This window comes from Oxalicibacterium sp., from assembly GCF_035565035.1.
Lineage (GTDB): Bacteria > Pseudomonadota > Gammaproteobacteria > Burkholderiales > Burkholderiaceae_D > Oxalicibacterium.
Genome location: NZ_DATMTD010000042.1, coordinates 1 through 46,973, shown reverse-complemented (window position 1 = coordinate 46,973; position 46,973 = coordinate 1). Strand labels below are relative to the sequence as shown.

The 46,973-nt window shown below is 56.6% G+C and carries 43 protein-coding genes and 1 pseudogene; 14 read left to right on the top strand and 30 right to left on the bottom strand.

Translation table 11 applies throughout. The features are described from left to right. Positions 1 to 77: 77 nt before the first annotated feature. The 9 genes from VN114_RS04205 to VN114_RS04165 all read right to left on the bottom strand — a co-directional run bounded on the left by VN114_RS04205 (position 78) and on the right by VN114_RS04165 (position 8,535). Complete coding sequence (locus VN114_RS04205; protein WP_325512306.1) at positions 78 to 374, bottom strand: DUF883 family protein; 297 nt, start codon at positions 372 to 374, stop codon at positions 78 to 80. A 73-nt stretch (positions 375 to 447) separates the two neighbouring features. Next, the gene (locus VN114_RS04200) at positions 448 to 903 is read right to left on the bottom strand and encodes a PA2169 family four-helix-bundle protein (RefSeq protein WP_325512304.1); all 456 of its coding nucleotides are present in this window, start codon (positions 901 to 903) and stop codon (positions 448 to 450) included. Positions 904 to 1,085: 182 nt separating this feature from the next. Next, a complete protein-coding gene (locus VN114_RS04195) occupies positions 1,086 to 1,469 on the bottom strand; it encodes a hypothetical protein (protein ID WP_325512302.1) in 384 nt (127 codons plus the stop codon). Positions 1,470 to 1,543: 74 nt separating this feature from the next. Then, positions 1,544 to 3,091 (bottom strand): 2-isopropylmalate synthase, encoded by a 1,548-nt coding sequence (locus tag VN114_RS04190; protein WP_325512300.1) that lies wholly within the window; start codon positions 3,089 to 3,091, stop codon positions 1,544 to 1,546. Between the two features lie 47 nt (positions 3,092 to 3,138). Next, positions 3,139 to 4,020: a CDP-diacylglycerol--serine O-phosphatidyltransferase gene (gene pssA, locus VN114_RS04185; protein WP_325512298.1), complete on the bottom strand. Its 882-nt coding sequence runs from the start codon at positions 4,018 to 4,020 to the stop codon at positions 3,139 to 3,141. A 185-nt stretch (positions 4,021 to 4,205) separates the two neighbouring features. Further along, on the bottom strand, positions 4,206 to 4,949 hold the full coding sequence (locus VN114_RS04180; RefSeq protein WP_414694190.1) for an SIMPL domain-containing protein: 744 nt from the start codon (positions 4,947 to 4,949) through the stop codon (positions 4,206 to 4,208). 273 nt (positions 4,950 to 5,222) lie between these two features. Continuing rightward, positions 5,223 to 6,239: a ketol-acid reductoisomerase gene (ilvC, locus tag VN114_RS04175; protein WP_325512296.1), complete on the bottom strand. Its 1,017-nt coding sequence runs from the start codon at positions 6,237 to 6,239 to the stop codon at positions 5,223 to 5,225. A gap of 50 nt (positions 6,240 to 6,289) precedes the next feature. Beyond that, positions 6,290 to 6,781 carry an acetolactate synthase small subunit gene (gene ilvN / locus VN114_RS04170; protein ID WP_325512294.1) on the bottom strand — a complete coding sequence of 164 codons (492 nt, stop codon included), beginning with the start codon at positions 6,779 to 6,781 and terminating at the stop codon, positions 6,290 to 6,292. After that, complete coding sequence (locus VN114_RS04165; protein WP_325512292.1) at positions 6,781 to 8,535, bottom strand: acetolactate synthase 3 catalytic subunit; 1,755 nt, start codon at positions 8,533 to 8,535, stop codon at positions 6,781 to 6,783. The genes ilvN and VN114_RS04165 overlap by 1 nt, the downstream gene beginning before the upstream one ends. Before the next feature lie 500 nt (positions 8,536 to 9,035). Here VN114_RS04165 and VN114_RS04160 point away from each other — a divergent pair, with 500 nt between their 5' ends. The 5 genes from VN114_RS04160 to VN114_RS04140 all read left to right on the top strand — a co-directional run bounded on the left by VN114_RS04160 (position 9,036) and on the right by VN114_RS04140 (position 11,906). Then, positions 9,036 to 9,605, top strand: a complete 570-nt coding sequence (locus tag VN114_RS04160; RefSeq protein ID WP_325512290.1) for an RNA polymerase sigma factor — start codon at positions 9,036 to 9,038, stop codon at positions 9,603 to 9,605. Then, the gene (locus VN114_RS04155; protein WP_325512288.1) at positions 9,602 to 10,024 is read left to right on the top strand and encodes a DUF3619 family protein; all 423 of its coding nucleotides are present in this window, start codon (positions 9,602 to 9,604) and stop codon (positions 10,022 to 10,024) included. Before VN114_RS04160 ends, VN114_RS04155 begins: the two co-directional genes overlap by 4 nt. Position 10,025: 1 nt before the next feature. Further along, complete coding sequence (locus VN114_RS04150; RefSeq protein ID WP_325512286.1) at positions 10,026 to 10,706, top strand: DUF3106 domain-containing protein; 681 nt, start codon at positions 10,026 to 10,028, stop codon at positions 10,704 to 10,706. Between the two features lie 14 nt (positions 10,707 to 10,720). After that, entirely contained in the window at positions 10,721 to 11,236 is a 516-nt protein-coding gene (locus VN114_RS04145; protein ID WP_325512284.1) for an RDD family protein, read from the top strand. Positions 11,237 to 11,309: 73 nt separating this feature from the next. Then, the gene (locus VN114_RS04140) at positions 11,310 to 11,906 is read left to right on the top strand and encodes a TIGR00730 family Rossman fold protein (protein ID WP_325512282.1); all 597 of its coding nucleotides are present in this window, start codon (positions 11,310 to 11,312) and stop codon (positions 11,904 to 11,906) included. A gap of 14 nt (positions 11,907 to 11,920) precedes the next feature. On the opposite strand, the gene VN114_RS04135 is transcribed toward VN114_RS04140, so the two are convergent. From VN114_RS04135 to aroC, 18 genes are all read right to left on the bottom strand, one after another. Further along, a complete protein-coding gene (locus tag VN114_RS04135) occupies positions 11,921 to 13,162 on the bottom strand; it encodes a cystathionine gamma-synthase family protein (RefSeq protein ID WP_325512280.1) in 1,242 nt (413 codons plus the stop codon). A gap of 69 nt (positions 13,163 to 13,231) precedes the next feature. Then, on the bottom strand, positions 13,232 to 14,743 hold the full coding sequence (gene purF, locus VN114_RS04130; RefSeq protein WP_325512278.1) for an amidophosphoribosyltransferase: 1,512 nt from the start codon (positions 14,741 to 14,743) through the stop codon (positions 13,232 to 13,234). Positions 14,744 to 14,794: 51 nt separating this feature from the next. Then, complete coding sequence (locus tag VN114_RS04125; protein ID WP_325512276.1) at positions 14,795 to 15,283, bottom strand: CvpA family protein; 489 nt, start codon at positions 15,281 to 15,283, stop codon at positions 14,795 to 14,797. Between the two features lie 43 nt (positions 15,284 to 15,326). Then, a complete protein-coding gene (locus VN114_RS04120; RefSeq protein ID WP_325512274.1) occupies positions 15,327 to 16,181 on the bottom strand; it encodes an SPOR domain-containing protein in 855 nt (284 codons plus the stop codon). A gap of 20 nt (positions 16,182 to 16,201) precedes the next feature. After that, positions 16,202 to 17,491 carry a bifunctional tetrahydrofolate synthase/dihydrofolate synthase gene (gene folC / locus VN114_RS04115; RefSeq protein WP_325512272.1) on the bottom strand — a complete coding sequence of 430 codons (1,290 nt, stop codon included), beginning with the start codon at positions 17,489 to 17,491 and terminating at the stop codon, positions 16,202 to 16,204. A gap of 96 nt (positions 17,492 to 17,587) precedes the next feature. Continuing rightward, complete coding sequence (gene accD / locus VN114_RS04110; protein WP_325512270.1) at positions 17,588 to 18,460, bottom strand: acetyl-CoA carboxylase, carboxyltransferase subunit beta; 873 nt, start codon at positions 18,458 to 18,460, stop codon at positions 17,588 to 17,590. Positions 18,461 to 18,576: 116 nt separating this feature from the next. Next, positions 18,577 to 19,374: a tryptophan synthase subunit alpha gene (gene trpA, locus VN114_RS04105; RefSeq protein WP_325512269.1), complete on the bottom strand. Its 798-nt coding sequence runs from the start codon at positions 19,372 to 19,374 to the stop codon at positions 18,577 to 18,579. Positions 19,375 to 19,491: 117 nt separating this feature from the next. After that, positions 19,492 to 20,763 (bottom strand): tryptophan synthase subunit beta, encoded by a 1,272-nt coding sequence (gene trpB / locus VN114_RS04100; RefSeq protein ID WP_325512267.1) that lies wholly within the window; start codon positions 20,761 to 20,763, stop codon positions 19,492 to 19,494. A 16-nt stretch (positions 20,764 to 20,779) separates the two neighbouring features. Next, positions 20,780 to 21,529 carry a phosphoribosylanthranilate isomerase gene (locus VN114_RS04095; RefSeq protein WP_325512265.1) on the bottom strand — a complete coding sequence of 250 codons (750 nt, stop codon included), beginning with the start codon at positions 21,527 to 21,529 and terminating at the stop codon, positions 20,780 to 20,782. Then, positions 21,484 to 22,299, bottom strand: a complete 816-nt coding sequence (truA, locus tag VN114_RS04090; RefSeq protein ID WP_325512263.1) for a tRNA pseudouridine(38-40) synthase TruA — start codon at positions 22,297 to 22,299, stop codon at positions 21,484 to 21,486. The genes VN114_RS04095 and truA overlap by 46 nt, the downstream gene beginning before the upstream one ends. A gap of 82 nt (positions 22,300 to 22,381) precedes the next feature. Beyond that, a complete protein-coding gene (locus tag VN114_RS04085; protein WP_325512261.1) occupies positions 22,382 to 25,171 on the bottom strand; it encodes a FimV/HubP family polar landmark protein in 2,790 nt (929 codons plus the stop codon). A gap of 221 nt (positions 25,172 to 25,392) precedes the next feature. Then, positions 25,393 to 26,505: an aspartate-semialdehyde dehydrogenase gene (gene asd / locus VN114_RS04080; protein ID WP_414694189.1), complete on the bottom strand. Its 1,113-nt coding sequence runs from the start codon at positions 26,503 to 26,505 to the stop codon at positions 25,393 to 25,395. 107 nt (positions 26,506 to 26,612) lie between these two features. Then, the gene (leuB, locus tag VN114_RS04075) at positions 26,613 to 27,683 is read right to left on the bottom strand and encodes a 3-isopropylmalate dehydrogenase (RefSeq protein ID WP_325512257.1); all 1,071 of its coding nucleotides are present in this window, start codon (positions 27,681 to 27,683) and stop codon (positions 26,613 to 26,615) included. A gap of 28 nt (positions 27,684 to 27,711) precedes the next feature. Beyond that, positions 27,712 to 28,359 carry a 3-isopropylmalate dehydratase small subunit gene (gene leuD, locus VN114_RS04070; protein WP_325512255.1) on the bottom strand — a complete coding sequence of 216 codons (648 nt, stop codon included), beginning with the start codon at positions 28,357 to 28,359 and terminating at the stop codon, positions 27,712 to 27,714. 138 nt (positions 28,360 to 28,497) lie between these two features. Then, positions 28,498 to 28,614, bottom strand: a complete 117-nt coding sequence (locus VN114_RS04065; RefSeq protein WP_325512253.1) for an entericidin A/B family lipoprotein — start codon at positions 28,612 to 28,614, stop codon at positions 28,498 to 28,500. Between the two features lie 30 nt (positions 28,615 to 28,644). After that, a complete protein-coding gene (leuC, locus tag VN114_RS04060; protein ID WP_325512251.1) occupies positions 28,645 to 30,045 on the bottom strand; it encodes a 3-isopropylmalate dehydratase large subunit in 1,401 nt (466 codons plus the stop codon). A gap of 238 nt (positions 30,046 to 30,283) precedes the next feature. After that, positions 30,284 to 31,108, bottom strand: a complete 825-nt coding sequence (locus tag VN114_RS04055; RefSeq protein WP_325512249.1) for a M48 family metallopeptidase — start codon at positions 31,106 to 31,108, stop codon at positions 30,284 to 30,286. Between the two features lie 55 nt (positions 31,109 to 31,163). Continuing rightward, a complete protein-coding gene (gene aroC / locus VN114_RS04050; RefSeq protein WP_325512247.1) occupies positions 31,164 to 32,261 on the bottom strand; it encodes a chorismate synthase in 1,098 nt (365 codons plus the stop codon). A 160-nt stretch (positions 32,262 to 32,421) separates the two neighbouring features. Here aroC and VN114_RS04045 point away from each other — a divergent pair, with 160 nt between their 5' ends. Both VN114_RS04045 and VN114_RS04040 read left to right on the top strand, forming a co-directional pair. Continuing rightward, the gene (locus VN114_RS04045; RefSeq protein WP_325512245.1) at positions 32,422 to 34,683 is read left to right on the top strand and encodes a GGDEF/EAL domain-containing response regulator; all 2,262 of its coding nucleotides are present in this window, start codon (positions 32,422 to 32,424) and stop codon (positions 34,681 to 34,683) included. 90 nt (positions 34,684 to 34,773) lie between these two features. Further along, complete coding sequence (locus VN114_RS04040) at positions 34,774 to 37,863, top strand: PAS domain S-box protein (RefSeq protein ID WP_325512243.1); 3,090 nt, start codon at positions 34,774 to 34,776, stop codon at positions 37,861 to 37,863. A gap of 26 nt (positions 37,864 to 37,889) precedes the next feature. On the opposite strand, the pseudogene VN114_RS04035 reads toward VN114_RS04040, so the two are convergent. Both VN114_RS04035 and VN114_RS04030 read right to left on the bottom strand, forming a co-directional pair. Next, positions 37,890 to 39,191, bottom strand: a pseudogene (locus tag VN114_RS04035) (MFS transporter); the annotation flags it as partial. Positions 39,192 to 39,384: 193 nt separating this feature from the next. Next, positions 39,385 to 39,834 carry a CBS domain-containing protein gene (locus VN114_RS04030; RefSeq protein ID WP_325512241.1) on the bottom strand — a complete coding sequence of 150 codons (450 nt, stop codon included), beginning with the start codon at positions 39,832 to 39,834 and terminating at the stop codon, positions 39,385 to 39,387. A gap of 253 nt (positions 39,835 to 40,087) precedes the next feature. Between VN114_RS04030 and VN114_RS04025 the strand changes: the two genes are divergently transcribed. Further along, positions 40,088 to 40,405, top strand: coding sequence for a DUF962 domain-containing protein (locus tag VN114_RS04025; RefSeq protein WP_325512239.1), 318 nt, complete (start codon positions 40,088 to 40,090; stop codon positions 40,403 to 40,405). Here VN114_RS04025 and VN114_RS04020 read toward each other — a convergent pair. Further along, entirely contained in the window at positions 40,402 to 41,622 is a 1,221-nt protein-coding gene (locus VN114_RS04020; protein WP_325512237.1) for a YihY family inner membrane protein, read from the bottom strand. The genes VN114_RS04025 and VN114_RS04020 overlap by 4 nt on opposite strands. Before the next feature lie 169 nt (positions 41,623 to 41,791). Here VN114_RS04020 and wrbA point away from each other — a divergent pair, with 169 nt between their 5' ends. The 6 genes from wrbA to VN114_RS03990 all read left to right on the top strand — a co-directional run bounded on the left by wrbA (position 41,792) and on the right by VN114_RS03990 (position 46,947). Further along, positions 41,792 to 42,406: an NAD(P)H:quinone oxidoreductase gene (wrbA, locus tag VN114_RS04015; protein ID WP_325512235.1), complete on the top strand. Its 615-nt coding sequence runs from the start codon at positions 41,792 to 41,794 to the stop codon at positions 42,404 to 42,406. Continuing rightward, positions 42,403 to 42,798, top strand: coding sequence for a DUF2069 domain-containing protein (locus VN114_RS04010; protein WP_325512233.1), 396 nt, complete (start codon positions 42,403 to 42,405; stop codon positions 42,796 to 42,798). Before wrbA ends, VN114_RS04010 begins: the two co-directional genes overlap by 4 nt. Further along, the gene (locus VN114_RS04005; protein WP_325512231.1) at positions 42,795 to 44,201 is read left to right on the top strand and encodes an FAD-binding oxidoreductase; all 1,407 of its coding nucleotides are present in this window, start codon (positions 42,795 to 42,797) and stop codon (positions 44,199 to 44,201) included. Before VN114_RS04010 ends, VN114_RS04005 begins: the two co-directional genes overlap by 4 nt. Positions 44,202 to 44,234: 33 nt before the next feature. Continuing rightward, positions 44,235 to 44,660 (top strand): DUF4124 domain-containing protein, encoded by a 426-nt coding sequence (locus VN114_RS04000; RefSeq protein WP_325512229.1) that lies wholly within the window; start codon positions 44,235 to 44,237, stop codon positions 44,658 to 44,660. Between the two features lie 386 nt (positions 44,661 to 45,046). Further along, the gene (locus tag VN114_RS03995) at positions 45,047 to 45,265 is read left to right on the top strand and encodes a hypothetical protein (RefSeq protein WP_325512227.1); all 219 of its coding nucleotides are present in this window, start codon (positions 45,047 to 45,049) and stop codon (positions 45,263 to 45,265) included. 245 nt (positions 45,266 to 45,510) lie between these two features. Next, positions 45,511 to 46,947 carry a catalase gene (locus VN114_RS03990; RefSeq protein ID WP_325512225.1) on the top strand — a complete coding sequence of 479 codons (1,437 nt, stop codon included), beginning with the start codon at positions 45,511 to 45,513 and terminating at the stop codon, positions 46,945 to 46,947. Positions 46,948 to 46,973: the final 26 nt, after the last annotated feature.

Here is a 46,973-nt window from a genome sequence, read left to right as displayed (position 1 = left end):
CTTCGGGGGTATAAACAGAAAACCCCTGCGACACCGGCTTGCGCCGATCTCGCAGGGAGTCATTAATCGCGGCGACTCTATTTTCTGGAAAACAGCACGCCCAGCAACAAACCGACGCCGGCGGAAATCGTTACCGCACGCCACGGGTTTTCGCGCACATAATCGTCGGTCGTGATGGCGACCTCCTTGGTGCGGGCTGCGGCAACCGTCGGCACTTCCTTTGCTGCGGCAATCGCTGAATCAAGAAAGGCCATGCATTTCGCGCTCAGCTCGCTGCTTTTGGCGACTGCGTCGTCCTTCGCATTTTTCAACACGTCGCTGGCATCCTTGCCCAATTGTTTTACGTCCTGATTGACGGAATCGGTATCGGCCATGCTCTTTCCTCCAAAGTAAGCAGATCATTGACATCCGCATACCGGCGCGCCGGTATGCGGATTCCACGCGCTTTTAGTGATGCGCGGCGGCGCGGGCGCGATCGCGCAGGTTTTTCACCAGATCGTGATTCTGGATCACGCCCTGATATTGGCGCTCAACCACGGCGCGCACATCGGCGGGCAAGTCCTTCTCCAGCGCACGGCTGTAGCTTTTCTTAGCCACGTCCTCGCCACGCTCGCACTCGTTGAGGATGGCCTCGTCATCCTTGCCCATAATCGCGGACTTGATGTCCACCCAGCGGCGATGCAGCGTACCGCTCAGGCTGCTCTTTCTTTCCGGACTGCCGCCATGCGCGATGACCAGCGCCTGCAATTCCTTCGCGGCTGCCGCACAGCCTGCCGCACGCGTGAGAAAGGATTGCTTGAATTGGCTATCGCTGATGTCCTGAGCGCAGGTTTTGAAACCTTCCTCGCCATCCTTACAGGTTTCGATGAGGTCATTCAGAGTATCAATCAGTTCGTCGTTCATGAGAATTCCTTTCAGGATCGTAATCGGCTGGCTGTTGACTGCCGATTGTTTCTATTCCGCATGGCTCGGATAGAGCGCGCATCGTTCCAGCAAGGAAACGATGCGTTACATGCAGGGCGTGTCATTCACTATGCGGCAGCACCCTGTATGGCTCTGTTCGACAACACACATAAAGGAGGGATTTACCTCTGAATGAAAGTCTCGGTTCCGGCGAGCAGACAGTTCCAGCGCGCATCTTCCAGCACGACGTAACGCCAGGATTCATGCCATGCGGCATATCGCTGCCAGTCCGGCAGTGAAACTTCTTGTTGCCGCGGCGCACTAGCGGCGATGGCGGAAGGAAGCGTTGGGAAAAAGGCTGCAATGCCGAGCACTGCAAGCGCGAGGAGGAAGATGCCGAAAACCGGCAGAGAACAAACGCGATGCCACCGAAAACGGCGCTCATTCATTTTCACCTCCCGCTGTTGGATATCATCGCCGTGACGAAATGAGAACGCTCCGATTCTGTACCCAGCGACAACGCCGATCTGTACGGTTTCCAACTTATCAGCGGGCGGCTGTTGCATCGCATGACGCCTCGCACGACTGCAAAACAAAAGGCCTTGCGCATGGCAAGGCCTTTTGACAGAGCACGAATATCTTATAGCTGCGGATTCAGTTTTTCGGTTTTGGAATGCAGTTTGTTGAGTGCCGAAATATAGGCCTTGGCCGACGCCACCACGATATCGAGATCGGCACCGACGCCGTTGACGATACGCCCTGCCTTCGACAAGCGCATCGTGACTTCTCCCTGCGACTCGGTGCCGGTCGTGATCGCATTGACGGAAAACAGCAGCAACTCTGCGCCGCTGTCGACCTTCGACTCGATCGCGTTGACGATCGCATCGACAGGGCCGTTCCCCTCCGCGCTGCAAGTCTGCTCGCGGCCATCGACGGAGAACACCACTTCCGCCTTCGGCCTGGCATCCGTCGACGATTGCTGCGACAGCGAAATGAATTGGTAGTGCTCATGCTCATGCGCGTGCTGCTCGTCCGATACCAGCGCCATGATGTCTTCATCGAAGATGTCCGCCTTGCGGTCGGCAAGTTCCTTGAAGCGCACGAAGGCGGCATCCATCTCGGCAGCCGATTCGAGCGCGATACCGAGTTCTTCCAGGCGCTGCTTGAACGCGTTGCGGCCCGACAGCTTGCCGAGCACGATCTTGTTGGCAGTCCAGCCGACATCTTCGGCGCGCATGATTTCATAGGTGTCGCGCGCCTTCAGCACGCCGTCCTGATGAATACCGGATGCGTGCGCGAACGCATTGGCGCCGACCACCGACTTGTTCGGCTGCACCGCAAAGCCGGTAATCTGCGACACCAGTTTGGAGGTCGGCACGATTTGCGTCGTATCGACGCCGACTTCGAGATTGAAGTGATCGCGGCGTGTGCGCACCGCCATCACGATTTCTTCCAGCGCGGTATTGCCCGCGCGTTCGCCCAGACCGTTGATCGTGCATTCGACCTGGCGCGCGCCGCCTATCATCACGCCGGCCAGCGAATTGGCGACCGCCATGCCGAGGTCGTTATGGCAATGCACAGACCATACCGCCTTGTCCGCGTTCGGAATACGTTCGCGCAGCGTCTTCAGCATGTTGCCGTACAGACCCGGCACGCCGTAGCCGACAGTGTCGGCGAAGTTGATCGTGGTGGCGCCTTCGTCGATCACGCTTTCGATTACGCGGCACAGGAAATCGATGTCGGAGCGGCTGCCGTCTTCCGGGCTGAATTCGACGTCATCCGTAAACTTGCGCGCGAAGCGCACGGCCAGTTTGGCCTGCTCCAGCACCTGCTCCGGCGTCATGCGCAGCTTCTTCTGCATGTGCAGCGGCGAAGTGGCGATGAAGGTGTGGATGCGCTTGCGTGCAGCAGGCGCCAGCGCATCGGCGGCGCGCTGAATATCCATGTCGTTGGCGCGCGACAGCGAGCAGACGGTGGCATCCTTGACGATGCCGGAAATCGCCTGGATCGCTTCGAAATCGCCCTGCGAAGCGGCCGCAAAACCGGCTTCGATCACGTCGACCTTCAGGCGCTCCAGCTGCCGCGCGATGCGGATCTTTTCATCCTTGGTCATCGAGGCGCCGGGCGACTGCTCGCCATCGCGCAGCGTGGTATCGAAAATGATGAGACGGTTGGAATCGGCTGCCATGTTGCGCTCCTGAGCAATCGCTCGATGTTCTTGATCTGAAGACGACCTCAATGATCGTCGTGGTCCATTTCAGTCTGCACGATGCTGACCGGCTTGCCCTTCGCCAGCCGCCAAAAATAGACGGCGTAGCCCGACAGTCCGTACAGGACGAACAGGCCGAACAGCACTTTCGGCGGATCGCCTGCGATCGCGACGAAAGCCAGCACGATCAGGAAGATCGCAATGAAGGGCACCGACTTGCGGTAATTGATGTCCTTGAAGCTGTAGAACGGCACGTTGGTCACCATCGTCAGTCCCGCGTACAGCGTGATCGCCCAGCCGGCCCAGCTCAGGTTGCGTCCCGGGTAGCCGAGATCCTGCATCAGCCAGATAAAGCCGGCAACCAGCGCGGCTGCCGCCGGGCTCGGCAAACCCTGGAAGTAACGCTTGTCGACCACGCCGATATTGGTATTGAAGCGCGCCAGCCGCAAGGCGCCGCCGGCGCAGTAGAAGAAGGCGGCCAGCCAGCACAGCTTGCCCAGATCCTGCAATGCCCACACGTACATCACCAGCGCCGGTGCGGCGCCGAAGGACACCATGTCGGCCAGGCTGTCGTACTGCGCGCCGAATTCGCTTTGCGTGTGCGTCAGGCGCGCCACGCGTCCGTCGATGGAATCCAGCAGCATCGCCGCGAAAATCGCGACCGCCGCGTAGTCGAACTTCTGCCCCATCGCCATCACGATCGCATAAAAACCGCAGAACAATCCGGCCGTCGTAAAAGCGTTCGGCAGCAGATAGATGCCGCGCCGGCGCAATGCGCGCGACTCAATGTCGTGCTCGTGATCTTCGTGGTCGTCGTACAAGGCTTGCTTGCCGCGCGCAAGCCTTCCCAGCGGACGCGCCTTGGACCATGTGGAATTCTTCGCTTTGCGGCGATTGAAGCTTGGCATTCTGTTCCCGCTTTTATATCGGTTTTAATGGAGAAACGGCAAGCATCTAGTGTATCAGACAGGCAATTCTACCGAAGACCCGCAGACGCGCCGAAACGGCTTTGCGGCCAATAAAAAAACAGCGCAGCCTTGCGGTCTTGCGCTGTTTCGCGTCGCGCCATGGCGGCGCATCGGCCAGCCTGCTGCTAGCGGAAACGGACCTTGCCGACCACGCGCATGTCGAGCGTCGTTTCGCCGGGCTCGAAACTCGGCTCCTCGACCGGCGCGGCGTCAGCCACCGCGGCGCGCATCGTCTTCGCCGCAAACGCCTGCGGCGCATAGTTGCCCGAGCCTTCGAAATCGACCGTGTCGAGCACCGCATCGGCCGGGTTGCGGCCCATTGCCTTGGCGATCGATGCAATACGTTCAGTCAGGTTCTTATACGTGGCATCGATGCGCTGCGCATCCAGTTGTTTTGCCGTTGCCTCGCTCAGGCCGAAACGCAAGCCGTTCAGCGCCAGCACGCGCTGCGCGGCAGCGACTGTCTTCGGCAGGCTTTGCAGATTGCCGGTCTTCATCTCCAGATATTGACCGACACGCCAGCCGCTCGGCTGACGCAGCTTGCCGTTGCTGCGCGGCTGCGGCTGTTCATCCGGATACACCGCGTAGGTGTAATAACCATGTGTGCTCAGAACCGCCTGCGGATCGGCGCGCTTCAGGATTTCCATGCCCTGCTTCATCTTCTGGTTCACGCGCGACGCGGCCGCCGCCTTGTCCTTGTCCTGTTCTTCGATCATGAAGGTCAGGTTCGCTTCGTCATTCGCGTGCTTCACCTCGCCGGTGGCCGGCACGATCACCAGCGTGCCGCTGGTTTGCACCGCCTGCGCGGCGGCGAAACTTGCGGCCAGCATCAAGCCCAGACAGGCGAGCATATGTTTGGTTTTCAGCATGGAGATGCTCCTCGATGGCGCAAGGCCGTAATCATGATGGTGAACGGATGTTCGATGATAACGGCCCTTGCCAATTCTTTCATCGCATCGCGCGCAAAGATTGTTACCAAATGAAAAAGGGCTGCGCTGAAATGCAGGCTTTGCGGCATACAGACAATGATCCCTTTGCTTTGGCGAGGACAATAAAAAAGCCACGCTAATGCGTGGCTTTTCGTCCGAGCGCGGTGTGCGCTTGCAAGCGAATACCGCGTGATGCCTTACCTCGATAACAGCTTAGTTCTTCGATTGATCGACCAATTTGTTTTTCGCGATCCAAGGCATCATTGCGCGCAGTTTTGCGCCGACTTCTTCAATCGGATGTTCGGCGGTCAAACGACGACGGGAAATCAGCGTAGGTGCGCCAGCCTTGTTTTCAAGGATGAAGCTCTTCGCATATTCGCCGGTCTGAATGTCTTTCAGGCACTGACGCATGGCGTTTTTGGTGTCTTCGGTCACGACGCGCGGGCCGGTGACGTATTCGCCGTATTCTGCGTTGTTCGAGATCGAGTAGTTCATGTTGGCGATGCCGCCTTCATAGATCAGATCGACGATCAGTTTCAGTTCGTGCAGACATTCGAAGTACGCCATTTCCGGAGCGTAACCAGCTTCGGTCAACGTTTCGAAACCGGCCTTGATCAGTTCAACTGCGCCACCGCACAGAACGGCTTGTTCGCCGAACAGATCGGTTTCGGTTTCTTCACGGAAGTTGGTTTCGATGATGCCGGCACGGCCGCCGCCGTTTGCCATCGCGTACGACAACGCGATGTCGCGCGCGACACCGGATTTGTCCTGGTACACAGCGACCAGATGAGGAACGCCGCCACCTTGTGCGTACGTACCGCGCACGGTGTGGCCCGGCGCCTTAGGCGCGATCATGATGACGTCCAGATCGGCACGTGGCACGACTTGCCCGTAGTGCACGTTGAAGCCGTGAGCAAATGCCAGAACCGCGCCTTGCTTGGCGTGCGGCGCAACGTTTTCGTTGTAGACCTGAGCGATGTTTTCATCAGGCAGCAAAATCATGATGACGTCAGCTGCTTTGACTGCGTCGTTGACTTCAGCGACGTTCAAACCGGCTTTCGCGACTTTATCCCACGATGCGCCGCCTTTACGCAGACCGACCGTGACTTTGACGCCGGAGTCGTTCAGGTTTTGCGCGTGTGCGTGACCTTGCGAACCGTAACCGATGATGGCAACGTTTTTACCCTTGATCAGCGACAGATCACAATCTTTATCGTAAAAAACTTTCATGATGTTCCTAATGAGGTGGTGTTGAGTTTGAATTACTGAGCTTTGAATACTTAAACTTTGAGGATACGTTCACCACGGCCGATGCCGGAGCCGCCGGTACGAACGGTCTCCAGAATGGCCGTACGATCGATCGAATCGATGAACGCATCCAGCTTGGTTTTGTTACCGGTCAATTCGATGGTGTAGGTCTTGTCGGTGACGTCGATGATGCGACCACGGAAAATATCGGTGGTGCGTTTCATCTCTTCACGTTCCTTGCCCACCGCACGGATCTTGATGAGCATCAATTCGCGTTCGATGAACGGACCTTCGGTCAGATCGACCACCTTCACGACTTCGATCAGACGATTCAGATGTTTGGTGATCTGTTCGATCACGTCATCCGAACCGCTGGTGACAATCGTCATGCGCGACAACGTTGCATCTTCCGTCGGTGCCACGGTCAGCGTTTCGATATTGTACGCGCGTGCCGAGAACAGGCCGACAACCCGCGACAATGCACCTGCTTCGTTTTCGAGCAATACAGAAATAATGTGACGCATTACAGATCCTCCGAACCAAGCAGCATTTCAGTCAGGCCTTTGCCCGTCTTGACCATCGGCCAGACGTTTTCGGTTTGATCGGTAATGATGTTCATGAATACCAGACGATCCTTCATGTCGAATGCTTCTTTCATCGCGCCGTCCAGATCGCCCGGCTTGTCGATCGTCATGCCGACGTGACCGTACGATTCGACCAGCTTGTCGAAGTCAGGCAGCGAATCCATGTACGACTCCGAATAGCGCGAACCGTATTCCAGCTGTTGCCACTGACGAACCATGCCGAGGAAGCGATTGTTCAACAGGATGATCTTCGGCGTCATGTGGTACTGCTTGCAGGTCGCGAGCTCTTGAATACACATCTGGATCGACGCTTCGCCGGTGATACAGGCAACAGTCGCATCCGGGTTCGCCATCTGCACGCCCATCGCGTACGGCAAGCCGACGCCCATGGTGCCCAGACCACCGGAATTGATCCAGCGACGTGGCTTGTCGAACGGATAATATTGCGCCGCCCACATTTGATGCTGACCGACGTCGGACGTGATGAAGGCGTCGCCCTTGGTGATTTCCCAGACTTTTTGCACGACCGATTGCGGCTTGATGACTTCAGTCGATGGCGTGTACTTCAGGCATTCGCGCTTGCGCCATTCATTGATCTGTTTCCACCAGTCGGACAGATGCGCTGCGTTCGGCTTGGTTTCTGCAGCGTCGAGTTGTGCCAGCAATTCCTGCAGCACTTCCTTGACGTTGCCGACGATTGGAATGTCGACCTTGACGCGTTTCGAAATCGACGATGGATCGATGTCGATGTGAATGATCTTGCGCGGCGTGGCGGAGAAATGTTTCGGATTGCCGATCACGCGGTCGTCGAAACGCGCGCCGATGGCGATCATGACGTCCGAATGCTGCATCGCCATGTTGGCTTCGTATGTGCCATGCATGCCCGGCATGCCGACGAACTTGTCGCTGGTTGCCTTGTAGGCGCCGAGGCCCATCAGCGTGTTCGTGCATGGGTAGCCGAGCTTGTCGACCAGACGATTCAATTCTTCCGATGCGTTCGCCAGAATGACGCCGCCGCCGGTGTAGATCATCGGACGTTCCGCTTGCAGCAGCAACTGCACTGCCTTGCGAATCTGGCCCGAATGACCTTTGTCGACCGGTTTGTACGAACGCATTTCGACTTCCTTCGGATACTCGAAGGTCGTCTTGTGCATCGTGATGTCTTTAGGGATGTCGATCAGGACCGGGCCTGGACGGCCGGTGGTCGCGATGAAGAATGCCTTCTTCATGGTCGCGGCGAGATCCTTGACATCCTTGACGAGAAAATTGTGTTTGACGCATGGACGCGTGATACCGACGGTATCGCATTCCTGGAAGGCATCCAGACCGATCGCGTGCGAAGGCACCTGACCGGAAATGATGATCATCGGAATCGAGTCCATGTAGGCAGTTGCCAAGCCGGTGATCGCGTTCGTCACGCCCGGACCGGAAGTCACGAGGCAAACGCCAACCTTGTTGGAACTGCGGGAATAAGCGTCGGCAGCATGGACGGCAGCCTGTTCGTGGCGTACCAGAATGTGCTTGAACTTGCTGTGGCTGAAAATCGCGTCGTAGATGTAGAGCACCGCGCCGCCCGGATAACCGAACACATGTTCGACACCTTCTTCGGCCAGGCAACGTACGACGATTTCTGCGCCGGTGATTTCTTCACCGATTGAATTGCTAACTGCGGTACTCGTTGCGTCTGAGGTCATGCTAAAAGTCCTTTCAAGGTCCATTGGAAATTGATCGGATGCTCTCTCCTATTGAAACCGCATGCTGCCTCAGTTCTGGGACGTCCCTTTTTTGTGCGGTCACGTCGATTCGTCACACATCTGTGAATGTGCTTCAAACCAGCGCTAAACGCGACTCGTTCGGTCGGAGATGCTGGGGCGGATTTGCGGGATTCTCGCGCTTGTGGCACGGGTTAGAGCAAACAGCTTTCAAGTGAAGCGCGTCATTTACGGTGCTGCGGGATGGGCAACGCGCAAAGACAAAGACCCTTTGAATTACAAAGGGAACGATACGTTACTGCGTTGCACCATTCCGGTCAAGTCGAAATTCTTGCAAAACTGTTTGAAATCAAGGATTTTCTGCAAAAAGCGCGCGCAAATGAGGCTTTTTTGCTAGCATGCAGCAGTTTTGAAAATGTGATCGCAGATTCAACGCGATCATTGTGCAACATCCCTGGCAGCGCCTCAAAACGCTGCATCCAATGGCAACAGACAAAGAACTCTCCAATTTCCTCGAAGACGTCGAACGCCGCGCATTCAAGCAGGCGGTCTATGCGGTACGCAAGGAAGAATCGGCGCTGGATATCGTTCAGGATGCCATGATCAAGCTCGCCGAAAAATACGGCGACAAGCCGGCGGCGGAATTGCCGATGCTATTCCAGCGGATATTGCAGAACACGATACGCGACTATTTCAGGCGTGAAAAAGTGCGCAGCTCCTGGATCAGCCTGTTTTCCAGCTTTATCGGGAAGCAGGACGAACAGGAAAATTTCGATGCTATGGATGTCATCGAGGCCGAACCCGGCAGCTATGGCGCCGAGTCGGGCCAAAGCAAACTGGAACGTCAGCAGGTGCTTGGCATTATCGAACAGGAAATACAAAACCTTCCGTCCCGTCAACGCGAAGCGTTCCTGATGCGTTATTGGCAGGACCTGAATGTGTCGGAAACGGCTGCCGTCATGGGATGTTCCGAGGGAAGCGTAAAGACACATTGTTCTCGAGCTACACACGCCTTGGCCACCGCCTTGAGAGCCAAAGGAATTTATCTATGAAAACGAAAGATCTGAATCTCGCTTATAAATTGCGGCATGCGCTGGATGAAAGCGCCACCAATTTACCGAAAAATACCAGTGAACGTCTTTCATCTGCGCGCAATATTGCCCTATCACGCAAGAAGCCGGAATCCGAACAGGTTGTTGTCGCACCGCGTTTTGTCGCCGTGGGTGATCGCAACACAATGCATTCGCCCTTCGCGTCCGACACGGTATTTTCGTGGCTGGGCCGGATGGGCGTTGCCCTTCCGCTGGCTGCGCTTGTTTTTGGCTTGATGGGTCTGTATCAATATGAAAAGCATCAGCAAATTATTGAAGCAGCAACAATCGATGCTGAAGTGTTAACGGATGACCTGCCACTGTCCGCCTATCTTGACCACGGCTTCGATGCTTTCCTTGCCAATTCCGATGAGGAATAGCATGAAGGCGCTTGCCACATCGTTCCGGATTCGCCATTTCGAAGGCGTTACCGCACTTCTGCTGGCCTTTGGGCTGGCCGGAGCTGCGCAGGCTGCGGTTCCTGCGCCCGCAGCTGCATCGGTTCATGGTCCCGAATCTGCCCAAACTCCTGCGCCGGTCGTTCAACATGCGCCCGTGATCAAGTCCGCGGCACCAAGGCCAGCTGTGAAATCGACTGACTGGAACCGCCTCACGCCGTCGCAGCGCGCTGCGCTTGCACCACTGGCCGGCGACTGGAATTCGCTCGACAGCTTCCGCAAGAAAAAGTGGCTGGAACTGGCAGACCGTTATGCGACGATGTCCCCCGCCGATCAGGAGCGGATGCAGAAACGGATGCAGGAATGGGTTCGCCTGTCACCTGAACAACGTCGCATTGCACGCGAAAACTACACGCGCTTCAAGAAGCTCCATCCGAACCATGAATCCCGGCAGTGGGAGCAGTATCAGCAACTGCCCGAAGAAAAGAAAAAAGAACTGGCAGCCAGCGCACAGCCGAAGAAATCAATCGTCAACCCGCCTCGGCGCGTCACCAAACCTGCAGAACACAAACCTGTGACTCAGGCGCCGGCATCTGTTGCCACGCCGACGCCTGTTCCACAACCACCAGCAGCCCCTGTACAATCGTCGCCTTCCACGCCCTGAACCGGTAGCGACGAATGCAAGCAGTCAGTCCAGAGATTTCTTCCAGCAAGCCCACGACGCCCACCATCAAACGCCGCCTGACCACCATGCTGTATGAGGGCGTGTTGTTGTTCGGCGTGGTCGCCATTGCTGCCCTGCTGTTCGGAATGATTTTCCAGCAGCGCAGCGCAATCTATCTGCGTCATGAATTGCAATACTGGTTGTTCTTCGTGATCGGGGCATACTTTGTCTGGTTCTGGACGCACAGCGGGCAAACCCTGCCGATGAAAACATGGCGCATGCGTCTGGTGACGGTCGATGGCTACAGCGTCCCGTTCAAGCGCGCCGTTGCACGCTATTTCCTTGCCTGGCTCTGGTTCGTTCCGGGCTTTGCAATTGCATGGGCGCTTGATGCTCACGCATGGATGTCCGTCGCCATCGTCGCGGCGAATGTCGCCGCCTGGGCCTTGTCGGCACGCCTGCATCCAAGCAGACAGTTTCTGCATGATCGCATGGTTGGCACCAAGGTCATCCAGTTACCGAAAACGTAATCGACCTCTTGGCGATCACGCGGAACTCTTTGTCGATTCTCCTCGTTCCTGTTAATTCATCTCCCCGCTCAACATGAAATCCATTTGCGTTTATTGCGGCTCCTCCTTCGGCAATCAACCTGTCTACGCAGAAGCTGCGCGTGCAATGGCAAGCGAAATGGTCGAAAACAATATCGAACTGGTCTATGGTGGCGGCAAGGTCGGCTTGATGGGCGTTATCGCCGATGAAATCCTGAAGCTGGGTGGAAAAGCGACGGGCGTGATTCCGCAAGCCTTGATGGACAAGGAAGTCGGTCATACCGGACTGACACATTTGCATATCGTGCAGAACATGCACGAACGCAAGGCATTGATGGCGGAACTGGCAGAAGGATTTGTTGCCATGCCCGGCGGCATCGGCACACTGGAAGAACTATTCGAAATACTGACCTGGTCGCAACTTGGCTTTCACCAGAAACCGATCGGTGTATTGAATGTGGATGGTTTCTATGACGGCCTGATCGCCTTCCTGCAAGCGCAGGTCAGACATGGATTCGTCAAGCCGGAACAGGCGGAACTGATGTTGCACGCAACGACTGCGCCGGCCTTGCTGCAACGTCTGCAGAATTTCGTGCCGAAACAAAGCACCAAGCTGCGCGACGCACTCGACGCGCAGCAACTTTTCAAATAAACGATCCGGATCGGTCAGGCGTCCAGCGCCTGCCGGAAATCCTCCACCAGATCGACGGTATCCTCGATACCGACCGACACGCGAATCAGCGATTCCGCAATGCCCATGCTGGCACGACGCTCCGGCCCCATCTCGTAGAAAATCGTGTGCGATACAGGAATCACCAGCGTGCGCGTATCGCCCAGATTGCTGGCTGAAACGCCGAGTTTCAGGCGATTCAGATAATCGAAGCAATCAATGCCGTCCTTCAATTCAAAACTGAACAGGCTGCCGTAAGCACGGAACAGTTCGCTGGAAATCCGGTGCTGCGGATGCGACTTCAATCCCGGGTAATATACTGCGGCAACACGTTCGTCAGCCTCCAGCATCTGCGTGATGGCCAATGCATTCGCACATTCGCGCTCCATCCGCAGCGCCATTGTCTCGGAACCGACAGCAAGGTGATGTGCAGCTTCAGGCCCAAGCGACGCGCCAAAGTCTCGCAGTGCCTTTGCACGAATCTGTGTCATGCCCCATTGCTGCGCTGACGGGTTGCGTTTGTAGGTCTCCAGAATATTGGGAAAGCGCACCCAGTCGTAAAGTCCTGTATCCGTCAATGCCCCGCCCAGCGCGTTCCCATGGCCGCCGATCGATTTGGTCAACGAATTGATCACGAGACCGGCGCCCACCGTCTTCGGGCGGAACAGATACGGCGAGGTCATCGTGTTATCAACGATGTAGAGAATGCCGCGTTCCGCGCACAGCTTGCCGATGCGCGCCAGATCGGCCACCTGGGTGCGCGGATTGGCGATGGTTTCGACGAATACAAGCCGAGTTGCCGGCGTCAGTGCTGCCTCGACATTGGCGACATCGGTCGCATCGACCATCGACACATCGATACCCTGGGTAGCCACCGTCTGCCACAGGCTGTTCGTATTGCCGAACAGGAAGGATGACGACACCACATGATCGCCTTTGCGCAGCAAAGCCTGCGTTACTGCACCGATGGCAGCCATGCCGGTTGCAAAACAGATTGTCGACAGGCCTTCTTCCATGCGGTTGATCTTGTCCTCCAGCGCCGCAACGGTCGGATTCCCCTGACGACCGTAACGATAGCCTGGCTGCCGCCCCTGAAAGACGGTCGCGAGTTCACGTGCATCGTCATAACCGAACGTCACCGACGTATGAATCGGCTTGTGCAGTGAACCGTGCTCGATGGCCTTGCGACGGTCGCTGTGCAGAATGGTGGTAGTGAAACCGTATTTTTTATCGTTCATGATCATCAAGAAAAAATGCCTGATTGCACGCGCGCGCAATCAGGCATGGAATGCGACAGCGTCATGATTTCAATCGGCGTGAGCGAGATTCAGATTCAGTTGCGAACGAATGGCTTCTTCCGCCTTCATATTGTGACGCGCGAATTCGATGCGGTCCAGATAATCGCGCGAGATGTCACCAGTGACATAGATACCGTCGAAGCACGATGCTTCCAGACTCTTCAACGCAGGATTGACATCTGAAATCGAACGTTTCAGTGCTTCGATATCCTGATAGATCAATGCATCTGCCGTGATCTCGCGGCACACTTCTTCATCGGTACGGCCGTAGGCGATCAACTCGGCGCGTGTCGGCATGTCGATACCGTAAACGTTCGGGTATTTGACCGGCGGTGCGGCAGATGCGAACACCACTTTCTTCGCGCCGGCATCGCGCGCCATCTGCACGATCTCACGACTGGTCGTGCCGCGTACGATCGAATCGTCAACCAGCAGCACGTTCTTGCCCTTGAACTCGGACCCGATCGCATTGAGCTTCTGACGCACCGATTTCCTGCGCGTTCCCTGCCCCGGCATGATGAAGGTGCGGCCGATGTAACGGTTCTTGATGAAACCTTCGCGATATTCGATGTTGAGCTTGTGTGCCAATTCCATTGCGGCAGGACGCGACGAATCAGGAATAGGCATGACGACGTCGATATCGCCAAGCGAAACTTCACGCTTGACCTTCTCTGCCAGATACTCGCCCATCTTCAGGCGCGTTGCGTACACCGAAGCGCCGTCGATGATCGAATCAGGGCGTGCAAAGTAGACGTATTCGAACGCACATGGATTCAGCGAAGGATTTTCTGCACATTGCTGGTTGTAAAGCTTGCCGTCGATGTCGATGAAAATCGCTTCGCCCGGCAGCACGTCACGCAGGAAACGGAAACCCAATCCCTCCAGTGCAACCGATTCGCTGGCGATCAGATATTCGGTGCCGGCATCGGTTTCGTTGAAGCCGATGCACAGCGGGCGAATGCCATACGGATCGCGGAACGCCAGCAACCCGTAACCGGCGATCTGCGCCGTCACTGCGTACGAGCCGCGTACACGCTTGTGCAATACCGAAACCGCCTTGAACAGCGCAGCCGGATCGAGCGAATAGCCGGTCGTTGCCTGCTGGATTTCATGCGCCAGCACATTCAGCAATACTTCGGAGTCGGAAGTCGTATTGATGTGACGACGATCGTTCTTGAACATCTCGATCTTCAACTGTTCCCAGTTCGTCAGGTTGCCGTTGTGCGCCATGATGATGCCGAACGGCGCGTTGACGTAGAACGGCTGAGCCTCGTCTTCACTGGACGAACCTGCAGTCGGATAGCGCACCTGGCCGACACCGGAATTACCGGGCAGCGAGCGCATGTTGCGTGTACGGAAAACATCGCGCACCAAGCCGTTGGCCTTGTGCATGCTGAATGCATTGCCATTGTCGGTTGCAATACCGGCAGCATCTTGGCCGCGGTGCTGCAGCAGCAGCAGCGCGTCATAGATCAATTGGTTGACGGGGGAATGAGAGACAACGCCGATAACGCCACACATGGTGGACTCCTCAACTAAACAACAAAATCAAAAATGCAGACAGAACCTGCGCTAAAACCTGATGCGATGCGACAGGTCACCTGGCAACAACGGCAAAGCAGTCAATGCGGCAGACTCCGCGAGCGGACTCAATAATGCGCCTTTCCAGAATGGCTGCTGCGGAATCTCCGTCATCCCGCACAGCAGCACCGCAGCCAGCACAATCACCATGCCGCGCGCAAAACCGAACAGCCCGCCTAATCCCCGATCGGCCAATGTGAGACCAGCCGCCTTGATTACCGCATCCAGTGCCATCGTCAGCAAGCCCATCAGGATGCGAACACCGATGAACAAGGCCAGAAAGGCAACGATCAATCGTGCCGTATTGCCGGGAATGGCGTTCGGCAGCCATTGCGCCAGTGTTTCGCCATAGGCATTGGCAACCACGAAGGCGACAATCCAGCCCAGCAACGACAGAATTTCCTTTACCAGTCCGCGTAACGTGCTGATGACAACCGAGCAGACCAGCACAAACAGAACCAGATAATCGAATATCGTCACAATCGATCTGCTTGTCGGCCTGGGCTATCCACTATCCTGACGCCTAAGCCGGAATCAGCTTGCCTGTCAGGCCCAGCTTGGTCAGCTTGGTGCGTGCCTTCTCGGCTTCCGCCTCGTTGGCAAACGGCCCCACACGCACGCGAATACGATCGCCGGACGCCGTCGCCACTTTCTGCGTGTACGACTTCAGCCCTGCGCCCTGCAATTTCTTCTGCAATTCATTCACTTTATCCTGCGATGCCAAAGCTGCAACCTGGATTGCAACCTTGCCCGAAGTTTTCGGCGCAGCGGTGGTCGGTTTTCCTTCCAGGATTGCGCGTGCACGTGTTGCTTCGGCAGATTTATCCGATTTGTCGACAGCTGGCGGCTGCACTGCAGGCTTGCTATGTGATGTCGACGCGTCAGGTTTTGTCGCGGCATGCGGGTTCTGTTCGGCGACAGGCGTGTGTTCCGGTTTCGGTGTTTCTGCTTTCGGCGCTTCGACTTTCGGGTCGATCGTCGGGGTCTGCGCTTTCGCTGGTTCGATTACTTCCTCCTCGGGAGGAGCAACCGGCAGACTGGCTTCCGTATTGGATGCACTATCCGGTTTCGCAGCGACTGGAGAGGGCGTATCGCGCGAAGGGATTTGAATATTGATGTCGTCTGCAAGCGGCTTGGGCTCGGAATCAAGGATCATCGGCAGGACGATGACGACTGCGAGCACCAGTGCGATTGCGCCAACCAGGCGGCGGCGTGCACGTTTCTTTTCAGGCAACACAGGATCGACCGGTTCATCGCGTTTGTTCTGTCTGCGTTTGCCGCGACCAGTCGGTATGTCTTCGTCGGCCTGCGAATAAAAATCGCTTTTGCCGGCTGATGATTCCTGCTGATTTTTACGAAAAAACGAGAACAAGCCCATACGATCCAGTGTTCAATTCGTTAGTGAAGCACGGTATGACGGAATTCCATCACGCCAGCGACGGTCAGGAACGATCCGAAAACCGCAATTCTATCATTCTCCCCCGCTCGGCTCAGAGCATTTGCAAAAGCGTCTGCAGGCGAAACGAAGGTTTCGATGGTGTGTTCGGTATCCGGTTCGCTATATGCCTGTCGCAGCTTTTCTGCAATATCACCGGCAGACGCCGCGCGCGGCAACGGCAGATCCGTTACGCACCAGTGATCGACGCGGTCTTTCAGATGCGCGATGATGCCGTCGATATCCTTGTCCTGCATCGCACCGAACACGGCATAGGTATAAGAATGAAAACCCATGTTGTCGAGATTCTGTGCAAGCGTCGCCGCCGCATGCGGATTGTGTGCGACATCCAGAATCACCGGCGGACGCCCTGGCAACACCTGAAAACGCCCTGCCAGTTCGACCAGTGCCAGGCCGGTACGCACTTCCTGCGCACCGACCGGCAAACGCATGCGCAACGCCTCCAGCGCAGCCAGTACCGACGATGCATTCAATAACTGATTGGCGCCGCGCAGCCCCGGATAAGCCAGTGCATTGCGACGATGACCGCGTCCGCTGAAGTTCCACTGCTGCCGATCGCCTGAATAATTGAAATCGCGGTTGAACAGCCACAAGTCGGCACCGATCTTTTCCGCATGGTCCACCAGCGATACCGGCGGCACCGGATCGCCGCAAATCGCGGTTTTGCCGTTACGGAAAATTCCGGCCTTTTCATAACCGATCTTTTCGCGCGTATCGCCAAGATACTCGGTGTGATCGATATCGACACTGGTGACGATGGCGACATCGGCATCGAGCACATTGACGGCATCCAGACGTCCACCCAGTCCGACTTCAAAAATCACTGCGTCCAGTCCGGCATCGGCAAACAGTTGCATCGCCGCCAGCGTCGTGAATTCGAAATACGACAGCGAAACTTCTGCGCGCGCCTGTTCGATCTTGTTGAAGGCGTCAATCAGTTCGGCATCCGTCGCCGACTGGCCATTGACGCGCATGCGTTCGTTGAACACCAGCAGATGCGGCGACGTGTACAGGCCGACACGATAGCCGGCACGCAACAGGATCGATTCCAGCATCGCGCAGGTGGAACCCTTGCCATTGGTGCCGCCGACGATGATCACGGGGCAGGCAAACTCCAGCCCCATCGCCTGCTTCACCTGCTGCACCCGCTCCAGCCCCATGTCGATGGCCTTGGGATGCATGGCTTCCAGTCCGGCAAGCCAGTCGTTCAACGTTGTCGGAAGAGTATTCATGCGCAATCAAACATCATGGGCATCATGTGATGCCGTTCGGTCAAATAAAAAGCCCGAACCTTGTGACGGTTCGGGCTTGTCCGGATTGCAACGCGATCAGGCGAGGACTTCTGCCGCCTGATTCTGCAGCAATGCCAGAATGCGCGCGATTTCCTCACGCATCTTGCGACGGTCGACGATCATGTCGATAGCGCCTTTCTGCAACAGGAATTCGGCGCGCTGGAAACCTTCCGGCAGTTTTTCGCGCACGGTGTTCTCGATCACGCGCGGACCGGCAAAACCAATCAGCGCCTTCGGTTCCGCGATCACGACGTCGCCCATGAAAGCGAACGAAGCGGACACGCCACCCATCGTCGGATCCGTTAGTACGGAAATGAACGGCAGTTTCTTTTCTGCCAGCTTGGTCAGCATCGACGTGGTTTTCGCCATCTGCATCAACGACAGCAAGCCTTCCTGCATACGCGCGCCACCGGTCGCGGTAATGCAGATGAACGGCACCTTCTGTTCCAGCGCAACTTGTGCACCGCGGGCAAAGCGCTCGCCGACGACAGAACCCATCGAGCCGCCCATGAACTCGAATTCGAAGCAGGAAACAACGACCGGCAGACTCATGATCGAGCCGCCCATCACGACAAGCGCATCGGTTTCACCGGTTGCTTCCAGTGCCGATTTCAGGCGATCCGGATATTTCTTGCTGTCCTTGAATTTGAGCGTATCGACCGGCAGGACTTCCTGGCCGATATCGTAACGGCCGCCGGCATCCAGCAGCGCATCCAGGCGATCGCGTGCACGGATACGCATGTGATGCGAGCATTTGGGGCAAACGTGGATATTCGACTCCAGATCAGTGCGATACAGCACCGATTCGCAGGACGGGCATTTGACCCACAGGCCTTCCGGCACCGATTTGCGTTGTGCGGTATCGGAACGTTGGATACGCGGGGGAAGCAGTTTTTCTAGCCAGCTCATCGCAGACCTTTCAAAATTTCAGGTTGCCGAATTGTACCGTTTGCACGGTCGTTCGGCACATATTGCATGTTTGTACAGAGACGCGGCATTTTACTCGCGTGCCGCGACAATTTCATCTATTCGTCCAGCGCCGTGCGAATGCCTGCAACGAAGGTCCTGACGGCTTCCACGGCCTTCTCGCGCGGCGTATTTTCCAGTTCCTGGATGATCCGGCTGCCGATCACGACCGCGTCGGAGACGGCCGCAACTGCCTTCGCCGTTGCCGCGTCGCGAATGCCGAAACCGACGCCGATTGGCAATTTGACATGCTTTCGTATCGCGGCGATGCGTTGCGACACTTCTTGCGTATCGATATTGGCAGCACCCGTTACACCTTTGAGCGAAACGTAATAGCTGAAGCCGCTGCCGAATTTTGCCACCTGTTGAATGCGTTCTTCGGTAGAAGTCGGCGCCAGCAGGAAGATCGAATCCATACCGTTGGCTTTCAATGTGGCGGCGAATTCCTCACATTCCTCCGGCGGATAATCGACGACGATGGTGCCGTCGACCCCTGCCTCTTTTGCCGCCAGCACGAATGCCGTTTGTCCCATCCGCTCGATCGGATTGGCATAACCCATCAGCACGATCGGCGTGCTGTTGTCGGTCTTGCGAAATTCGCGCACAAAACCCAGCACATCCTGCATGCCGATATTGAATTTCAACGCCCGTTCGCAAGCACGCTGGATGACCGGACCTTCGGCCATCGGGTCCGAAAACGGCACCCCGAGTTCGAGAATGTCGGCACCGCCTTCGACCAGTGCATGCATCAACGGCACCGTCAATTCAGGCGCAGGGTCACCGGCCGTGATGAAGGGGACAAGACCTTTTCTTTTGCTTGCCGTCAGTGCGGCAAACGTGGATTGAATTCTGGACATGAGTGTTTCTGTAAATTATTTGCGGATGCTGCGAATGGTTCGTCGTGCGTCAACTCGTGCATCAACAGCGATGGGAATAAAAGAAAAGCGTTCCGCTTGTGCGAAACGCTTTCTGTATCAATCGAATTTCAATCCCATTCGCTGAGCGACGGTATGCATATCCTTGTCGCCACGACCGGACAGATTGGCGAGGACAATCTTGTCTTTCGGCAGCGTGGCCGCCAGCTTGGCTGCATAGCTGATTGCATGACTGGATTCCAGCGCAGGAATGATGCCTTCGATATGGCAGCAATCGTGGAACGCCTGCAGCGCTTCTTCATCGGTGACCGACACATATTGCGCACGCGCCGAATCCTTCAGCCATGCATGTTCGGGACCGACGCCAGGATAATCCAGACCTGCGGAAATCGAATGCGTCTCAATGATCTGGCCGTTCGCATCCTGCAACAGATAGGTACGATTGCCGTGCAATACACCCGGTGAGCCCGCCGTCAGCGAAGCGGAATGTTTTCCTGTTTCCAGTCCCTCACCTGCTGCTTCAACACCGACCAGTTGCACACCCTTGTGTTCGATGTACGGATAGAAAATACCCATCGCATTGGAACCGCCACCGATACATGCGACGACGTAATCCGGCTGGCGACTCGTCATTTCCGGCATCTGCTGAATGCATTCCGTTCCAATCACAGACTGGAAGTCGCGCACCATCATCGGATACGGATGCGGCCCCGCCACGGTACCGATGATGTAAAAAGTATTTTCGACGTTGGTCACCCAGTCGCGCATCGCTTCGTTCAACGCATCCTTCAGCGTTTTCGAACCTGATTCCACCGGCACCACCGTCGCGCCCAGCAGCTTCATGCGATACACGTTCTGCGCCTGACGCTTGACGTCTTCGCTACCCATGTAGACCACGCATTCAAGACCGAAACGTGCGCAGATCGTTGCCGTTGCCACGCCATGCTGACCGGCACCGGTTTCCGCGATGATGCGTTTCTTGCCCATGCGACGTGCCAGCAAAGCCTGGCCGATCACGTTGTTGATCTTGTGCGCACCGGTGTGATTCAGGTCTTCACGCTTGAAGTAGATCTGCGCGCCGCCCATTTGTTCGGACCAGCGTTTTGCGTGATAGATCGGGCTTGGACGACCGACGAAATGCTTGAGGTCGTAATGAAATTCCTCAAGGAACGACGGGTCCTTGCTGTAATGCGCATACGCTTCCTTCAGTTCAGCCAGCGCGTGGCTCAATGTCTCGGAAACGAAACTGCCGCCGTATTGACCAAAATGGCCTTTGGCATCCGGCAGATTGTATGGCGCAGCCTGGTGCAACGCTGCCTCGCTCAGTGCCTGCCGCTCGGCAAACGTGCCGAGTGCGTCTAATTCTTTCATGATGTTCTCTTTGTTTTCAGTCCGGCCGCACAGCGTCGGCTGCACGTACCGCGGCGATAAAGGCGCGAATCTTCGCGCTATCCTTGATTCCCTTTGCCTGTTCGACGCCGCTACTGACGTCGACTGCATGGGGACGAATGCGCTGCACGGCGTCAGTCGCGTTTTGTGCGTTCAAGCCACCACTCAAAACGAGCCGAGGCGCGAGATTTTCTGGAATGAGAGACCAATCGAAGACCTTTCCGCTGCCGCCATAACTATCGACAAACGTGTCCAGCAACAAGCCGGAAAACAAGGCGCTGGCGGCGCGATATTCAGACTCGCATTCTAGCAAATCGGTGGCGGCGGTTTCAGGTTTTACGCGAACGGCGCGAACGAAGGGCCGATTCACTGCGGCAGCAATCGAGGCACATTGCGCCGGCGTTTCATCACCATGGAATTGCAGTAACGCAACCGGGGCCAATGCCAGCACCGTCTGCACTTCTTCCAGCGAAGCATTGACGAACAGCCCAACGGTTGTGACAAATGGGGGCACCACGGCCACCAGCTTTGCCGCTGCTGCAGGCTGAACATAACGGGGACTGGCCGGATAAAACACGAAACCGATTGCGTCCGCACCGGCCGCAATGGCGCCCTGCACGTCTTGTTCGCGTGTCAGACCGCAAATCTTGATACGTGTACGGTTTGTCATGACTGATGTTCTTCGTGAAACTTCATAGACTGTTACAACCACAGGAAATTCCGCGGCGCAGCCTGGGGCAATGTCCATTTGGGATCGTAATCGATTTTGGCAAGATACAAACCGTCCGGCATGAAGGTCGGTGCAGCGATCTTGCGATCACGTCCTTCCAGCAATTCTTTCATCCAGCCCGGCGGACGTGCCCCGCTACCGACGAAGACGAATGAACCGATAAGGTTGCGCACCATGTGATACAGAAAGGCGTTCGCATGCAGCGTGAACATGAAAATTTCACCACGTTGTTCAATATGGATTGAATGCATGATCTTCACCGGCGATTTGGCCTGGCATTGCACTGAACGGAACGTCGAAAAATCATGTTCCCCCACCAGATGCACAGCCGCTTCACGCATGCGATCGATATCCAGCGGCCGAAATACCCAGCCAGCTTTTCCCTCCAGCAACGGCGAACGCACCGGATTGTTATACAGGACGTACTGATACGTTCGCGCATGAGCGCTGAAACGCGCGTGAAAATCCTGTTCCTGATGCAACGCGGAACGTACCTCAGTCGCCCAGCGCACGGCAATCGAGGCAGGCAAAAAGGCATTCACACCGCGCACCCACGACGTCATGTCGCGCTCCAGCGGAATGTCAAAATGCACAACCTGCTCCAGCGCGTGCACGCCGGTATCGGTCCGGCCCGCGCATATTGTCGACACCTGCTGTCCCGTAAATTTATGCAACGCGACCTCCAGTTGATCCTGGACGGTCTGACCATGAGGTTGCGTTTGCCAGCCCTGCCACGGCGCACCATCGTATTGCACGCCGAGCACGATGCGTTTTGAATCGTCGTTCATGACGGAAGTGTAGAGAACCGAAGCCAAAAAGAAAACGGGCGCAAGCATCGCATTGCGCCCGTCGATCAACTGCTTAATTATCTCAGGAAAGCTTGTCCAGCAATTCGCTTGCTCTCGCAATCTGTTCGCTGTTGCCGCCCTTGACAACTTCTTCCAGCAACTCGCGCGCACCTTCCTTGTCGCCGATTTCCTGATAGGCAATCGCGAGGTCAAGTTTGGTCGCCATCTCTGCATTGCTGGAAAAACTGTCGTCATCCAGACCCTCCAGCGCCGGCAGTGCATCGGACGGCGTACCGGCAGACGCATTGCCATTGTCCGGCTCCAGTTCCAGCGCGATATCAGACAGGTCGAATTCCTGCGGCTTGATCGTCGGTGCTTCTGCCGCGGACGATGCGTCGCTCGACGGGAATTCGAGATCGAATGCTTCCGGCGCCAGAACTTCCGGTGAAGCAGCAGACGCCGGTGCCTTAAATTCATTTTTTTCCGACGGCGCTGCAGACTTGTCGTCGAGGAAACCGAAATCGATAGCGGCAACATCGGCCGGCAACTCGGCTTTTGATGCCTCCTGTGGTTTTGCCGGTTCGCCGACATCAAAACCTTCCAGATCGAAATCGAGATCTTCCACCAGAGGCTTCTGATCTTTCGGTTGTTCCGGCGCTGCCGAGGCTTCCGGCTTGCGCATCGGTTCCTGACTCAGCGCTTCTTCCGTCAACATCGTCGTGTTGTTGAAATACGGCGATGTTTCGAGCGTCGTGTTCGGATGCGGTTGCGTGGTCGCCAGCAAATCGTCCAGTCCGCCTTCGTCCAGCGGCTGCGTCGATGCCGTCAGCGACGATGCCTTGGCCGCAACATCATCCGGCAAGGTTCCGGAGGCATACAGCGGATTGCTTGGATCGAGAATCAGGCCCATGGCGGCTGCCTGCGCCCATTCCTCTCCTTCGCCCTTCGTCATGCTGTACAGCTCGGTCGCAAGAATTTCGAACGAGCGCACGTCATTGCGGCTGGAATAGATTTCCAGCAGTTTTACGCGCACCGCATGACGATCTGGCTGATTACGCAGCGCTTCCTTCAGGATCTCTTCCGCTTGCGCATCGCGACCGTAAGCAACGTATACATCGGCTTCCGCAATCGGATCGACTTCGTTGGTATCCAGTTGGCTCGCCGACGGCACGAAATTCGAATTGAACACGCTGTTGTTGGTGTCGACGCTCTGACCACCGGTCGATCCGAACAAGGAATTCGATTTCAGGCTCGAGTCGGTGATGATGCTGTCTTCAAACGACTTCGGCTGCTGTTTGCGACGACGCGAACTGTAGATTCCCAGGCCTGCCAGCAATGCCAGCAACACGGCAGCACCTGGCAGGAACATCGGATTTCCGGTCAGGTCTTCAAAAAAGCTCGGTTGATGTACCGGTGCCGGTGGTGGAACCACACGTTTCGGCTTGACCGGTGCCGGAGCAGGTTTGACTTCTTCCGCAGGTGCGGCAGTCGGGGCCGTCGCTTCTGCCGGTTGTTCTGTTGCGGCAGGTGCAGGGGCCGCGTTTTCGGTTACCGGCTTCTCGGCGGATGGTGCTGGAGCAGCAGTTTCCGCAGGCGCCGCTGCTACCGCTGCAGGAGCAGTTTCTACCTGCTTCTGCTGAGCCGCCAGATCCTTGTTCTTGATTTCCAGGATCTTTTGCAGGTCACTGACGTTCTTTTCCAGTTCCTTCACACGCGCATTGGCTTCAGCCAGCGCCTTGTCGCGCGCAATCAATTCTTCTTCGCTGGCACCGGACGCACCTGCGGTATTCGATGCCGTGCCGGATTTGGACAACTTCAGCTTGTCCTGAGCGTTGCTGCCTGATCCCGCTTCTTCCTGAATCCGGGTAGTGATTTTTCCGCCAGCGGTTTGTTTGCTTTCTTCGGAAGGCTTGGCATCCGCTGTGGCTACCTGTGCAGCCAGTTTGTTGCGATAACTGTTGAAATCTGCGGCTTGGGCGACGACTACGCCGCGTGCTTCCGAATTGCTGATCGCATCTGCCGAGGTCGCTTCAGGGATCGATAGAATCTGACCCGCGCGCAGGCGGTTCATGTTCTTGTTGATGAAGGCATCCGGATTGGCGCGGTACAACGCCACCAGCATCTGATCGAGAGAAACGCCGCCGGAGCGATATTGATTCGCGATCTTTGCCAGCGAATCGCCTTTCTTGACTTCGTATTCCTTGTCCGTCGATTCTGCTTCGGCAGATAACGGTGCCTGTGCTGCAGGTTTTACCGCTGCGCGCGGTTGTGGTGCCGGTTCGCTGCGCACGGTTTCACGTGCCGGCTCTGCAGCCGGTGTCGGCATTGGTGCAGGAGCCGCAGGTTCCGAAGATGCTGCGATCGGACGGCTGGTTTGACTGGTTGATGTGGTCGGCGAAGCCTGGCCGATAACGACTGGTGTTACCTGCGAAGCTGCACGCGACGAGCGCATTTCCGGCGGGTCCAGCAGGAACGTGTATTCACGGACCAGTTTGCCCTTGCCGCCCCCCAGTTCCAGCAGCATGTCGACAAACGGTTCGTTGATCGGTTGTGTCGATGTAACGCGCACAACCGGATTGCCATTGCGTTGATCAACAGCAAATCGCAACGAGAAGAGAACAGGACTCAAATCAATATTGGCCTGACGGAATGCGTCGGCTGATGCCAATCTCGGCACCAGCGAACCAATTTCATCTTTTGCAACCGATGTGAGTTCGATTTCTGCCTTCAGCGGCTGTCCGAGCGAAGACAGCACCGTCAGTTTCCCCAGACCAGCGGCATAAGCGTTCGAAAGAACAACAGCCGACAGAACGGCCGCGCTCAGCGCTTTTAATTGAAACGAGGAAACCTTGGAACGAGGAGTTGACCGCATTTTTGATGGCATGGAGAAATTCCGTTGGCGTACGTTGGAAGGCTGCAAGCAACGCTTATTTATCGTTTTTCTAGGGACTTTCACCTTAGCATCATGGACTTACGCGTGCAAGCGCAACCATCTTGGCAACTAATTTAAAACCCGCCAATCGTTCGATATTCGAGCCGATTTGGCGGGTTTATGTTGCGTCTGGACAACGCAGGGGCGGTAAAAGCGGCGCTTTACTTATCCAGGATAATGCGCAACATGCGACGCAGCGGTTCGGCCGCCCCCCACAATAACTGGTCACCAATGACGAAGGCGGAGATGTATTCCGGTCCTTGGTTCAATTTGCGGACACGGCCGACGCCGATTTCCAGACCGCCGGTGATCGCGGCCGGCGTCAACTCCTTGACGGTGATCGCGCGCTCGTTCGGTACCCATTTGACCCATTGATTACCTTCACGGATGATCGATTCGATCTCGTTCAGCGGCACGTCTTTTTTCAGTTTGATCGTCAGCGCCAGGCTGTGGCAGCGCATTGCGCCGATACGCACGCACAAGCCGTCGACCGGAATCGGTTGCTCATTGCCGAGGATCTTGTTGACCTCAGCCTGGCCTTTCCACTCTTCTTTCGACTGACCGTTGTCGAGCTGCGCATCGATCCACGGGATCAAGCCGCCAGCCAGTGGCGCGCCAAAAAATTCGGTCGGCACGTCCTGGCGGATCGCCTGCGCGACCTTGCGATCGATATCCAGAATGGCGGACGAAGGCGTTGCCAACTCGTCGGCAACGGCACCGTGCACCACGCCCATGCCGGACAACAATTCACGCATGTGATTCGCGCCACCGCCGGAAGCCGCCTGATACGTCATCGAACTGACCCATTCCACCAAGCCTTTATGGAACAGACCGCCGACACCCATCAGCAGAATAGAGTTGGTGCAATTGCCGCCAATGTAATTCTTCACGCCGCGCGACATCGCATCCTTGATCACGTTCAGATTGACCGGATCGAGAATGATGACTGCGTCGTCCTTCATGCGCAGCGTCGACGCTGCATCGATCCAGTAACCGTTCCAGCCGGCAGCACGCAGTTTCGGGAACACTTCGGTCGTGTAGTCGCCGCCTTGGCAGGTAATGATGATGTCGCACTTTTTCAGCGCGTCGATATCGTTGGCGTCTTGCAGCGTGGTTTCGTTCTTCGCCATGGCCGGAGCCTTGCCGCCCTTGTTCGATGTGGTGAAAAACACAGGTTCAATGTGGTCGAAGTCCTTCTCTTCCTGCATGCGTTGCATCAGGACCGAGCCCACCATACCGCGCCAACCAACCAAGCCAACTAGTTTCATCATCATTTCCTTCGTACGGGCAAATGCGCGAATGCCCTTTTAATCAAGCCGCACAGTCATTCGTGAATGATCTGCGCGGTGAGTCTCTTGCTGCAAGCGCTTAACTTGTTTAATTAAGCCAATGCTTTCAAGACAGCGTCGCCCATCTGCGTGGTGCTGACTTTGGTCGTGCCCGGTTCGTAAATGTCGACCGTACGCAGACCTTGTTTCAATACCGACTTGACCGCTGCTTCGACGCGATCGGCCTGCTCGACCTTGTTCAGCGAGTAGCGCAGCATCATTGCCAGCGACAGGATCTGCGCCAGTGGATTGGCAATGTCCTGCCCGGCGATGTCCGGCGCGGAACCGTGCGACGGCTCATACAGACCCTTGTTGTTCGCATCCAGCGAAGCCGACGGCAGCATGCCGATCGAGCCGGTCAACATGGCCGCGGCATCCGACAGAATATCGCCGAACATGTTGCCGGTCACGACCACGTCGAATTTCTTCGGTGCGCGCACCAGTTGCATTGCGGCGTTGTCGACGTACATGTGATCCAGTTCGACGTCCTTGTATTCCTTGTGGACGTCGGTCACGATGTCGCGCCAGAACTGGAACGTTTCCAGCACGTTGGCCTTGTCGACGCTGGTCAGACGCTTGCCGCGTTTTTGCGCAGCCTGGAATGCCACATGCGCGATGCGACGGATTTCAGGTTCGGTGTAACGCATGGTGTCGAAACCTTCGCGCTCGCCCTTGAACGGACCGTCCGGTGCAGCACGCACACCACGTGGCTGGCCGAAGTAGATGTCGCCGGTCAATTCGCGCACGATCATGATGTCCAGACCGGACACGATTTCAGGCTTCAGCGACGATGCGCCAGCCAGTTCTGGATACAGGATCGCAGGACGGAAGTTGGCGAACAGGCCGAGGTGCTTGCGCAAGCCGAGAATTGCCTGCTCGGGACGCAACGAGCGCTCCAGCGTGTCGTATTTGAAATCGCCGACTGCACCGAACAGAATCGCGTCCGCTTCCTTCGCAACCTTCAGCGTTGATTCAGGCAACGGATGACCGCTGGCTGCATAAGCTGCGCCGCCAACCGGCACGGTTTCGGTTTCAAACTTTTCGCCAAGGGCATTCATCACCTTGACAGCCTGGTTCATGATTTCGGGACCGATGCCGTCGCCCGGCAGAATTGCGATTTTCATTGGATAGCTTCGTAAAGATGGAAATGGGTTAAATCGTGTTGGTCAGCCACGGTTGCGCGGCGAGATGGCGTTCTTCGTACGCGCGAATCTTGTCGGCCTGCTGCAGCGTCAGACCGATGTCGTCGAAGCCGTTCAACAAACAGTATTTACGGAACGCATCGATTTCGAACGGATAGCTTGCACTGCCGCTGGACGTGCTGACCAGTTGTTTTTCCAGGTCAATGACCAGTTTGTAGCCGGGAAAGGCCTTGACTTCGTCAAACAGGTGATCGACTTGCGACTCGGTCAACACCACTGGCAACAGCCCGTTCTTGTAACAGTTGTTGAAGAAAATGTCGGCAAAGCTCGGCGCGATGATCGCGCGAAAACCGTATTGACTCAGCGCCCACGGAGCGTGTTCACGCGACGAGCCGCAACCGAAGTTCTTGCGCGTCAGCAGAATCGACGCACCTTGATAACGCGGCTCGTTCAGCACGAAATCCGGATTGAGCGGACGACGCGAATTGTCCTTGCCCGGTTCGCCCAGATCGAGATAGCGCCATTCGTCGAACAGGTTCGGGCCGAAGCCGGTACGCTTGATCGACTTCAGAAATTGTTTCGGAATGATTGCGTCGGTATCGACGTTGGCGCGATCCAGCGGCGCCACCAAACCATCAAGAAGAGTAAATTTTTCCATGCTGTTCAACTTCGACCTGCGGTGCGACGCAACTACTTGCATTGCACCTGAATTTGTTACGACTGCGTCGACATGCTGTCGACGCGAGAACGGTTGCCTGCCCTATTAGCTATGACAGGCAACCCATCAGGCAACGGCTTACTTGCCTTGAATCTTGTCACCAACGTGTTCGACATCCTTGCCGAAACCGTGAACCGTGTTGCAACCGGCGAGCAGCCAAACGGAAGCAATCAACAATGCGGCGATCTTTTTCATTTTTATCCTCTCTATTTTGGTTTCAGGTGATTACAGCGAACGAACATCGACAAAGTGACCTTCGATACCGGCAGCCGCAGCCATTGCCGGACTGACCAGATGCGTGCGTCCGCCCGCACCCTGACGGCCTTCGAAATTGCGGTTGGACGTCGATGCGCAACGCTCGCCCGGTTCCAGACGATCGGCATTCATGGCCAGACACATCGAGCAGCCAGGTTCACGCCATTCAAAACCGGCGTCCTTGAAAATCTTGTCGAGGCCTTCGCGCTCAGCCTGTTCTTTCACGAGACCGGAACCCGGTACCACCATCGCCAGCTTGACGTTGGACGCGCGATGCTTGCCGCGCACAACCGACGCAGCCGCACGCAAATCCTCGATACGCGAGTTGGTGCAGGAACCGATGAAGACCTTGTCGATGCGAATATCCTCGATCGGCGTGTTCGGTTTCAGGCCCATGTAGACCAGCGCCTTTTCCATGCCATCACGCTTGACTGGATCTTTTTCCTTGTCCGGATCAGGCACACGACCATCGACCGGCACCACCATTTCCGGCGATGTGCCCCAGGTCACTTGCGGCTTGATCTCGGCGGCATTCAGCGTCACGACCATGTCGAACCTGGCACCGGCATCGGAATGCAGCGTGCGCCAGTATTCGACCGCGCGATCCCAGTGCGGACCGACTGGCGAGAACGGACGTCCCTTGACGTAATTGATCGTGGTGTCATCCACAGCCACCATGCCGGCGCGCGCACCGCCTTCGATCGCCATGTTGCAGATGGTCATGCGTCCTTCCATCGACAGCGAACGGATTGCCGAACCGGCAAATTCGATCGCGTAGCCGGTACCGCCTGCGGTGCCGATCTTGCCGATGATGGCCAGCACGATATCTTTTGCCGTCACGCCGACCGGCAATGCGCCGTCAACCTGCACCAGCATCGATTTGGATTTTTTCTGCAACAGCGTTTGCGTTGCCAGCACGTGCTCGACTTCGGACGTGCCGATACCGTGTGCCAGACAACCGAACGCACCGTGTGTCGACGTGTGCGAATCGCCGCAAACAACCGTCATGCCCGGCAACGTTGCGCCCTGTTCAGGCCCGATCACGTGCACGATGCCTTGACGCTTGTCGCGAATGCCGAAATACGTCAGGCGGAATTCTTTCGCATTACTGTCGAGGGTTTCTACCTGCAGTCGCGAGGTCGGATCGGCGATACCGTTTGCGCGATCGGTGGTCGGCACGTTGTGATCGACAACCATCAGGTTGGCGGCATTGCGCCAAGGCTGGCGATGTGCCAGTTTCAGGCCTTCAAACGCCTGCGGGCTGGTCACCTCATGCAGCAGGTGGCGATCGATGTACAAAATGGTGGTGCCGTCATCGCCCGTGTCGACCACGTGCGATTCCCAGAGTTTGTCGTAAAGCGTTTGAGCCATGTTCGTATGCAGATAAGTCAAGTCGGCAAAGGCCGATGAGAAGCTCTCGATTATGCCATATTTGCGCCTGCCGAATCGGTCGGCATCGTCATAAGCAACGCGAGACGGGGCGTTTGTTGACAAGATGAGGACGATTTTTGCCTGCGCAATGGAACCACGGAAACACGCGGCCCTGCGTCATCGCATGGTTATCGCCTGATCGGTCGTTTAGTTGTCCAATTAGCCAGACAATGAACCGCTATTTTCTGGCTTGCTGATAGAGCGGCATCACGCGCTGCGAATAGTCGGTCAAATCGTTGCTGCGATCTGCGCTGGAAGGATGCGTGGAAAGGAAGGTAAGCGGCTCGCCGCCTCCTGTACGAGCCATTTTCTGCCACAACGTCACGGCTGCCCGCGGATCGTAGCCGGCACGCGCAGCCAGTTCGACGCCGATGCGATCGGCTTCCGTTTCATGTGCACGCGAATTCGGCAGCCCGACCAATCCCTTGTATGCATACTGTGCGCCCTGCTGACCGAGATCGCCGATACCCAGCAACGCTGCACCGACCGATATCGCGCTGCCGTACGCCATCTGCTCGGAGACGCGTTCGCGCGCATGTTCCCGCAGTGCGTGGGCGATTTCGTGCCCGAGGACGGCAGCCAACTCGTCGTCGGTCACCTTCAATTTATCGATCAATCCTGTATAAACGGCGATCTTGCCGCCCGGCATGCACCAGGCATTGACTTCATCGGAAGTCAGCACGTTGACTTCCCACTTCCAGTTACGTGCATCCGGGCGAAACACCGGCGTCTGCGCAATCAAACGATCGGTAATGCGACGCACCCGCGCCACCTGTGCAGGATCACGATTCACCTCGTTCTGCTTTTTCTCTGCAGCAATCAGCGTTGTGTATTGTTTGGAAGCGGTCTGCTCCAGTTCCTGTGACGACACCAGCATTCTCTGCTGACGATCGACACCAACCACGCCACCTTGCGTTGTGTGGACGGTTTCGCAAGCGGATACCAGCACCGCGCCTGCGATCAGGAAGAAAGAGAAAAGTGAACGTGAGCGAAGCAGTTTCATTTTGGCACCTCAAAAAAGAAACGAAAGCCAGGTGCTTCCGTCGGCATCAAGCTGCTCAGCGCGTGGCCGGAATCTTCGGAGTGGAAACAGAAACATCGCCGCATTGCGCACGATGTCGCAAGGCGTGATCCATCAGGACCAATGCCAGCATCGCCTCGGCAATCGGCGTGGCACGGATGCCGACACACGGATCATGACGGCCCAGCGTTTCAACCGTAATCGGATTTCCTGCCTTGTCGATCGATTGACGCCCCGTACGAATACTGGAAGTCGGCTTGATCGCAATCGATGCAGTGATGTCCTGTCCGGTCGAAATACCGCCCAGAACGCCGCCCGCGTTGTTGCTGGCAAATCCGTCCGGCGTCAGTTCGTCGCCGTGTTCGGTACCTTTTTGCGCGACCGATTTAAAGCCTGCGCCGATCTCGACGCCCTTCACCGCATTGATGCCCATGAGCGCGTAGGCGATTTCGGCATCGAGCTTGTCGTAGATCGGTTCGCCCAGACCGATCGGCACATTCTCTGCCACCACGTCGATGCGTGCGCCACATGAATCGCCATCGCGACGCAAGGCGTCCATATAGGTTTCCAGCTCGGGAATCATGTCTGCGTTGGCGGCAAAGAAAGGATTCTCTCTGACGTAATCCCAGCTCTGGAACGGGATCGAAATTTCACCCAGCTGGCTCATGCAGCCCTTGAACGTCGTGCCGTACTGTTCCTTCAGCCATTTTTTCGCGATTGCCGCTGCACCGACGACAGGTGCCGTCAGGCGTGCCGACGAACGACCTCCACCGCGTGGATCGCGGATGCCGTATTTGTGCCAGTACGTATAGTCGGCGTGGCCGGGACGGAAGGTCTCGCTGATATTGCTGTAATCCTTGCTGCGCTGATCTTCGTTGCGAATCAGCAATGCAATCGGCGTACCGGTCGTCTTGCCTTCGTAGACGCCAGACAGGATCTCAACCGTATCCGACTCCTGGCGCTGGGTTACGTGTCGTGACGTGCCCGGTTTGCGACGATCCAGTTCAGGCTGAATGTCTGCTTCTGACAACACCATGCCGGGCGGACAGCCGTCGATTACACAACCGATTGCGGGCCCGTGCGATTCGCCAAAAGTTGTAACAGTGAACAAGGTGCCTAAAGTGTTGCCGGACATAATCGGTAAAAAAGAGCCAAATGAAGCAGCCATTCTACCAGTGCAAGGAAGACAATTTGTTCACAATTGCTTCAAGAAAAAGCATTGCCTGATGCCGAATCGGTGTGCAATATACGGTTTCCAAACGGGAAACCCCAAAAAAATCTCGGAGAAGGCACCCATGAGCAAGTCGGTCAGCCATAGCGAGGATGACCTTGTATTTCTGGAAGAAACGGTGCGCGCATCCGGCGACGGCAAGTCAGGGATGAAAGACGATGTCTGGCAGGTCATGATCATCGACGATGATGCAGACGTGCATTCGGCAACGACTTTCGCCCTCAGCAACGTTGAAATACAAAATCGACCGCTGGCATTTTTGCATGCCTATTCTGCACAGCAGGCAAGAGAAATTCTTGCCGCAGAACCGCACGTCGCGGTGATTCTGCTGGATGTTGTCATGGAGCAGCAGGACGAAGGTCTGCAGCTCGTCCATTACATTCGCGATGTATTGCATCGTGCGGAAGTGCGCATCATCCTGCGCACCGGCCAACCCGGCTATGCGCCGGAGATCGATGCGATCCAGCAATTCGACATCAACGACTACAAGACCAAATCCGAACTGACTCGCATCAAGCTGTTCACGGTCGTGACGGCAGCAATCCGTTCGTACGAACAGATCTGCACGATCAATGCCAGCAGCAGCGGACTGGACAAGATTCTGCGTGCCAGCACCGAGCTGATGGCGCTGACCACGCTGGAAGACTTTGCTTCCAGCGTCATTCAGCGCATCGGCAGCCTGCTTGGCATGCCGGACGACGGCCTGCTCTGCGTGCAAGAGACGCTGCATAACCAGCAGACCGAATTATTCGTTGTTGCCGCTAACGGCGCATATCAGGATGTCGTCAATCACCCAGTCTCGTCGTTCGACGATGCGCGTATCGGCAATGCCCTGTCGCGTGCGCTGAATGAACGTCGCAATATCTACGGCCGCGATTTTGCCGCCCTGCATTTCACCGGCGACGCATCGCGCAGCTTCGCTGCCTTTGTGAGGACTGACCGCCCGCTAAATGAAATCGAAATTCGCCTGCTTGAAGTTTTCTGCAGCAATATTTCGGTCGGTCTCGCCAATATCATGCTGGTCAGCCGGCTGCACAATTCCGCATTCTATGATTCGCTGACCAAGCTGCCGAACCGCACGCGCTTGAAAGAAATCATCGACGAAACGCTGGTCACAACACGCACAAATGCTCCACTTGTTTCTCCAACCACGCTGGCGCTGATCGACATCGACCACTTTGCGGAAACGAACGACACGCTCGGCCACCAGTTCGGCGATCTGCTGCTGCTTTCCGTCGCAACGCGTTTGCAGTCCCGTCTTGGCGATCGGCTGATCGTTGCGCGTGTCAGCGGCGACACGTTCGGGGTGTTGGGCGACGACAATCAGGTCAATCCCGATACCGTACTCGCGCAATTCGAAAAGCCATTCAGTATTGATGGGCAGGATGTACAACTGTCGGCCACGGTCGGCCTGGTTCGGCTGTCCGAGCACGAAGGCCGCGGCGTCGAGGCGTTGAAGAATGCCCATATCGCGTTGAAGCGCGCGAAGCTGCAGCAGCGCACCGGCCATTTCTATTTTTCCCAAAGCATGGGCATCGACATCCGCGAACGCGTCAACATGATGCATGCGCTGCGCGCCGCCTTTGAAGAAAAACGCCTGTTCGTCGTCTACCAGCCCCAGATCGACATGATCACGCGAAAACCGGTCGGCGCCGAAGCGTTGCTGCGCTGGCAGCACGAAGACGGCACGATGATTTCGCCGAACCGGTTTATTCCGATTGCCGAATATTCCGGCCTGATCATCGAACTCGGCGAATGGGCGCTGCGCCAGGCTTGCCTGGAAGTGGTTCGCATCCATCAAGGCGGCTTTACCGACTTCATGATGTCGGTCAATGTATCGCAGGTGCAGTTCCGTCATCCGCACTTCCTCGCGATGTTGCGCAAGACCTTAAGCGAAACGGGAGCACCGCCACACTGCATCGAACTCGAGATTACCGAATCGATGGCGATGGAGGAACCCGAAGCGCTGATCAAGCTGCTGGAACAGATCACCGCAACCGGCATCAGCATTGCGATCGACGATTTCGGTACCGGTTTTTCGTCGCTCAGCCATCTGCAGAAACTGAATGTCGACCGCCTGAAAATCGATCGCGCGTTCGTCACGGAAATCACCGAATCGGCGCGCGGCAGCAGCATCGCAGAAGCCATCATCCAGCTCGGTCGCAATCTGGAACTGGATGTCATCGCAGAAGGCGTCGAAGACGAGCGTCAGGCGGAAATTCTGTCTCAACTTGGTTGTGCCGTTGGCCAGGGCTATCTGTTCTCCAGACCGCTGGCGTCCGATGTGCTGCACGACTGGCTGCACAGCCATGCACAGCAGAGCTGATACCGGCGTATCGAAATTTCGGGGCGGCTCTCTCCGGCTGCCCCGCCCCGTTTCTTTCCTTTTTTCATAATCCCGGTACGATCGGGCATCATGAAGAACGCGCTCTTCACCCGCTCGATCTTGTCCGCGGTGGCGATCGGCCTGCTGGTTCCTGCCCTTTTATTCCATGGCTGTCAGTGGCTCTACGGCTTTCATTCGGAAGCGTCTGAAAAAACTGCAAAGCTGGCAGAGGACAGCGCCGTCGTTCTTGCCGACAGCCTGAATGAATCCTTGTGGAATCTGGATCGCAAGGGCTTGACGGCAAAGTTGACTACCGCGTTTGCCCGCAATGGCGATCTCATACGTGTCGATGTGCGTGACAACAAGCGCATTCTGTTAGCCACGGATCAACGCGCGGAAAGAAGGAATGGCCCAGCTTCGACCACAACGATCGACGTCGAATATCGCGGTCAGTCTGCAGGTTCGCTGGTTGTAGAAGTCAGCGGCAAACGCCTGCAGGAACAAGTGACTGCAACCCTGCGGCAGGAAATGCTGTGGCTGGCGGCGCAACTTGCACTCTCCTCCCTGCTGATTCTGCTGCTGTTACGACGATATTTTTCGTCGCACCGGGAGATCTCGTCTCCTCTCACGCCCTCATCCAGCAAGACGACGCAATGTCCGCCGGAAGAAATGCTTCCTGCACCTTCACAGGACACCACGCTCCTGCATATTCTGGTTGAGCAGAATCCGATCGCCGTCATCAAATGGGATGCCAATCATCAGGTTATTGAATGGAATCCGGCGGCGGAAAGCATGTTTGGTTATCGTCGCGAACAAGTGATGGGACGGCACGCGCGCTTTCTCGTACCGCACGACCAGCAAGCCGGCTTTAATGCGACCGGCATGCCGAAGTTGCGCCAGAACCTGACTGCCGGCGGCGATCTGTTGATCTGCGAGTGGTCCGATATCGATCTCGGTGACGGCTGGCTTTCGCTGGTGGAAGACATGACGGAGAAACGTCGTTCGCCGGAAATGCAGCGTCTGTCCGAAATCAAGTTCGAAGGCGCATTCCGCTTCAATCCGGATGCGGTGTTGATCACGCGCGTCAGCGACGGCACCTACCTGGAAGTCAATGCCGCATTCGAACGGCTGAGCGGCTACACACGCAAGGAATGGGCCGGCAAGACGGCGCTGCAACTGCACATCTGGCTGTTTCCCGAAGAACGTGAAGAACTTTTCCGGCAACTTGCCCAGCGCAATACGGTGCAGGACTTTTCGTGGAGCATGCGCAACAAGGCAGGCGAAATCCGTAACTGCCTGATCAACGCCACGCGCTTTGCAGTGGATGACGAACGTTATGTGCTGGCTGTCATTCGCGATGTAACCGATCAACGCCTGCTGGAAGAACAAAAGGCAGAAGCCGACCATGCCCTTTTAAGATTGGCGCAAGGCACGCAGGGGATCGCCGGCGAATCGTTCTTCGAATTACTGGTTGCCGATCTGGCTTCCGCGCTGCGCACGGACTGTGCCTTCATCAGCCTTGCTGAACCGAATGACCCGGCGCGCATGCAGTTACTCGCTTCATACCGGCACGGACACGATGCCGATGCGGCCGATGCCGCTGATTATCCGTTGCCCGGTGCGCCGTGCGAACGCGTGATGGCCGGGCAGTTGCACGTATTCGCCAGCGATGTCGAACAGACGTTCCCGGACTATCCATCGCTGAAGGAACAAGGCTGGGACAGCTACGCGGGTGCGCCGCTGCACGATGCCACCGGTCGCATCATCGGCGTATTGGCCGTCATGCATTCGAAGGCGTTGCGCAATCCCGATCTGGTCCGCTCTCTGTTGCGGGTCTTCAGTGAACGCGCATCCGCGGAACTCGAACGCAAGCAGGCTGAAAAGGAATTGCGTTTCAGCGAACAGCGTTTTGCCACCATCTTTCATTCCACACCAATGGCGATGTATGTCACGCAGATCAGCAGCAACAGCGTGGTCAAGGACGTCAACAGCGCCTTTGAACAATTATTCCTGCGACCGCGCGATGCCGTCATCGGCAAAAATACGCAAGACCTGAAAATGTTCTGCACGCCATCAGACCGCGACATGCTGCTGGAAGAATTGAAAGCCACCGGCAGCATCCGCGACCTGAACGAAGTCTGGATGGTGCGCGGCAACGGCAGTGAAATCCTGATCCAGTATTCAGGTCATATTTTCCAGCTGGAGGGCGAACAGTACGGCATCTTCGCCTGCCAGGACATTACGGAAAAACGTCGCATTGAAAATGAAATCCGCGAGCTCAACGCCACGCTCGAAGACCGCGTCGTCGAACGCACGGAAGAACTGCAGCAAGCCAATCAGGAACTGGAAACCACGCTGGAAGCGCTGAATCAGGCGCACGAGGAACTGGTCAACAATGAAAAACTTGCTGCGCTGGGCGCTCTGGTTGCCGGGATCTCGCACGAATTGAACACGCCGATCGGCAACAGCCTGATGGTGGCCAGTACGCTGACCGATCAGACCACGGCATTGGCGGAAGCCTATCGCAATCACCAAGGCATCAAGCGCTCGACGCTGGAAAATTACGTAGCCGATGTCGGCAAGGCCGGTGACATCCTTGTGCGCAACCTGCATCGGGCAGCGGATCTCGTCAACAGTTTCAAGCAGGTGGCGATCGACCAGACCAGTTCGCAACGACGCAGCTTTTCTCTGGCGGAAGTCACCGGCGAAATTCTGCTGACGTTATGGCCGGTGATTCGCAAAAGTCCGTTCATCGTCGAACAGGGCATTCCGGATGACCTGGTGTTCGACAGTTATCCCGGTCCTCTGGGGCAGGTACTGAACAACCTCATCAACAATGCGCTGCTGCACGGTTTCGAAGGACGAAATCAGGGAGCGATCGTGATCGCCGCACGCGCCGTCGATGGTATGGAAGGCTGGGTTGAACTGACTGTCAGGGACGATGGCGTCGGCATTCCTACCGCCAACCTGAATCGCATCTTCGATCCTTTCTTCACGACCAAGCTCGGGGAAGGCGGTTCCGGCCTCGGCCTCAACATCACGCACAACATCGTCAGCGGCGTCCTCGGTGGTCGTGTGCGTGTGCAAAGTGCAGTTGGTGTCGGTACGACATTCACGTTGCTGTTACCGTTGTCCGCACCGCAGCGGCACAACGACAACGATGCGTTGCATCCGGAATGACATGAACGTCATCGACGCAAACCGGTCCACGCCAGAAAGCGCTGCAGGAATTCCGGCATCGCGGCCAGAATGACGATCAGCACGACGGCGTTCAGCAGTGCCGTCACCAGGAACAACTGCGGAATATTCAAACCCATCTTCAGCAATACCATCGCCAGCAACGCAGCGATCACCATGAACAATGCATTCAGGATATTCATGCCGGCAATCGTGCGTGAAATATGCGTCGGCTCGCAGCGCGTCTGGATCAGCGCAAACAATGGCACGATGTAAAACCCGCCGAACACGCCAATCATCAAACAATCGAACAGGATGCGCATGCTGCCGGACTGGTGGACGAAACTGGCGATATCGACAAGTGCATTACCGGCATATGCATTACTCGCCAGATACAAATCGATACCGAACAGTGTCAAGCCCAGTGCACCGAATGGCATCAAGCCGATTTCCACCTTGCGGCCCGACAGGCGTTCGCACATCAGGGAGCCCGTACCTATACCCAGCGAAAATATCGTCAGCAACAGCACGAAGATGCTGTGATCGCCGTTCAAATACTCTTTCGAATACAGAGGGAATTGCGCCAGCACGATCGAGCCGTAAAACCAGAACCAGGAATTCGCCAGCATCGCGATAAAGACCGATCGATTGCGCATCGAAAAACGGATGTTGCGTACCGTTTCGGTGGCGATGTTCCAGTTGATTTGCAGGTCAGGCGCCGGTGCCGGAGAATGCGGCATCGCGCGACCGGCCACCCAGCCGGCCACCGCGATGACAATCGCGCCGACCGCCACATATTCGATGCCCCACGGTTTCTGCGATACCAGCACGGCACCGAGAACTTCACCCAGCAGAATGCCGACAAAAGTCCCCATCTGTACCACGCCGTTCCCGCCCGTCAGCTCGTCGGCATGCAATTTCTGCGGCAGATATGCGTGCTTGATCGGACCAAACAGCGTTGAGTGCAAACCCATGCCGGCAACCGCGGCGATCAGCAGCCACAGGTCATGCCGCATCCAGCCGATTGCGGCAACCAGCATGATCGCGATTTCCAGCAGTTTGATGTAGCGCACCATGCCGGATTTTTCGAACTTGTCGGCCAGTTGCCCGGCCAGCGCCGAGAAGAGTACAAAAGGCAAAATGAACAGGCCGGGAATCAGGTTGTTCAGCAACCCGCGATCCATCGTCGTCCAGTCCAGTGCCGAGAACGTCAGTACGGTCAGCAACGCCGTCTTGAATACGTTGTCGTTGAAAGCACCAAGAAACTGCGCCCAGAAGAACGGTGCGAAGCGGCGTTGCGCGAGCAACGAGAATTGGCCTGGTTTGCGCATGAAAAATGGAAGGACGACAGACGGTTGCTGGGAACGGGCAATTGACGTGAAATGCATTACGCCGTTTTCGAATCACCGGATTGTAAGGGATGCCAAAGAATGCGACGAAAAAACAAAACCGTTCGCGCATCCCTCGGGATGTGCGAACGGTTTCAGCTGCCAACGGCGCTCGCTGGATCAGCGGCGCAACGTTCTATCTCTCGTCAGCCTCTGCTGGCCAATCCTGGATATACGATTTCAGCATCTTGTTCTCGAAGCTCTGCGCTTCCAGCACCGCTTTTGCGACGTCGTAAAACGACATCACCCCGACCAGCGACTTGCCTTCCAGCACAGGCACGTAACGTGCGTGCTCTTCCAGCATCATGCGTCGCACGTCGTTGAGATCGGTATCGGATGTGATCGTGATGGGATTCTTGTTCATGTGCTTGCGCACCGGTTCGCTGCCGATCGTGCCGCCGTTGGCATGCAGCGTTGCCATCACTTCGCGGAATGAGAGCATTCCGATCAGGTCGCCGCCCTCCATCACGACCAGCGAACCGATGTCCTTCTCCGCCATTGCATTGACAGCGTCCAGCATCGGGCTGTCTGGCGTCACCGTGAAGAGAATGTTTCCTTTTACCTTGAGTATTTCGGATACTTTCATGGGACCGTCCTCGCACGTTATGGTTTTACTTCGGACAATTGCAATGTAGCCCAAGCGCAGTGAAAAATCCACTATCCGGGATGGCGTAAGGAACGTGTCAGGAAACACGCTTCCGCAGGACAGGCGTCGGGGTTCACTGATACGACAACGCATTGCGCAAAAATATCCGCACGCTCTCGTCGACGCAGAATCGACTTGCATCCGGACCGTATGCGTACTAGTCTGAAATCACGGCAGCAGGAGGAGGAATATCATGGCTGTGATCGCACACAAGGCGCACGCTACATTCACCGAGTTCTATACCGATTACCTGAGCGGGCATACCGACAGGACGTCGCGCGAACTGCATTTCTTCGGCTCAACGCTGGCAATTTTCTTTTTGATTGCGTTAGTGCTGACCGGCAATGTCGTATGGCTGGTTGCGGCAGCACTGTCGTTCTATGGTTTCGCATGGATCGGGCATCTGATGTTCGAAAAAAACCGTCCCGCCTCATGGCGCCAGCCCTTCTACTCATTCGCAGCGGCATGGCTGATGTACTGGCAATTGCTGACCGGGCAGGTTTCCTTCTAGTGCGCTGCTTGCGCGAAATGTGCGCTCAGCGATTGATTCAATCCTTCTTCGACTGCCCCTTCAACCTGTTTTGCCAGGGCTGCATTGCCGGACGCATCGAACACGAACAGGCGATAAATATCGGCCAGTGTCAGATATTGCGGATTGGCGAGCAGTACCCAGCTATCCAGGCCATCGGTAATGCGCTTGCCCCATTGCATGCGGCGCGTGCCTTCTGCCTTGATGCGTCCGACCCAACCGGCGTCCAGCATCTTCTGCAATAACGCTTCCGCCTCGTCGAAACCCAGGCGCGTCTTGTCTCGAATCAGCTTTGTATCGACCACGGCAGATTGCGACGATGCACGCGCGACGTACAGCACCTCAAGCAAGGCCATCGCATCGACAAACGCGCTGCCCGGCTGCGGTACATGCCACCAGCGTTCGTACTTGACGATCGGCAGCGCTGCGGTCACAACTGCACCGCCCAGCGTGATCAACCAGCCCAGATAGAGCCACACCAGAAAAATCGGGAATGCCGCCACCGCGCCATAAATCACTGTATACGTCGGCACCTTGACGACGAAAATCGCGAACAATCGCTTGATGATTTCGAACGCCAGCGCAGCCAGCAAGCCGCCGCACAATGCATCACGCCATTCGACCGGCCGGTTCGGCACAACGATATACAGCAGCGTGAACGCCACCGTCGTCAACAGGATGGAAATCGACGAATAGAACATGCCGCCCAAGAACGGCACATGCCTGACCGCGCCATTGGTCGCAGAGAACAGGTATGACGTCAGCGTGATGGACGCACCGATCAGCAACGGTCCCAGCGTGACAATTGCCCAGTAGACGAGAATGCGCTGCGTGATCGGTCGCTTGGTCTTTACGCGCCAGATCTGGTTGAACACGCGGTCGATCATCAACATCATCGCCACTGCCGTCACGATCAGGGCCACCGCACCGAAGGCCGACAATCGCGTCGCCTTGCTGGAGAACTGCGTCAGGTAACCGAGGATGGTGTTGGCAATGCCTCGCGGCATCAGGTTCTGCACGAAGTATGCTTCCAGCGATGCGCGGAAGGTATTGAACAACGGGAAGGTCGTGAAGATCGCCAACGCAATCGTCAGGATCGGCACCAGCGCCAGCACGGTTGTGAAAGTCAGGCTGCCTGCCACCTGCGGCAATCTTTCCTCGTCCAGCCTGCGTGCGGCAAAACGGAAAAGATCACGCATTTGCGTCCATGTCAGGTCGCGTGAAAAAGTAAATCGTTTCAATCCGGGAAGCTTCATTATTCTTGGGTTCGTCCGCGTGGTTGCCCGTATGGTCGGGTCGCGCATTCGGCCTGCATTCGGTTAAGAGAGGCAGGATTTATTGTCTGTAAAGCATCCTATAATAACAAGCATGTCTACCTCCACACTCCCTATTCTCGTTTTGTACTATTCGCGTCACGGTTCGACGCGCAAGCTCGCCGAATTGATCGGCCAGGGCATCGACAGCGTGGCCGGTTGCGAAGCCCGCCTGCGCACGGTACCGGCGGTTTCCACTGTGACGGAAGCGACTGCGTCGGCCGTGCCCGATGAAGGCGCGCCGTATGTCGAATTGCGTGATCTCGAAGAATGCGCAGCGCTTGCGCTCGGTTCGCCGACCCGCTTCGGAAACATGGCTGCGCCAATGAAGTATTTCTGGGATGGCACGACATCGCAATGGCTGGCCGGTGCGTTGGCCGGCAAACCCGCCTGCGTCTTCACTTCGACCGGCAGCCTGCACGGCGGGCAGGAATCGACGTTGTTGTCGATGATGCTGCCATTGATGCATCACGGCATGCTGCTGCTCGGTGTACCGTACACGCAGGCTGAACTGATGACCACCAGTACGGGCGGCACGCCATATGGTGCGTCGCACTGGTCCGGTGTCAGCGGCACGCAGGCGATTTCTGCCGAAACGCGCACCTTGACCATCGCACTCGGCAAGCGCCTGGCGGAAACCGCCGTCAAACTGCACAAAGCCGGCGCATGATATCGCCGCAACATCAGTCAATTCTTCACCGCGGCGCAGTTGCCGCCCTGATCGCATTGATCATTCTGTGCGTCGCGTGGGAAACGTTGCTGGCTCCGGTGCGTCCCGGCAGTTTCTGGCTGGCGCTGAAAGCCCTGCCTTTGCTGATTCCATTGCGTGGCATCGTTAAACGCGATCTCTACACAATGCAATGGTCGTCCATGCTGATTCTCCTCTATCTGGCCGAAGGTATCGTGCGAGGCTGGAGCGATGGCGGACTTTCTTCACTGCTTGGCTGGATCGAGGTCGCGCTGGTTGTCTTGTTCTTTATCTGCACTATCTGCTACCTGCGCCCGTACAAGAAAGCGGCAAAGGCGTTGACCAAACAAGCGTTGCGGAAAGCCGCTGAATGACAGGCTTCATTGCAGCCTGCCGTAATGCAATCGGCGCCCGGTACGTGCTGACCGATGCTGTCGATATCGCGCCTTACCTGCTCGATAAACGCGGCCGTTTTACCGGCAGCGCCTGCGCTGTGGTTCGCCCCGGCTCGACCGAAGAAGTCGCCGCCACCGTCCGTCTCTGCAACGATTTCAATGTGCCGATCGTGCCGCAAGGCGGCAATACCGGCCTCGTACTCGGCAGCGTTCCCGACGACAGTGGCAAGGCGATCGTTCTCTCGCTGCAGCGCCTGAATGCCATCCGCAACATCGATGCCGTCAACAATACGATGACCGTCGACGCCGGTTGCATTTTGCAGCACGTACAGCAAGCCGCGGGCAATGTGCAACGACTGTTTCCACTGTCACTGGCCGCAGAAGGCAGTTGCACGATTGGCGGCAACCTGTCGTCGAACGCCGGCGGCACCGCCGTCCTGCGTTACGGTAACAGCCGCGAATTGTGCCTCGGGCTGGAAGTCGTGACGCCGCAAGGCGACATCTGGAACGGGCTGCGCGCACTGCGCAAGGACAATACCGGTTACGACCTGCGCGATCTCTACATCGGTGCGGAAGGTACGCTCGGCATCATCACCGCCGCCGTACTCAAGCTCTTTCCGCAACCGAAGGCGCAACGTACCGCGCTGGTCGCCCTGCGCACGGTCGACGATGCGCTACGATTGCTGATGCTGGCGCAACAGCAGTGTGGCGCGGCATTGACAGGATTCGAGTTGATGTCCGCTTTTTGCATGACGCTAGTTCAAAGACATTTTCCGCAAACGCGCGCACCGTTCCCCGCAGCTTATGCACACTATGCGTTGATCGAACTGTCCGACAGCGAATCGGATGAACATGCAGGCATGCTGCTCGACAATGTGATCGGTGCCGCCATGTCGCAGGACATTGCGCCGGATGCAGTCGTCGCGACCTCGCTCGCGCAATCGACCGCCTTGTGGGAATTGCGCGAACGCATTCCGCTGGCGCAAGCCGCCGAAGGGCGCAACGTCAAGCACGACGTCGCGCTGCCGATTTCACGAATCGGCGATTTCATCGCGACCACGGACGCTTTACTGCAGCAGGCGATCCCCGGGCTGCGCATGGTGACGTTCGGCCATGTTGGTGACGGCAACCTGCATTACAACGTGGCCCAACCGGAAAATGAACCGGACAGCTTTCTGCTGCCGCATCAGGCTGCGATCAATCGCATCGTGCACGACAGCGTCCATCATTTCGGCGGATCGATCTCGGCCGAACACGGACTGGGTGCGTTGAAGCGGGATGAAATCCTGCGTTACAAATCCGCTGTCGAAATGAACCTGATGCGCACGATCAAACAGGCGCTCGATCCGCGCAACCTTATGAATCCGGGCAAGGTCGTTTAGCCAAAACTGTTTTCCCACTCACTGCGAGGTACCATGCAACCGCTGCTGCTTCTCGTCCTTCTCACTATTTCCGCGCCGGCACTGGCGATTTACAAGTGCGAATCAGCTGGTCGCACCGCCTACAGCGATGCGCCGTGCCATGACGGCAAAGGGGCCGCACTCGACATCGATACCAGACCGTCCGGCGATCCGGAAGCGGCGCAACAACAGCTGTCGCAGGAAAAACGCGAACTGCAGCGTATCGAAAACGCGCGCCAAAAACAGCAAGCCATCGATCAGCGCGAACGCCGCAAACTGTACAAGGCCAGCGAAGCGAAGAAAAAGAAGTGTGCCGATCTGGCATTGCGAAAAAAATGGGCGGATGAAGATGCCTCCTCTGCCCATCCGAAATCCCAGGAACGCGCGAAACGTACGGCCAGGCGCGCTAACGAGAAACATGAACTGGAATGTGCGGCGTGAGTGAAATGATCTAAGGTCTGACCATTCGCCGCGAACTTGCCGTGGCGAAAAGTCGGCCGGTCATTTTTTACGATAACGACCGGAACAGACCGCATGTCAAATTCCGGTCACATCGACTTGATATTCTGTGCGCCTGCTCTGTAAAGAGCCGCTCTGGCGGTGTCATTGCCGCCCTACCGGCGCTGGCGGTCGGGAAACATACCAGCACCAATTCACGCAATGGCACGGGACTGACGCGCAGATCTTCTGCCCGCTATTTCGTCAGGCCGCATGCACGGTTGTCACACCTCATGTTATAAATAACGCTCTGTCAGCATCCGGTTTCGGGCAGCCGAACCATGCAAGTCTGCCCGATTGTCTTGTCATATTTCTTATCAGGAGATTTTATGAAAAAGATTGCAGAATTCAGAGTCAAAAGCGACGCCGGCAAGGAGCTTGTCATTGAACAGGATGACAAAGGGCGTACCTATCTCGATTTCGGCTCGGTAAAACTGCCGCATGACTTCGTCGGTTATCGCATCAAGGATACCGATCGCATCATGGAAGACCTCGGCAACGGCAAGTTCAAGCTCAAGGGCAGCAACGAAACCTATAATCGCATCTGAAAATGACATCGGAAGCGGAAATGTCCTTTTCCGCTTCATTTCCTGCATCCGGCCCCATCACCGGCATCTCCCTCAGCATTTCCGCTCGCACAGCAGTTTTTTCACGGTCACGCGATAGAGAATTTCTTGCACCGCCATCGTTATTTACAAACGACCATACGCACATCCCGGGCTAGAATCGGCGGGCACTCTCCTTTCATCACAGAATTCATCCGTCTCGCACCTTCACATTGAATGGAATAAAAATGTCCAATAAAAAACTGACCACCGTTGCAGGCGCCCCCGTCCCTGATAACCAGAACGTCCTGACTGCAGGTCCGCGCGGACCGCAGTTATTGCAGGATGTCTGGTTCCTTGAAAAACTCGCCCATTTCGATCGTGAAGTCATCCCCGAGCGCCGCATGCATGCCAAGGGCTCTGCTGCATTCGGTACCTTTACCGTGACCAACGACATCACCCAGTACACAAAGGCAAAACTGTTTTCGCAGATCGGCAAGAAGACCGATCTGTTCCTGCGCTTTTCCACCGTTGCCGGCGAACGCGGCGCAGCCGATGCAGAACGCGACATCCGCGGTTTTGCCGTCAAGTTCTATACCGAAGAAGGCAACTGGGATCTGGTCGGCAACAACACGCCGGTTTTTTTCTTCCGCGATCCGCTCAAATTTCCTGACCTGAACCATGCGGTCAAACGCGACCCGCGCACCAACATGCGCAGCGCAAAAAACAACTGGGATTTCTGGACCTCGCTGCCGGAAGCACTGCATCAAGTCACGATTGTGATGAGCGATCGCGGCATTCCATCTTCGTATCGCCACATGCACGGCTTCGGCTCGCATACGTTCAGCTTCCTGAACGCGAAGAACGAGCGCTTCTGGGTCAAGTTCCACTTTCGCACGCATCAGGGCATCAAGAATCTGACCGATGCCGAAGCAACCGAACTCGTTGGCCGCGACCGCGAAAGCGCTCAGCGCGATCTGTACGACTCGATCGAGAAAAAGGACTTCCCCCGCTGGACGATGTCGGTGCAGATCATGCCGGAAATGGACGCGGAAAAAGTCCCTTATCATCCGTTCGACCTGACGAAGATCTGGCCGAAGAAAGACTATCCGCTGATCGAAGTCGGTGTGCTGGAACTCAATCGCAATCCGGACAATTACTTTGCCGAAGTCGAACAGGCCGCGTTCAATCCGGCCGCCATTGTTCCCGGCATCAGCTTCTCGCCGGACCGCATGCTGCAAGGTCGTCTGTTCTCGTACGGCGATGCCGCGCGCTACCGTCTCGGCGTCAATCACCACCAGATTCCGGTCAATACGCCAAAGTGTCCGTTCCATTCTTTCCACCGCGACGGTGCAATGCGAGTGGACGGCAATCACGGCAGCCTGCTTCACTATGAGCCCAACAGCTATAACGAGTGGCAGGAGCAACCGGATTTCCGCGAGCCTCCGCTGAAGCTGAACGGTGCAGCCGATCGTTTCGATTTCCGGATGGACGACGACGATTATTATTCGCAACCGCGCGCACTGTTCAAACTGATGACGCCTGCACAACAACAGGCGCTGTTCGACAATACGGCACGCGCAATGGGCGACGCGCCGATCGAGATCAAGCAGCGTCACATCGACAATTGCATGAAATGCGATCCGGCTTATGGCACCGGCGTGAAAAAGGCGCTCGGCCTCTGATCGACATGGACGGCCGGACAAAACCC

Bases quoted from the DNA above. Each gene is read 5' to 3' on its own strand.
- VN114_RS04085 (WP_325512261.1), bottom strand. From the start codon at position 25,171: ATGCGGTCAACTCCTCGTTCCAAGGTTTCCTCGTTTCAATTAAAAGCG.
- truA (WP_325512263.1), bottom strand. From the start codon at position 22,299: ATGAACGACGATTCAAAACGCATCGTGCTCGGCGTGCAATACGATGGT.
- asd (WP_414694189.1), bottom strand. From the start codon at position 26,505: ATGATGATGAAACTAGTTGGCTTGGTTGGTTGGCGCGGTATGGTGGGC.
- VN114_RS04010 (WP_325512233.1), top strand. From the start codon at position 42,403: ATGATATCGCCGCAACATCAGTCAATTCTTCACCGCGGCGCAGTTGCC.
- aroC (WP_325512247.1), bottom strand. From the start codon at position 32,261: ATGTCCGGCAACACTTTAGGCACCTTGTTCACTGTTACAACTTTTGGC.
- VN114_RS04155 (WP_325512288.1), top strand. From the start codon at position 9,602: ATGAAAACGAAAGATCTGAATCTCGCTTATAAATTGCGGCATGCGCTG.
- VN114_RS04045 (WP_325512245.1), top strand. From the start codon at position 32,422: ATGAGCAAGTCGGTCAGCCATAGCGAGGATGACCTTGTATTTCTGGAA.
- VN114_RS03990 (WP_325512225.1), top strand. From the start codon at position 45,511: ATGTCCAATAAAAAACTGACCACCGTTGCAGGCGCCCCCGTCCCTGAT.
- VN114_RS04020 (WP_325512237.1), bottom strand. From the start codon at position 41,622: ATGCGTGATCTTTTCCGTTTTGCCGCACGCAGGCTGGACGAGGAAAGA.
- VN114_RS04165 (WP_325512292.1), bottom strand. From the start codon at position 8,535: ATGACCTCAGACGCAACGAGTACCGCAGTTAGCAATTCAATCGGTGAA.
- ilvC (WP_325512296.1), bottom strand. From the start codon at position 6,239: ATGAAAGTTTTTTACGATAAAGATTGTGATCTGTCGCTGATCAAGGGT.
- VN114_RS04120 (WP_325512274.1), bottom strand. From the start codon at position 16,181: ATGGGCTTGTTCTCGTTTTTTCGTAAAAATCAGCAGGAATCATCAGCC.
- VN114_RS03995 (WP_325512227.1), top strand. From the start codon at position 45,047: ATGAAAAAGATTGCAGAATTCAGAGTCAAAAGCGACGCCGGCAAGGAG.
- VN114_RS04145 (WP_325512284.1), top strand. From the start codon at position 10,721: ATGCAAGCAGTCAGTCCAGAGATTTCTTCCAGCAAGCCCACGACGCCC.
- leuB (WP_325512257.1), bottom strand. From the start codon at position 27,683: ATGAAAATCGCAATTCTGCCGGGCGACGGCATCGGTCCCGAAATCATG.
- VN114_RS04095 (WP_325512265.1), bottom strand. From the start codon at position 21,529: ATGGACATTGCCCCAGGCTGCGCCGCGGAATTTCCTGTGGTTGTAACA.
- trpB (WP_325512267.1), bottom strand. From the start codon at position 20,763: ATGAAAGAATTAGACGCACTCGGCACGTTTGCCGAGCGGCAGGCACTG.
- leuC (WP_325512251.1), bottom strand. From the start codon at position 30,045: ATGGCTCAAACGCTTTACGACAAACTCTGGGAATCGCACGTGGTCGAC.
- VN114_RS04150 (WP_325512286.1), top strand. From the start codon at position 10,026: ATGAAGGCGCTTGCCACATCGTTCCGGATTCGCCATTTCGAAGGCGTT.
- trpA (WP_325512269.1), bottom strand. From the start codon at position 19,374: ATGTCCAGAATTCAATCCACGTTTGCCGCACTGACGGCAAGCAAAAGA.
- VN114_RS04055 (WP_325512249.1), bottom strand. From the start codon at position 31,108: ATGAAACTGCTTCGCTCACGTTCACTTTTCTCTTTCTTCCTGATCGCA.
- VN114_RS04030 (WP_325512241.1), bottom strand. From the start codon at position 39,834: ATGAAAGTATCCGAAATACTCAAGGTAAAAGGAAACATTCTCTTCACG.
- leuD (WP_325512255.1), bottom strand. From the start codon at position 28,359: ATGGAAAAATTTACTCTTCTTGATGGTTTGGTGGCGCCGCTGGATCGC.
- wrbA (WP_325512235.1), top strand. From the start codon at position 41,792: ATGTCTACCTCCACACTCCCTATTCTCGTTTTGTACTATTCGCGTCAC.
- VN114_RS04000 (WP_325512229.1), top strand. From the start codon at position 44,235: ATGCAACCGCTGCTGCTTCTCGTCCTTCTCACTATTTCCGCGCCGGCA.
- VN114_RS04140 (WP_325512282.1), top strand. From the start codon at position 11,310: ATGAAATCCATTTGCGTTTATTGCGGCTCCTCCTTCGGCAATCAACCT.
- VN114_RS04135 (WP_325512280.1), bottom strand. From the start codon at position 13,162: ATGAACGATAAAAAATACGGTTTCACTACCACCATTCTGCACAGCGAC.
- VN114_RS04160 (WP_325512290.1), top strand. From the start codon at position 9,036: ATGGCAACAGACAAAGAACTCTCCAATTTCCTCGAAGACGTCGAACGC.
- VN114_RS04195 (WP_325512302.1), bottom strand. From the start codon at position 1,469: ATGCAACAGCCGCCCGCTGATAAGTTGGAAACCGTACAGATCGGCGTT.
- ilvN (WP_325512294.1), bottom strand. From the start codon at position 6,781: ATGCGTCACATTATTTCTGTATTGCTCGAAAACGAAGCAGGTGCATTG.
- VN114_RS04005 (WP_325512231.1), top strand. From the start codon at position 42,795: ATGACAGGCTTCATTGCAGCCTGCCGTAATGCAATCGGCGCCCGGTAC.
- VN114_RS04180 (WP_414694190.1), bottom strand. From the start codon at position 4,949: ATGCTGAAAACCAAACATATGCTCGCCTGTCTGGGCTTGATGCTGGCC.
- VN114_RS04065 (WP_325512253.1), bottom strand. From the start codon at position 28,614: ATGAAAAAGATCGCCGCATTGTTGATTGCTTCCGTTTGGCTGCTCGCC.
- accD (WP_325512270.1), bottom strand. From the start codon at position 18,460: ATGAGCTGGCTAGAAAAACTGCTTCCCCCGCGTATCCAACGTTCCGAT.
- VN114_RS04040 (WP_325512243.1), top strand. From the start codon at position 34,774: ATGAAGAACGCGCTCTTCACCCGCTCGATCTTGTCCGCGGTGGCGATC.
- VN114_RS04205 (WP_325512306.1), bottom strand. From the start codon at position 374: ATGGCCGATACCGATTCCGTCAATCAGGACGTAAAACAATTGGGCAAG.
- folC (WP_325512272.1), bottom strand. From the start codon at position 17,491: ATGAATACTCTTCCGACAACGTTGAACGACTGGCTTGCCGGACTGGAA.
- VN114_RS04200 (WP_325512304.1), bottom strand. From the start codon at position 903: ATGAACGACGAACTGATTGATACTCTGAATGACCTCATCGAAACCTGT.
- pssA (WP_325512298.1), bottom strand. From the start codon at position 4,020: ATGCCAAGCTTCAATCGCCGCAAAGCGAAGAATTCCACATGGTCCAAG.
- purF (WP_325512278.1), bottom strand. From the start codon at position 14,743: ATGTGTGGCGTTATCGGCGTTGTCTCTCATTCCCCCGTCAACCAATTG.
- VN114_RS04190 (WP_325512300.1), bottom strand. From the start codon at position 3,091: ATGGCAGCCGATTCCAACCGTCTCATCATTTTCGATACCACGCTGCGC.
- VN114_RS04025 (WP_325512239.1), top strand. From the start codon at position 40,088: ATGGCTGTGATCGCACACAAGGCGCACGCTACATTCACCGAGTTCTAT.